This window comes from Sanguibacter sp. Z1732, from assembly GCF_051020515.1.
In the GTDB taxonomy this organism is placed as follows: Bacteria; Actinomycetota; Actinomycetes; order Actinomycetales; family Beutenbergiaceae; genus CALKWS01.
On sequence record NZ_CP194857.1, the window covers coordinates 3,896,028 to 3,952,843 of the forward strand.

At 70.1% G+C, this 56,816-nt stretch carries 53 protein-coding genes and 4 pseudogenes (2 of these 57 cut by a window edge); 16 read left to right on the plus strand and 41 right to left on the minus strand.

Annotated features, from left to right (window positions below; translation table 11 throughout):
• Nucleotides 1-229 carry the 5' portion of a histidinol-phosphate transaminase gene (locus ACRRRO_RS20255; RefSeq protein WP_424797172.1) on the minus strand. Its footprint begins 878 nt before the window's first position, so only the first 229 of its 1,107 coding nucleotides appear in the window; its start codon is at nt 227-229; its stop codon lies beyond the left edge, outside the window.
• A gap of 692 nt (nt 230-921) precedes the next feature.
• Here ACRRRO_RS20255 and ACRRRO_RS20260 point away from each other — a divergent pair.
• On the plus strand, nt 922-1,467 hold the full coding sequence (locus ACRRRO_RS20260; protein WP_424797173.1) for an HNH endonuclease signature motif containing protein: 546 nt from the start codon (nt 922-924) through the stop codon (nt 1,465-1,467).
• A 47-nt stretch (nt 1,468-1,514) separates the two neighbouring features.
• On the opposite strand, the gene ACRRRO_RS20265 is transcribed toward ACRRRO_RS20260, so the two are convergent.
• A complete protein-coding gene (locus ACRRRO_RS20265) occupies nt 1,515-1,799 on the minus strand; it encodes a PspC domain-containing protein (protein WP_424787912.1) in 285 nt (94 codons plus the stop codon).
• Between the two features lie 74 nt (nt 1,800-1,873).
• Nucleotides 1,874-3,202: pseudogene (gene hisD, locus ACRRRO_RS20270) on the minus strand (histidinol dehydrogenase).
• A 36-nt stretch (nt 3,203-3,238) separates the two neighbouring features.
• Here hisD and ACRRRO_RS20275 point away from each other — a divergent pair.
• The gene (locus ACRRRO_RS20275) at nt 3,239-3,484 is read left to right on the plus strand and encodes an RNA-binding S4 domain-containing protein (protein WP_424797175.1); all 246 of its coding nucleotides are present in this window, start codon (nt 3,239-3,241) and stop codon (nt 3,482-3,484) included.
• Nucleotides 3,485-3,497: 13 nt separating this feature from the next.
• Here the strand turns inward: ACRRRO_RS20275 and dnaE are convergent, their stop codons facing one another.
• Nucleotides 3,498-7,040, minus strand: a complete 3,543-nt coding sequence (dnaE, locus tag ACRRRO_RS20280; protein ID WP_424797176.1) for a DNA polymerase III subunit alpha — start codon at nt 7,038-7,040, stop codon at nt 3,498-3,500.
• Nucleotides 7,041-7,122: 82 nt separating this feature from the next.
• Between dnaE and ACRRRO_RS20285 the strand changes: the two genes are divergently transcribed.
• On the plus strand, nt 7,123-8,370 hold the full coding sequence (locus ACRRRO_RS20285) for an aminotransferase class I/II-fold pyridoxal phosphate-dependent enzyme (RefSeq protein WP_424797177.1): 1,248 nt from the start codon (nt 7,123-7,125) through the stop codon (nt 8,368-8,370).
• Here ACRRRO_RS20285 and ACRRRO_RS20290 read toward each other — a convergent pair.
• The 22 genes and pseudogenes from ACRRRO_RS20290 to mraZ form a co-directional block, all read right to left on the minus strand.
• Nucleotides 8,327-8,809, minus strand: a complete 483-nt coding sequence (locus tag ACRRRO_RS20290; protein WP_424797178.1) for a GNAT family N-acetyltransferase — start codon at nt 8,807-8,809, stop codon at nt 8,327-8,329. The two genes, ACRRRO_RS20285 and ACRRRO_RS20290, sit on opposite strands and share 44 nt — an antisense overlap.
• Nucleotides 8,806-9,733: pseudogene (locus ACRRRO_RS20295) on the minus strand (RluA family pseudouridine synthase). The gene ACRRRO_RS20290 and the pseudogene ACRRRO_RS20295 overlap by 4 nt, the downstream one beginning before the upstream one ends.
• A complete protein-coding gene (lspA, locus tag ACRRRO_RS20300) occupies nt 9,726-10,313 on the minus strand; it encodes a signal peptidase II (RefSeq protein WP_424797180.1) in 588 nt (195 codons plus the stop codon). Before lspA ends, ACRRRO_RS20295 begins: the two are co-directional and overlap by 8 nt.
• Before the next feature lie 3 nt (nt 10,314-10,316).
• The gene (locus tag ACRRRO_RS20305; protein ID WP_424797181.1) at nt 10,317-11,045 is read right to left on the minus strand and encodes a DivIVA domain-containing protein; all 729 of its coding nucleotides are present in this window, start codon (nt 11,043-11,045) and stop codon (nt 10,317-10,319) included.
• Between the two features lie 94 nt (nt 11,046-11,139).
• Complete coding sequence (locus ACRRRO_RS20310; RefSeq protein ID WP_424797182.1) at nt 11,140-11,430, minus strand: YggT family protein; 291 nt, start codon at nt 11,428-11,430, stop codon at nt 11,140-11,142.
• Between the two features lie 7 nt (nt 11,431-11,437).
• Nucleotides 11,438-11,887: a cell division protein SepF gene (locus ACRRRO_RS20315; RefSeq protein WP_424787922.1), complete on the minus strand. Its 450-nt coding sequence runs from the start codon at nt 11,885-11,887 to the stop codon at nt 11,438-11,440.
• 94 nt (nt 11,888-11,981) lie between these two features.
• Nucleotides 11,982-12,683: a polyphenol oxidase family protein gene (locus ACRRRO_RS20320; RefSeq protein ID WP_424797183.1), complete on the minus strand. Its 702-nt coding sequence runs from the start codon at nt 12,681-12,683 to the stop codon at nt 11,982-11,984.
• Between the two features lie 25 nt (nt 12,684-12,708).
• Complete coding sequence (ftsZ, locus tag ACRRRO_RS20325) at nt 12,709-13,950, minus strand: cell division protein FtsZ (RefSeq protein ID WP_424797184.1); 1,242 nt, start codon at nt 13,948-13,950, stop codon at nt 12,709-12,711.
• Between the two features lie 135 nt (nt 13,951-14,085).
• The gene (locus ACRRRO_RS20330; protein ID WP_424797185.1) at nt 14,086-14,907 is read right to left on the minus strand and encodes a cell division protein FtsQ/DivIB; all 822 of its coding nucleotides are present in this window, start codon (nt 14,905-14,907) and stop codon (nt 14,086-14,088) included.
• An 8-nt stretch (nt 14,908-14,915) separates the two neighbouring features.
• Nucleotides 14,916-16,277, minus strand: a complete 1,362-nt coding sequence (gene murC, locus ACRRRO_RS20335; protein WP_424797186.1) for a UDP-N-acetylmuramate--L-alanine ligase — start codon at nt 16,275-16,277, stop codon at nt 14,916-14,918.
• Nucleotides 16,274-17,392 carry an undecaprenyldiphospho-muramoylpentapeptide beta-N-acetylglucosaminyltransferase gene (gene murG / locus ACRRRO_RS20340; RefSeq protein WP_424797187.1) on the minus strand — a complete coding sequence of 373 codons (1,119 nt, stop codon included), beginning with the start codon at nt 17,390-17,392 and terminating at the stop codon, nt 16,274-16,276. The genes murC and murG overlap by 4 nt, the downstream gene beginning before the upstream one ends.
• Nucleotides 17,389-18,747 carry a peptidoglycan glycosyltransferase FtsW gene (locus tag ACRRRO_RS20345; protein WP_424797188.1) on the minus strand — a complete coding sequence of 453 codons (1,359 nt, stop codon included), beginning with the start codon at nt 18,745-18,747 and terminating at the stop codon, nt 17,389-17,391. Before ACRRRO_RS20345 ends, murG begins: the two co-directional genes overlap by 4 nt.
• The gene (murD, locus tag ACRRRO_RS20350) at nt 18,744-19,907 is read right to left on the minus strand and encodes a UDP-N-acetylmuramoyl-L-alanine--D-glutamate ligase (protein ID WP_434080755.1); all 1,164 of its coding nucleotides are present in this window, start codon (nt 19,905-19,907) and stop codon (nt 18,744-18,746) included. Before murD ends, ACRRRO_RS20345 begins: the two co-directional genes overlap by 4 nt.
• Nucleotides 19,838-20,194: a hypothetical protein gene (locus tag ACRRRO_RS20355; protein WP_434080756.1), complete on the minus strand. Its 357-nt coding sequence runs from the start codon at nt 20,192-20,194 to the stop codon at nt 19,838-19,840. Before ACRRRO_RS20355 ends, murD begins: the two co-directional genes overlap by 70 nt.
• Nucleotides 20,195-20,196: 2 nt before the next feature.
• Nucleotides 20,197-21,282, minus strand: coding sequence for a phospho-N-acetylmuramoyl-pentapeptide-transferase (gene mraY / locus ACRRRO_RS20360; RefSeq protein WP_424787930.1), 1,086 nt, complete (start codon nt 21,280-21,282; stop codon nt 20,197-20,199).
• On the minus strand, nt 21,279-21,416 hold the full coding sequence (locus tag ACRRRO_RS20365; RefSeq protein ID WP_434080757.1) for a hypothetical protein: 138 nt from the start codon (nt 21,414-21,416) through the stop codon (nt 21,279-21,281). Before ACRRRO_RS20365 ends, mraY begins: the two co-directional genes overlap by 4 nt.
• 66 nt (nt 21,417-21,482) lie before the next feature.
• Nucleotides 21,483-22,682 (minus strand): UDP-N-acetylmuramoyl-tripeptide--D-alanyl-D-alanine ligase, encoded by a 1,200-nt coding sequence (locus ACRRRO_RS20370; protein ID WP_434080758.1) that lies wholly within the window; start codon nt 22,680-22,682, stop codon nt 21,483-21,485.
• Nucleotides 22,679-24,244, minus strand: a complete 1,566-nt coding sequence (locus ACRRRO_RS20375; RefSeq protein WP_424797191.1) for a UDP-N-acetylmuramoyl-L-alanyl-D-glutamate--2,6-diaminopimelate ligase — start codon at nt 24,242-24,244, stop codon at nt 22,679-22,681. The genes ACRRRO_RS20370 and ACRRRO_RS20375 overlap by 4 nt, the downstream gene beginning before the upstream one ends.
• An 18-nt stretch (nt 24,245-24,262) precedes the next feature.
• A pseudogene (locus ACRRRO_RS20380) lies at nt 24,263-26,085 on the minus strand (peptidoglycan D,D-transpeptidase FtsI family protein).
• Nucleotides 26,039-26,365 (minus strand): hypothetical protein, encoded by a 327-nt coding sequence (locus ACRRRO_RS20385; protein WP_434080759.1) that lies wholly within the window; start codon nt 26,363-26,365, stop codon nt 26,039-26,041. The pseudogene ACRRRO_RS20380 and the gene ACRRRO_RS20385 overlap by 47 nt, the downstream one beginning before the upstream one ends.
• A gap of 72 nt (nt 26,366-26,437) precedes the next feature.
• The gene (gene rsmH / locus ACRRRO_RS20390) at nt 26,438-27,427 is read right to left on the minus strand and encodes a 16S rRNA (cytosine(1402)-N(4))-methyltransferase RsmH (protein WP_424797193.1); all 990 of its coding nucleotides are present in this window, start codon (nt 27,425-27,427) and stop codon (nt 26,438-26,440) included.
• 143 nt (nt 27,428-27,570) lie between these two features.
• Nucleotides 27,571-27,998: pseudogene (gene mraZ, locus ACRRRO_RS20395) on the minus strand (division/cell wall cluster transcriptional repressor MraZ).
• A 302-nt stretch (nt 27,999-28,300) separates the two neighbouring features.
• Between mraZ and ACRRRO_RS20400 the strand changes: the two are divergent.
• The 3 genes from ACRRRO_RS20400 to ACRRRO_RS20410 all read left to right on the plus strand — a co-directional run bounded on the left by ACRRRO_RS20400 (nt 28,301) and on the right by ACRRRO_RS20410 (nt 32,558).
• Nucleotides 28,301-29,245, plus strand: a complete 945-nt coding sequence (locus tag ACRRRO_RS20400) for an AAA family ATPase (RefSeq protein WP_434080760.1) — start codon at nt 28,301-28,303, stop codon at nt 29,243-29,245.
• 218 nt (nt 29,246-29,463) lie between these two features.
• The gene (locus tag ACRRRO_RS20405) at nt 29,464-30,426 is read left to right on the plus strand and encodes a DUF58 domain-containing protein (RefSeq protein ID WP_434080761.1); all 963 of its coding nucleotides are present in this window, start codon (nt 29,464-29,466) and stop codon (nt 30,424-30,426) included.
• Nucleotides 30,426-32,558, plus strand: a complete 2,133-nt coding sequence (locus tag ACRRRO_RS20410) for a transglutaminaseTgpA domain-containing protein (RefSeq protein ID WP_434080762.1) — start codon at nt 30,426-30,428, stop codon at nt 32,556-32,558. Before ACRRRO_RS20405 ends, ACRRRO_RS20410 begins: the two co-directional genes overlap by 1 nt.
• A 27-nt stretch (nt 32,559-32,585) precedes the next feature.
• Here ACRRRO_RS20410 and ACRRRO_RS20415 read toward each other — a convergent pair whose 3' ends face one another.
• From ACRRRO_RS20415 to ACRRRO_RS20425, 3 genes are all read right to left on the minus strand, one after another.
• Nucleotides 32,586-32,972, minus strand: coding sequence for a DUF3040 domain-containing protein (locus ACRRRO_RS20415; RefSeq protein WP_424797196.1), 387 nt, complete (start codon nt 32,970-32,972; stop codon nt 32,586-32,588).
• A 96-nt stretch (nt 32,973-33,068) separates the two neighbouring features.
• Complete coding sequence (dinB, locus tag ACRRRO_RS20420) at nt 33,069-34,322, minus strand: DNA polymerase IV (RefSeq protein WP_424797197.1); 1,254 nt, start codon at nt 34,320-34,322, stop codon at nt 33,069-33,071.
• Nucleotides 34,319-34,726 (minus strand): SAV_6107 family HEPN domain-containing protein, encoded by a 408-nt coding sequence (locus ACRRRO_RS20425; RefSeq protein WP_434080763.1) that lies wholly within the window; start codon nt 34,724-34,726, stop codon nt 34,319-34,321. The genes dinB and ACRRRO_RS20425 overlap by 4 nt, the downstream gene beginning before the upstream one ends.
• 215 nt (nt 34,727-34,941) lie before the next feature.
• Here ACRRRO_RS20425 and ACRRRO_RS20430 point away from each other — a divergent pair, with 215 nt between their 5' ends.
• Entirely contained in the window at nt 34,942-35,472 is a 531-nt protein-coding gene (locus ACRRRO_RS20430; RefSeq protein WP_434080764.1) for a spermidine synthase, read from the plus strand.
• Nucleotides 35,451-35,780, plus strand: coding sequence for a hypothetical protein (locus ACRRRO_RS20435; protein WP_434080765.1), 330 nt, complete (start codon nt 35,451-35,453; stop codon nt 35,778-35,780). The genes ACRRRO_RS20430 and ACRRRO_RS20435 overlap by 22 nt, the downstream gene beginning before the upstream one ends.
• A gap of 69 nt (nt 35,781-35,849) precedes the next feature.
• Here the strand turns inward: ACRRRO_RS20435 and ACRRRO_RS20440 are convergent, their stop codons facing one another.
• Together ACRRRO_RS20440 and ACRRRO_RS20445 are read right to left on the minus strand one after the other, a co-directional pair.
• Nucleotides 35,850-36,053: a cold-shock protein gene (locus tag ACRRRO_RS20440; RefSeq protein WP_424787944.1), complete on the minus strand. Its 204-nt coding sequence runs from the start codon at nt 36,051-36,053 to the stop codon at nt 35,850-35,852.
• Nucleotides 36,054-36,317: 264 nt separating this feature from the next.
• The gene (locus ACRRRO_RS20445; protein ID WP_424797200.1) at nt 36,318-37,244 is read right to left on the minus strand and encodes a proteasome assembly chaperone family protein; all 927 of its coding nucleotides are present in this window, start codon (nt 37,242-37,244) and stop codon (nt 36,318-36,320) included.
• A 198-nt stretch (nt 37,245-37,442) separates the two neighbouring features.
• On the opposite strand from ACRRRO_RS20445, the gene ACRRRO_RS20450 reads away from it, so the two are divergent.
• Genes ACRRRO_RS20450 through serA form a run of 3 tightly spaced genes read left to right on the plus strand, consistent with a single transcriptional unit; the run spans nt 37,443 to nt 40,949 of the window.
• On the plus strand, nt 37,443-37,943 hold the full coding sequence (locus tag ACRRRO_RS20450; RefSeq protein ID WP_434080766.1) for a hypothetical protein: 501 nt from the start codon (nt 37,443-37,445) through the stop codon (nt 37,941-37,943).
• Nucleotides 37,916-39,694, plus strand: a complete 1,779-nt coding sequence (locus ACRRRO_RS20455) for a HelD family protein (RefSeq protein ID WP_434080767.1) — start codon at nt 37,916-37,918, stop codon at nt 39,692-39,694. Before ACRRRO_RS20450 ends, ACRRRO_RS20455 begins: the two co-directional genes overlap by 28 nt.
• A gap of 43 nt (nt 39,695-39,737) precedes the next feature.
• Nucleotides 39,738-40,949, plus strand: a complete 1,212-nt coding sequence (gene serA, locus ACRRRO_RS20460) for a phosphoglycerate dehydrogenase (protein WP_434081611.1) — start codon at nt 39,738-39,740, stop codon at nt 40,947-40,949.
• A gap of 32 nt (nt 40,950-40,981) precedes the next feature.
• On the opposite strand, the gene ACRRRO_RS20465 is transcribed toward serA, so the two are convergent.
• The 3 genes from ACRRRO_RS20465 to ACRRRO_RS20475 all read right to left on the minus strand — a co-directional run bounded on the left by ACRRRO_RS20465 (nt 40,982) and on the right by ACRRRO_RS20475 (nt 42,111).
• Nucleotides 40,982-41,179: a DUF5302 domain-containing protein gene (locus tag ACRRRO_RS20465; RefSeq protein ID WP_424797202.1), complete on the minus strand. Its 198-nt coding sequence runs from the start codon at nt 41,177-41,179 to the stop codon at nt 40,982-40,984.
• 107 nt (nt 41,180-41,286) lie between these two features.
• Entirely contained in the window at nt 41,287-41,757 is a 471-nt protein-coding gene (gene nrdR / locus ACRRRO_RS20470) for a transcriptional regulator NrdR (protein WP_424787948.1), read from the minus strand.
• 96 nt (nt 41,758-41,853) lie between these two features.
• The gene (locus tag ACRRRO_RS20475; RefSeq protein ID WP_434080768.1) at nt 41,854-42,111 is read right to left on the minus strand and encodes a LysM peptidoglycan-binding domain-containing protein; all 258 of its coding nucleotides are present in this window, start codon (nt 42,109-42,111) and stop codon (nt 41,854-41,856) included.
• Nucleotides 42,112-42,751: 640 nt separating this feature from the next.
• Here ACRRRO_RS20475 and lexA point away from each other — a divergent pair.
• Nucleotides 42,752-43,489 (plus strand): transcriptional repressor LexA, encoded by a 738-nt coding sequence (lexA, locus tag ACRRRO_RS20480; RefSeq protein WP_424797204.1) that lies wholly within the window; start codon nt 42,752-42,754, stop codon nt 43,487-43,489.
• Here the strand turns inward: lexA and ACRRRO_RS20485 are convergent.
• From ACRRRO_RS20485 to hflX, 4 genes are all read right to left on the minus strand, one after another.
• On the minus strand, nt 43,467-43,928 hold the full coding sequence (locus ACRRRO_RS20485) for a hypothetical protein (RefSeq protein WP_434080769.1): 462 nt from the start codon (nt 43,926-43,928) through the stop codon (nt 43,467-43,469). The two genes, lexA and ACRRRO_RS20485, sit on opposite strands and share 23 nt — an antisense overlap.
• Complete coding sequence (locus tag ACRRRO_RS20490; RefSeq protein WP_434080770.1) at nt 43,918-45,144, minus strand: metallophosphoesterase family protein; 1,227 nt, start codon at nt 45,142-45,144, stop codon at nt 43,918-43,920. Before ACRRRO_RS20490 ends, ACRRRO_RS20485 begins: the two co-directional genes overlap by 11 nt.
• On the minus strand, nt 45,141-46,892 hold the full coding sequence (locus tag ACRRRO_RS20495) for an ATP-dependent DNA helicase (RefSeq protein WP_434080771.1): 1,752 nt from the start codon (nt 46,890-46,892) through the stop codon (nt 45,141-45,143). Before ACRRRO_RS20495 ends, ACRRRO_RS20490 begins: the two co-directional genes overlap by 4 nt.
• A gap of 315 nt (nt 46,893-47,207) precedes the next feature.
• Nucleotides 47,208-48,743, minus strand: a complete 1,536-nt coding sequence (hflX, locus tag ACRRRO_RS20500; RefSeq protein WP_424797207.1) for a GTPase HflX — start codon at nt 48,741-48,743, stop codon at nt 47,208-47,210.
• A gap of 354 nt (nt 48,744-49,097) precedes the next feature.
• On the opposite strand from hflX, the gene ACRRRO_RS20505 reads away from it, so the two are divergent.
• Nucleotides 49,098-49,721 (plus strand): class I SAM-dependent methyltransferase, encoded by a 624-nt coding sequence (locus ACRRRO_RS20505; RefSeq protein WP_424797208.1) that lies wholly within the window; start codon nt 49,098-49,100, stop codon nt 49,719-49,721.
• Nucleotides 49,722-50,257: 536 nt separating this feature from the next.
• Nucleotides 50,258-52,135, plus strand: a complete 1,878-nt coding sequence (locus ACRRRO_RS20510; protein WP_434080772.1) for a DUF222 domain-containing protein — start codon at nt 50,258-50,260, stop codon at nt 52,133-52,135.
• Between the two features lie 6 nt (nt 52,136-52,141).
• Here the strand turns inward: ACRRRO_RS20510 and dapF are convergent, their stop codons facing one another.
• Together dapF and miaA are read right to left on the minus strand one after the other, a co-directional pair.
• Nucleotides 52,142-53,071, minus strand: coding sequence for a diaminopimelate epimerase (gene dapF, locus ACRRRO_RS20515; protein ID WP_424787956.1), 930 nt, complete (start codon nt 53,069-53,071; stop codon nt 52,142-52,144).
• A gap of 10 nt (nt 53,072-53,081) precedes the next feature.
• The gene (gene miaA, locus ACRRRO_RS20520; protein WP_424797210.1) at nt 53,082-53,996 is read right to left on the minus strand and encodes a tRNA (adenosine(37)-N6)-dimethylallyltransferase MiaA; all 915 of its coding nucleotides are present in this window, start codon (nt 53,994-53,996) and stop codon (nt 53,082-53,084) included.
• A 43-nt stretch (nt 53,997-54,039) separates the two neighbouring features.
• Here miaA and ACRRRO_RS20525 point away from each other — a divergent pair, with 43 nt between their 5' ends.
• Nucleotides 54,040-54,588: a YbjN domain-containing protein gene (locus ACRRRO_RS20525; protein ID WP_424797211.1), complete on the plus strand. Its 549-nt coding sequence runs from the start codon at nt 54,040-54,042 to the stop codon at nt 54,586-54,588.
• The gene (locus ACRRRO_RS20530; protein ID WP_434080773.1) at nt 54,585-55,853 is read left to right on the plus strand and encodes a Sir2 family NAD-dependent protein deacetylase; all 1,269 of its coding nucleotides are present in this window, start codon (nt 54,585-54,587) and stop codon (nt 55,851-55,853) included. Before ACRRRO_RS20525 ends, ACRRRO_RS20530 begins: the two co-directional genes overlap by 4 nt.
• A 38-nt stretch (nt 55,854-55,891) precedes the next feature.
• Here the strand turns inward: ACRRRO_RS20530 and miaB are convergent, their stop codons facing one another.
• Nucleotides 55,892-56,816, minus strand: the 3' portion of a protein-coding gene (gene miaB / locus ACRRRO_RS20535; protein WP_424797340.1) for a tRNA (N6-isopentenyl adenosine(37)-C2)-methylthiotransferase MiaB. The gene runs 569 nt beyond the window's last position; only the last 925 of its 1,494 coding nucleotides appear in the window; its start codon lies beyond the right edge, outside the window — the gene reads right to left on this strand; it ends in the stop codon at nt 55,892-55,894.

Consider the following 56,816-nt stretch of genomic DNA (forward strand, 5'->3'; position numbering starts at 1 on the left):
ACTCGACCGCCAGATAACCGGCCAGTTCGGTACGCAGGCCCACGAAGTCCCGGTCCGGATACCGGTTCACCCCCGCCGCGGCGCGGGCGACGGAATCGGCGATGTCGGCCACCACCTGCTCCGGTGGCGGGTAGGGGTTCTCGTTGGTGTTCAACGGGACCGGCACGTCCAACTGGGGGGCGCCGTAGGGTTCGATCCCGATCAGGTCCGGGCGTAGCGGCAAGGTCACACCGGTGAGTCTAGAACGTGTGCCCCGGCGGTCGGTCCCGCGCCCGGCGCGGAAGCGTCAGCAGGTTCGCTCCGTCGCGCTTCCGCGGGAGCCTCGGGAGGCACCGTCCTGAGCGCAGGAGGTACTCACGGCGATGTCGGACCCCGACGATAGCGTGGCAAACATACGTTCGAGTAAGGCGAGCGCGATGACCACGACGACGGCCACCCCATCACTGAGACCATCGACACCACAACAGTTGCCACCCGGCTGGAGGAAGAGATCAGCGGCCTGGCCTCCGGGTAGCCCGGGCGCTCCCGGGGCTGCCGCTGATCAGCGCCGACTTTCGAGCGGGCCTGGTCAGTTACTCCAAGGTTCGCGCCCTGACCCGGGTGGCCACCCCGGAGACCGAGGAGAGCCTCCTCGGCGTCGCCCGTAGAGCCAGTGCGACCAATTGGCACGGGACTACCTGGGCAGTACCGATCCCAACGGGCCATCGACTGCTTCCGGCTCAGCAGCGGCGCCGGATGGGGCTGAGGAACATGCCACCTTGGCCGACGCGCTGGTCCAGATCTGTGCCGAGGGTACGCCGACCCAGGCGAGCGAACCCGCCCCCGGCGCCGCCCGCCCCGGCTTCGGTCGGCTCTGCCAGGCTCGAACTCGGCCCGGCGCTTCACCCTGAGACCGCGCGACGGCTGACGTGTGACACCGGCGTGGTGCTACACCTGCACGATGGCGAATCGGCCTACAACGCGGTGCCGAGCACCCATCCGGGCCGCACCATCGACGTCGGGCAGCGCACCCGCACACCGAATGCCGACCTCATGCGAGCGCTGTGGGCGCGCGATCAGGGGTGCCGCTTCCCGGCTTGTGACCGGCGCCGGCACATCCATGCGCACCATGTGCAGCACTGGGCGCACGGCGGGCCGACCGAACTGGACAACCTCGTGCTGCTGTGCGGTCAGCACCACCGTCTGCTCCATGAGGGCGGCTTCGCACTGACGATGAGGCGCGACCACGTCCAGGTCATCGACCCCGACGGGATGCCTCTCCCCGGGGTTTGCGACCTCGGTCCTGCCCCGCCGGACGCACCGACCGGAACCGAGGTCCCCGCGGACCCGACGCATGGGGAGGCCCTGAGCCCCGTCAACGGTGGGCGGATGAACCTGAAGTGGGCCGTCAGCGTGATCGCGGGCAACTGGGAGATCCAGCGCCTGCGGGCGGCCCGCCAGTGGTCATACCCGGATGCCGCGGCCTAGCCGGAGACTCCCGAGCCAAGCGCGGGGGACGGGCCCGGCGGGGAGCGCTACTCCGGCACGATCGTCGGTGCGTCGCTGTTCCTGTTGGTGCGGTACTGGTTCACCAGCCGCTGCAGCGGGATGGTGCCGTCCTGCCAGGGGAGCAGGATCCACAGCACGATGTACAGGGTGGGTCCTAGCACCGGCAGCAGCATCGCAACAATCATCAACACCCGCACCAGCACCACGTCGAGATTGGTGGCGTCGGCGATGCCGCCGGCGAGGCCGGCCAGCACCCGACGTGGTCCGCGCCGGAAGCCGAGATTACGGATGACGTCGAAGAAGGAGTCCATGGACCCAAGAGTAGGGAGCCGCTGGCAACGTGCGCCATCGGGGAACACCCGGAGATGACCCTGAGCCTCCGCTCCTACTCCGTCCGGCGAAGCACTGCGGCGGTACCGTGGGCCGGTAGGTCCCCCCGCCGCGGCCAGGGCCACGAGGTGGTCGGTGACCTCGGCGAGACCGGCCGCGTCGTAGTCGATCACCTGCATCGACTTCAGGTAGGCCATCACCCCCAGGCCGCTGGCGAACCGTGCGGTCCCACCGGTGGGCAGCACGTGGTTGGACCCAGCCAGGTAGTCCCCCAGCGGCACCGGCGAGTGGAGGCCGAGGAAGATCGCTCCGGCGTTGTGCACCCGCTCGGCCACCTGCGCGGCATTGCGGGTGTGGATCTCCAGGTGCTCGGCCGCATAGGCGTTGACCACCTGCACGCCCTGGTCCAGGTCCTGCACCAGCACCACCGCCGACTGCGGGCCGGTCAGCGCCGTCCGGATCCGGTCGGCGTGCTTGGCCAACTCGGTCTGCGCCTCGATCTGCCCGGCGACCTGATCGGCCAGCGCTCCCGAGTCGGTGATCAGGACCGAGGCCGCCGCCGGATCGTGCTCGGCTTGGGAGATCAGGTCCGCGGCCACGTAGGCGGGTTGCGCGGTCTCATCGGCCAGGACGGCGATCTCGGTGGTGCCGGCCTCGGAGTCGATGCCGACCAGGCCCAGTACCGCGCGTTTGGCCGCCGCCACGTAGATGTTGCCCGGGCCGGTGATCACGTCGACCGGTTCGCAGGCATTCTCCGCCCCGGCTCCCGGCGCGGCCTCGACACCGTGGGCGAACATGCCCACCGCCTGAGCGCCCCCGACGGCGTAGACCTCCTCCACCCCGAGCAGGGCGCAGGTGGCCAGCACCACCGGATCGGGCCAGCCGTCGTTGTCCTTCTGTGGCGGACTGGCCACCGCCAGTGCCGTCACCCCGGCTTCCTGGGCCGGCACCACGTTCATCACCACCGAGGAGGGGTAGACCGCCAGTCCCCCGGGGACGTACAGACCCACCCGACGCACCGGGACCCACCGCTGGTGGACCTGTGCACCGGGGCCGAAGGTGGTGCGGGCGGCGCCGGGTAACTGGGCGCGGTGGGCTTTCCGGCGCGACCGATCGCCTCGGTGAGCGCCGCCCGCAGATCCGGGACGAGCCCGGCCAGTGCCCGGGCGAGCACCTCCTGCGGCACCCGCAGGGAGGCCGGTGTCACGCCGTCGAACGTCTCGGTGTAGTCCGCGATCGCCGGGGCCCCCTCCTGGCGGACACGTTCCAGGATGGGCCTGACGGTCTCGATCGCGGCCGCCACGTCCACCTCGGCACGGGGAAGCACCCGGCGCAGGTGGGCCGCAGAGGGTGCGGTGTTACGAAGGTCGATCGTGCGCATCACGAGGCATGAGTCTACGCGCGCTGCCATGATGAGGTGATGCCCTCAACACCGCAGACCGATCCGCAGGACGTGGCGATTCGCGACGACATGATCCGGCTGGGCCAGTTCCTCAAACTAGCCGGCGTCGCCGAGGACGGGATCGAGGTCAAGGCGCTGCTCGCCGAGGCCGCGGTGACCGTCAACGGTGAGATCGAGGCACGCCGCGGCAGGCAACTGAACCGCGGGGATGTGATCGGTATCGAGGCACCGGTCGGCTGGACCTACCTGCGGGTGAGCGGGTGAGGTCCGGCCCTGCTCAGGCCACGCAGTGCGGCCCCAGCAGGGCTTTGAGGTCCCCGTACAGCGCGGGGGTGCGCTCCACCCGGAGTTGATCGTCCAGTCGCAACACGGTGGCCCGGCCGGGTGAGGTCAGTCGCAACCGCACCTCGGTCACACCGGGGTGGGTGGACAGGATGTCGCGCAACTGCTGGACCACCGGGGTGGTGCAGCGGTACTCGGCGAGGCTGACCGTCATCGGGGCATCATCGCTGACCGACACGTCCGGCAGGGACATCTCCATCGCCTGCAGGGCCAGGGAGTCATCGCGCCGGCGCAGCCGGCCGCGCAGCACCACCACGGTGTCCTCGGCCAGGGCGGTGGAGTAGGCCAGGTAGGTCTCCCCGAAGAACATCACCTCGACGCTGCCGGCCATGTCCTCGATGGTCACCGCCGCCCAGGTGTTGCCCTGCTTGGAGACCTTGCGTGCGACCGAGGTGATCAGCCCGGCCACGGTGACGGTGGACCCGTCAGGTCGCGCCTCATCGGCCAGCAGGGTCGCGATCGGCACATCGGCGGCCTTGGTGAGCACGTGCTCGATACCGGACAGCGGATGGTCGGAGACGTACAACCCGAGCATCTCGCGCTCGAAGGCGAGTTTCTGCTTCTTGTCCCACTCGGGCAGGTCGGGGACCTCCACGGTCAGGGACACCTCGTCATCGGCGTCACCGAGTCCGGCGAACAGGTCGAACTGGCCCTCGGCCTCCTTCCGCTTGACCCCGATCACGGCGTCAACGGCCTGCTCGTGGATGAGCAGCAACGACCGGCGGGTGTGTCCCAGGGAGTCGAACGCACCGGCTTTGATCAGCGATTCGATGGTGCGCTTGTTGCACACCACCGCAGGCACCTTGTCCAGGAAGTCCGTGAAGGAGGTGAAGGCGCCCTTGTCCGCGCGGGTGGCCACGATCGCCCTGACGACGTTGTCACCGACGTTGCGGACCGCCCGCAGCCCGAACCGGATGTCATCGCCCACCGGGGTGAATGTTCCCTCGGAGGCGTTCACATCCGGGGGCAGCACCGTGATGCCCATCCGGCGGCACTCGTTCAGATAGAGGGCGGACTTGTCCTTGTCATCCCGGGTGGAGGTGAGCAGGGCGGCCATGTACTCGGCCGGGTAGTGGGCCTTGAGGTAGGCGGTCCAGTAGGACACCAGCCCATAGGCCGCGGAGTGGGCCTTGTTGAAGGCGTAGTCACTGAACGGGACCAGGACTTCCCACAGCGCCTTGATCGCCGCCTCGGGGTAGTCCCGCTCACGCATCCCGGCGTGGAACTTGTCGAACTCGGCGTCCAGGACCTCCCGCTTCTTCTTGCCCATCGCCCGGCGGAGCAGGTCCGCCTCACCCAGGGTGTACCCGGCGAGTTTCTGGGCGATCTCCATCACCTGCTCCTGGTAGACGATCAGCCCGTAGGTGGTGCCGAGGATCTCGTCCAGGGGCCCGGCCAGTGCCGGGTGCAGCGGGGTGATGTCCTGCAGGCCGTTCTTGCGCAGGGCGTAGTTGGTGTGGGAGTTGGCGCCCATCGGGCCGGGCCGGTACAACGCACCGACCGCGGAGATGTCCTCGAAGTTGTCCGGGCGCATCTGCCGTAGCAGCGTGCGCATCCCGCCACCGTCGAGCTGGAACAGACCGAGGGTGTCGCCGCGGCCGAGAAGTGCGTAGGTCTCCCGGTCGTCCATCGGCAGGTCCTCGACGATCACCGGGTCCTTGCCGTTGACCTCGATGTTGATCAGCGCGTCTTCCAGGATGGTCAGGTTCCGCAGTCCCAGGAAGTCCATCTTCACCAGGCCCAGGTCCTCCCCGGCGGGAAAGTCCACCTGGGTGATGACCGCACCATCCTGCTCGCGCCGCATGATCGGGATGATGTCGATCAGCGGCTCGCTGGCGATGATCACCCCGGCGGCGTGCACACCCCACTGGCGCTTCAGGCCCTCCAGGCCCTTGGCCGTCTCGAGTACCTTGGCCGCGTCGGGGTCCTCGCTGATGAGTTGGCGGAACTCCCCGGCCTCGGCGTAGCGGGAGTCATCGGCGTTGAACATCCCCGCCAGGGAGACATCCTTGCCCATCACCGCCGGCGGCATCGCCTTGGTGAGTTTCTCACCCATCGCGAACGGATAGTCCAGGACCCGGCTGGCGTCCTTCAGCGCCTGCTTGGCCTTGATGGTGCCGTAGGTGACGATGTAGGCGACTTTGTCCTCGCCGTACTTGTCCGAGACGTAGCGGATCACCTCACCGCGGCGGCGCTCATCGAAGTCGATGTCGAAGTCGGGCAGGCTCATCCGCTCGGGGTTGAGGAACCGCTCGAAGATCAGCCCGTTCTTCAGCGGGTCCAATCCGGTGATGCCCATCGCGTAGGCGGCCATCGACCCGGCTCCCGAGCCACGGCCCGGGCCCACCCGGATGCCCTGGGACTTGGCCCAACTGATGAAGTCGGCCACCACCAGGTAGTAGCCGGCGTACCCCTTGGAGGTGATCACCTCGTGCTCGTAGTTCGCCTGGGCGCGCACATCGTCGGGAATGCCGTTCGGGTAACGCTGGTGCAACCCGAGTTCGACCTGCTGGGTGAAGTAGGAGACCTCGTTCTCACCCTCGGGCACCGGGAAGTGCGGCATGTACCGGCCGACCTCCTCGGTGAAGGTGACCTCGCACTGCTCGGCCACCAGCAGGGTGTTGTCGCACGCCTGCGGGTAGTCGCGGAACAGTTCACGCATCTCCGCACCGGACTTGAGGTAGAACTCCTCTCCCTCGAAGGCGAACCGGGACCCGCCCTGCGCGTATGACGGCTCGGTGAGCCGGGAACCGGAGTTCACGCACAGCAGCGCCTCGTGGGCGTGAGCGTCCTCGCGCTTGGTGTAGTGCAGGTCGTTGGTGGCCAGCAGCGGCGCGCCGATGTGCTCGGCCAGCCGGATCAGGTCGGTGATGGTCCGGCGTTCGATCTCGATGCCGTGATCCATGATCTCGACGTAGTAGTTCTCCCGCCCGAAGATGTCCTGCAACTCGGTGGCGGCCCGCACCGCCTCGTCCCACTGGCCCAGGCGCAGGCGGGTCTGCACCTCCCCCGACACACAACCGGTGGTGCCGATCAACCCCTCGGCGTAGGTGGACAGCAAGTCCCGGTCCATCCGGGGCCACTTGCCCATCTGACCTTCCAGGGACGCCAGCGAACTCATCCGGAACAGGTTGTGCATCCCGGTGTTGTTCTTGGCCAGCAACGTCATGTGCGTGTAGGCGCCGCGGGCGGAGACGTCATCACCGCCCTGGGAGCCCTCCCCCCATTGCACGCGGGTCTTGTCGAACCGGGAGGTACCCGGGGTGACGTAGGCCTCCACGCCGATGATCGGATTGATGTCGTACTTGCGGGCGGTGCGCCAGAAGTCGTAGGCCCCGAAGAGGTACCCGTGGTCGGTCGTGGCCAGCGAGGTCTGCCCGAGCCGGGCTGCCTCGGCGAACAGATCGTCCAACCGTGCCGCCCCGTCCAGCATCGAGTACTCGGTGTGGACGTGCAGGTGAGCGAAATCGGCGGCCATGGCACCCGAGTCTAGGCGGGCTCGCCCACAGCGGCCGGACGGCTCACCGGGCGCGTGCGTGGACCGGGCATAGGGTGGCAGCATGGGCACGAGCAAGCGATGGCACGAGGTAGTCCGGGCAGCCGGTTTGGACGACGGTGAGGGTGGGACACGGCCCACGATCTTCGCCGAGATGACGGCGCTGGCCCAGCGGACCGGGGCGTTGAACCTGGGTCAGGGCTTTCCCGACTCCGACGGCCCGGCCACGGTCACCGAGGCCGCGCGCACCGCTATCGCCGAGGGGATGAACCAGTACCCGCCGGGCAACGGGATCGTGCCGTTACGGGAAGCGATCGCGGCGCATCAGAGCCGCCACTACGGCATCGAACTGGACCCCGGCAACCAGATCACGGTCTCCAACGGGGCCACCGAGGCGATCGCGGCGTCGATCCTGGCCCTGGCCGGACCGGGCGATGAGGTGCTGACCCTGGAGCCCTACTACGACTCCTACGCCGCCGTGATCGCGATGGCCGGCGCCACCCACGTGAGCGCTCCGCTGGTGGGCCACGCCGATCAGGGGTTCACCGTGGACGCCGAGGCCCTGCGGGCTGCCTTCAGTGACCGCACCGCCGTGGTGCTGCTGAACAGCCCGCACAACCCCACCGGTGCGGTGCTCAGCGCCGAGGACCTGGCGCTGATCGCCGAACTGGCCATCGCCCACGACGCGGTCGTGGTCTCGGACGAGGTCTATGAGCACCTGACCTACGACGGCGCCCGGCACATCCCGATCGCCACCCTGCCGGGCATGTTCGAGCGGACGGTGACGATCTCCTCGGCGGGCAAGACGTTCTCGGTGACCGGTTGGAAGGTGGGCTGGGCCAGCGGTCCGGCGGATCTGATCACGGCACTGGTCAGCATCAAGCAGTTCCTCACCTACACCGGCGGCGCCCCGTTCCAGCCCGCGGTGGCCACCGCCCTGAACCTGGAGATCACCCCCGGTCCTGATCAGCACTGGGTCGGCGAACTCGCCGCCGACCTGTCCGCCCGGCGCGACCTGCTCATGACGGGACTGACCGAGGCGGGCTTCGAGGTCGTGCGGCCGCGGGGATGCTACTTCGTCATCGCCGAATCCTCGACGTGGCTGGAACGGCACGGTCTGGCCGACGGAGCGGCGCTGTGCCGCGCCCTGCCGGAGTTGGCCGGGGTGGCCGCGGTGCCGGTGAGTGCCTTCACCGTGCCCGGCAGCCGGGCCGACCGGGACCTCGCCGCATCGGTGCGGTTCACCTTCACCAAGTCCTGGGACGTGCTCAACGCGGCTCTGCAGCGTCTGGCGCAGACGTCAGCACCTTGACCGCGTCGCGGTGCCACATCCTGGCATCGAGGTAGCGCTCGGCGCCGACCTCGTACCCCAGGGACTCGTAGAAGGGCAGCGCGGTCTCCTGGGCGGACAACTCCACCCGCACCTGCCCGTCGACGGCGAACTCGGTGTAGGCGATCCGTTCCAGTTCGGCCATCAGGGCGCGACCGACCCCCTGGCCCCGGGCCTCGGTGAGAACCGCGACCCTGGTGGCGTGCACGACGCCCGGCTGCTCGGCGTCGGTCAGCATCCGCGCGGTTCCCACATCGCGGAAGTCGGGGTCCACCGCGATCAGGTGCACGCTGGAGTCGGACTCATCCCGCCCGTCGAGTTCCTCGGCGGGCAGCACACCCTGCTCCTCCACGAACACCGTCCAGCGCAGACCGTGCACGCGGGCCAGTCCGGAGAGTCCATGTACACGTTCGATCCTCATGGCTGCCGCAATTCCTCCAGGGCTCCGGCGAGGTCCTCGGGGTAGGTCGATTCGATGATGAGCGGCTGCCCGGTGGCCGGGTGGTCAAAGCCCAGTGCCATCGCGTGCAGCCTGCCGGCGCAGGCCGAGCCTGCGGGCCAGCACCGGATCGGCGCCGTAGGTCAGGTCGCCGACGCACGGGTGCCCGATCGCCGAGGAGTGCACGCGGATCTGATGGGTGCGTCCGGTTTCCAGGTGGATCCGCAACAGGCTGGCCGCGCGCATCGCCTCCAGCGTGGAGTAGTGCGTGATGGACTCGCGGCCTCCGGCCACCACCGCCCACTTGTAGTCGTGCCGTGGGTGCCTCCCGATCGGGGCGTCGATCGTGCCGGCCGAGGGGTCGGGGTGTCCCTGCACGACGGCGTGGTAGATCTTGGTCACGGTGCGCTCCTTGAACGCCCGCTTCAGCGCCGTGTAGGCACGCTCGCTCTTGGCCACCATCATCAGCCCGGAGGTGCCCACGTCGAGGCGGTGCACCACGCCCTGGCGTTCGGCTGCCCCGGAGGTGGAGACCCGGTACCCGGCGGCCATCAGCGCTCCCACCACCGTGGGGCCGTCCCAGCCGGGGCTCGGGTGGGCGGCCACGCCCACCGGCTTGTCCACCACCACGATGTCGTCGTCGTCGTGGCGGATCACCATGCCCGGGACCGGCTCGGGTGGAGCCGGGGCCGCGTCAGGGGGCGCCTCGGGCAACCGGAGTTCCAGCCACGCCCCGGACCGGAGCCGGTCGGACTTGCCGACGACGTCCCCGTCCATGGTCACCGCGCCGGCGCCGAGCAACTCGGCGGCCTTCGTGCGGCTCAGCCCGAGGAGGCGGCCCAGCGCGGCATCGGCACGCTGGCCCTCGAGTCCCTCGGGCACCGGTAGGGCGCGGTGGTCAGCCATGGTCTTCCTGCGGGGCGGAGGAGACCGCAGGGGTGCCCGCGGAGTCGTGCTCACGGAGTCCGTCCAGCCCCACCCCGCGGATCAGTAGGATCGCGATCATCGGAGCGGCTACCACGATCGCGATGTCGGCGACGTTGCCGATCACCAGACCCGCGTAGTTGAGAAAGTCCACCACGTGCCCCTGGGCGAAACCGGGGTCGCGGAAGAGACGGTCGGCCAGGTTGCCCAGGTTTCCCCCCAGCAGCAGCCCGAGTCCGATCGCCCACGCCCGGGAGCGCAACCGGGGCGCTGCGACCAGGATCACCACCGTGACGACGGTGGCGGCGACGGTGAACACCCAGGTCAGTCCGGTGGCCAGGGAGAAGGCCGCACCGGGGTTGAACACCAGTTGCAGGCCGAACCAATCCCCCAGCACCGGGTGGTACGCGCCGGGTTCCAGGGTTGCCAGCACCACGATCTTCGTGGCCTGGTCCACACCGAGCACTGCCAGGGTCAGGACCACCAGGTAGGCCAGCGCCCGGGACCGGGAGGCGGGTGCGGCGCGGTTCCCGCCGGTACCGCTACTCGAGGACTCGCTCACCGATCACGGACGGCGCAGGTCGTTCTCCGAACTCCCGCCGCCATAGCCGCTCAGGCCGGAACCACGGCCCTCGACGTCGCTGAGCAGCCCTTCCAGATAGCTCTTCAGCCGGGTGCGGTAATCACGTTCGAAGACCCGGAGTTCGTCGATCTTGCGCTCCAGTAGGGAGCGCTCGCCCTCGAGCTGGTTCAGGGTGCGAGTACGCTTCTCCTCGGCCTCGTTGACGATCTGCTCGCCCTCGGTGCGGGCTTCGGTCAGGATCCGGTCCGCCTCGGCCTTGCCGTTGGCGACGTACTCGTCGTGCAGGCGCTGCGCCAGCTGCAGCATGCCGGTGGCCGACTCGGGTTCGCCGGTCTGCGCGGCGGCAATGCCGGCGGCCGGGGTCGCATCGGCTGCGCTCGGCTGGGACGGCTCCGGCTCCGGCTCCACCGGGGATGCCGCGGACGGCTCGGCCGGTGAAGGTTCTTCGGGGGCCTGTTCGGTCGAGTGCGCAGCCGCCACTACGCCGAGGTTGGCGGTCTCGTCGGCCGGGGTGCCGGCGCTGAGTTCTGCGATGCGTGCCTCGGCAGCCTCGAGTTTGGCCTTGAGTTCCTCGTTCTCGCCGGAGACCACCCGCAAGGTAGCCACGACCTCGTCGAGGAAGTCATCGACCTCATCCTGGTCGTACCCCTCGCGGAACTTCGTCGGTTGGAATTTCTTGTTGAGGACGTCGTCCGCAGTCAGCAGTGCCATTTTCAGCTACCTCGGATTGTTGATCGGGTGGCGGATGCCACCTACTTGTACGTTAGCGGAGTTCCGCCCGTGCCCTGCTACAGGATACGCCCGACTACAGCGTATGCGGCTGAATAATCCCGAGGAGCAGGGAACAGGCAATGAACACCAGGATGAAGCCCAAATCTAGGGCAACGGCGCCGATTCGCAACGGCGGAATGATCCTGCGGACCGCTCGCAGCGGCGGATCGGTGACGGTGAAGGTGAGTTCAGCCACAACCAAGGTCACGCCCTGGGGCTTCCAGTCCCGGGCGAATTGCTGCACCCAGTTGAACACGAGCCGGACCAGCAGCAGGACCACGTAGAGCAGTACAGCCAGATACAGAACGCTCAGGACGACGGACACTCAAGACCTAACTCTGGTTGAAGAACCTTGCCTGAGCAGTCTCCGGCTCCCGCTCCTCGTTGGCAATCTCCACCGTGGCAGGTGAGAGCAGGAACACCTTGTTGGTGACCCGCTCGATAGCGCCGCGCAGCCCGAACACCAGGCCGGCGGAGAAATCCACCAGGCGCTTGGCCTCGGCGTCGGTCATGTCGGTGAGGTTCATGATCACCGGGGTTCCGGAGCGGAACGCCTCGCCGATGGTCTTGGCATCGTTGTAGGTGCGGGGGTGCACCGTCGTGATCCGCCGCAGACTGCCCGAGTCCCTGTGCGACGCGGCGCGGCTGATCGGGGTCACTTCTGCCGGAGGGGTCTGCTCACCCGGCTCCTCGTCGTCGTAGTCCACGTAGTCCTCGTGCTCCTCGGCCTCCGGCTCGGACAGCCCGAGCCAGAGCATCGACTTGCGCAGCGTTCCGGCCATGGGTGCTCCTCGTTCCCTCGCCCACAGCGTGCGCTGTGAGGATGCGTTCTGTTGGTTCCGACGCTAGACCAGCAGCGAACCGCGTCAGGGCAGGTCACCGCGGCGTGTCGCGGCCGCCGAGCGCAACCAGTCCGGCAAACCGGCCGGTTCGGCCGTCCCGACGGTAGGAGTAGAACCGGCGGTCCTCATAGGTGCACAGGCCCACGTCGTCGATGTGGGGCACCCTGGCCCGGCGGAGCACAGCGGCCACTCCGGCGGCGAGATCGATCGAGGGGGTGCCCCAGCTCGTGGTGCCGCCGAGTGCGGGGTCGACCGCCTCGGCGTCCGCGCGCAGGTCGGCGGGAACCTCGTAGCACCGGCCGCAGATCGCCGGACCGATGACGGCGTGGGAGGCGCCGGCACCCCGGGCCTGCATCGCAGCGAGTGCGTTCTGCACCACCCCGGCCAGGAGACCCCGGCGCCCGGCGTGCACCGCGGCGACCAGGCCCGGCCCGGCCAGCAGCACCGGAACGCAATCCGCTACCAGGACCCCGACGCCGCTGCCCGTCCCCAGCAGCGCGTCACCGGTGCCGTCGGTACAGCCCGGCTCGAGCACGTCGGTGCCGTGGACCTGCCGGGCGTAGGCGACCGGCCCGCCGAGGAGCTCGGCGGCGATGGCCCTGTTGGTCCGCACATGGTCCGGGTCGTCGCCGGCCGCGCCCCCGAGGTTCAGCGCCTGGAACGGCGGCGCGCTGACACCGCCGGCGCGGGTGGTGAACAGTCCGCGCGCACCCGGGCCGAGGTCGACCCGGATCACGGTGTCGGCGTCAGCGCCGTCGGCCCTACTTGAGGAACTCGGGCACATCCAGATCGTCGTCCCGCCGCCGGCGGGGCGCCTCGTCGAAGATGCGCGGGACCTCAAGCCCCTGGGTCGGGGGGCCCGCGGGGCTCTGCGCCGAAGGGGCTTTCGGTGCGCCGTTGGTGTGCGCCGCCACCGGGACGCGCCCGGCGGTTGCGGGTTCGTCGGCGTCGATCACGGTGGGTACCGCACGCTCGGCCGGCGCCACGGGCTCCGGGGTCCGCTCCACCTTGGGCTCCGGGTGCGCAATCGACCTGCTCCCGTCCGTCGGGGTCGGGCTGCCGCCGTCGAATCCTGCCGCGATCACGGTGACCCGCACCTCGTCGCCGAGGGCGTCGTCGATGACGGCGCCGAAGATGATGTTCGCCTCGGGGTGGGCAGCCTCCTGGACCAACCGGGCCGCCTCGTGGATCTCGAACAGGCCCAGGTCGGAGCCGCCCTGGATCGACAACAACACCCCGTGGGCGCCATCGATGCTGGCTTCCAGCAGTGGCGAGGAGATCGCCAGTTCCGAGGCCTGCACGGCACGGTCGTCGCCACGCGAGGAGCCGATCCCCATCAGGGCGCTGCCTGCTCCCTGCATCACCGACTTCACGTCCGCGAAGTCCAGGTTGATCAGACCCGGGGTGGTGATCAGGTCGGTGATCCCCTGCACACCCGAGAGCAGCACCTGGTCCGCGCTCCGGAAGGCATCCAGGACCGAGACCCCGCGGTCGGAGATGGACAGCAACCGGTCGTTCGGGATCACGATGAGGGTGTCCACCTCATTGCGCAGGGCCTCGATGCCGGCGTCGGCCTGCACTCCGCGCCGCCGGCCCTCGAAGGTGAACGGGCGGGTCACCACCCCGATCGTGAGCGCGCCCAGGGACCGGGCGATCTTCGCGACCACGGGCGCGCCACCGGTCCCGGTGCCTCCGCCCTCGCCGGCGGTGACGAAGACCATGTCGGCCCCGCGCAGCACCTCCTCGATCTCCTCGGTGTGATCCTCAGCGGCTTTCTTGCCCACCTCGGGATCGGCTCCTGCCCCAAGCCCGCGGGTCAGGTCACGGCCGACGTCGAGTTTGACGTCGGCATCGCTCATCAGCAGTGCCTGGGCGTCGGTATTGACGGCGACGAACTCCACGCCTTTCAATCCGACCTCGATCATCCGGTTGACGGCGTTGACTCCACCACCGCCGATACCCACTACCTTGATGACCGCTAGATAGTTCTGCGGTGCCGCCACGTCACTTCCCTCTCGTCAAACCCTCAACCTCTACTTAAGGTTTAGAGTTATGTCATTTCCTCACAGCGATGACGCTATGTCCGCCGCACCCCGGCGGCAACGACCTAGCGGGGCGTGTCGGCCTTGAGATTCTGCTCAGCCCCGGGTGATGGGGTTACGTGGCGCCGACACGTCGTACACCTCGGCCGGTACCTGACGCAGCGTCGTGAGGACGGCTGCCTTCAGTTCGTTCTCCTCCGCACTCCCCCACACCACCACCGCGCCGTCGGTGAGTTCGAGTTCGACCTGGTCCGGGCTGGCCGCGCCGGCGGCGGTGACCTGATCGAACAACTCCGGTGGCAGGGCGCCCAGCACCGTGACCGCGGCCTCCAGTGAGGCCGCGGAGGTCTCGGTGCCGACCTCCACCTCCACCAGCGGGAGGTCCTCGCGCGGCTCAGGCGTCACCTGCAGATTGACCGCATCACCGTCGAGCACCAGGTACTCCCCCTCGTCGGGCACCGTCGCAACGGGCGTGCGCGGTGTGATCTGGACCTGCACACCGTGTGGCCACTCGCGCACCAGATCGGCCGAGAGCACGCCGGTCACCTCCTCGACCTCCCGGGCAAGTGCCGTGGTATCCAGCCGGACCAGCGGCTGCCCGTCGTGTGCGGCCAGCAGGTCGTGGATCTGCTCGACCTCGACCAGGTCGGAGGCGCCGGTGATCCGTACCTCCTGCGCGCGCAGCGCCAGCACCGGGGAGAACAGCACCAGGTAGACCACCGCGGCCACCGCCAGCACCGCTGCGGCCACGATCGCGATGGTGCGCCACCGCAGCCGCCGGAGCGCCCGGCGGCGTTCGGCCAGCCGGGCACCGAACTGGGTGGAGATCCGGCGCTGTGGTGCGCCCGAGTCGGCCTCGGCCGCCACCGGCCTGCCGGGGCGTCGCAGCGGCGTCCCGCCCGGGGGGCGCGGGCTCACCGGCGCCCTCACCGTCGCCCCAGTTCGGCGAGGATCAGCTCCGGGAGCGCGGTGACGTCCCCGGCGCCGATCGTGACCACCAGATCACCGGGCGCGGCCCGAGCGGCCGCTGCGGCGGCCAGGGCGGCGAAGTCCTCGATCACCTCGGCCCCGTCGAGGTGATCGGCGATCAGCGCCGAAGTCACCCCGGGCAACGGCTCCTCCCGGGCCGGGTAGATCGGGGCCAGCAACACATGGTCCGCCGTGCGCAGGACCCGGGCGAACTCTTCGGCGAAGTCCCGGGTGCGGGAGTACAGATGCGGCTGGAAGACGGCGATCACACGCCCTCCGGCAGCCGCGCGTCGTGCGGTGGCCACCGCTGCGGCGACCTTGGTGGGGTTGTGGGCGTAGTCGTCCACCACCCGCACCCCGGCCACCGTGCCCCGCAACTCGAACCGGCGCGCGGTCCCGGTGAATGAGCCCAGGGCGGCGGCCATCTGGGCGGGGTCCACGCCCAGTTCCACACCGGCACACCACGCGGCGGCGGCGTTGGCCAGGTTGTGCTCGCCGGGCACGGCCACGTCCAGTTCCACCGCGCCGAGCGCGCTGGTCAGGCGCGCGCCGGATTGTCCCGGGGCGAGGTGGGTGATGTCGATGCGCACGTCCGCGTCGGTGCTGACGCCGTAGGTCTGCACCCGGGTTCCCCGCTCCCTCAGGGCGGCGGCAAAGCCCGTCGCGCCGGGGTCGTCGGCGCAGGTGATCACCAGCCCCCCCGGCTGCACCCGCGCGGCGAACTCCAGAAAAGCCCCGGCATAGGCCTGCGCCGTGCGGTAGTGGTCCAAATGGTCGGCCTCGATATTCGTCACGATCGCTACCCGGGGCGAGTAGTTGACGAAGGAACCGTCGGACTCATCAGCCTCGGCCACGAAGACAGTGCCCTCGCCCTGGTACGCGCCGGTGTCCATGGAGACCACGCGCCCCCCGATCGCGAAGGAGGGGTCCAGCCCGGCAGCGCGCAGGGCGACGGCGAGCATCGCCGAGGTGGTGGTCTTGCCGTGGCTGCCCGCCACGGCCACGAAGTCCTTGCCGCGGGCGGCCAGTGCCAATGCCTGGGACCGGTGCAGGATCGGCACGCCCCGGTCCCGAGCGGCGCGCACCTCGGGGTTGTCGGGGCCGATCGCGCTGGAGATCACCACGGCGTCCTGCGGGCCCAACTCCGCCACGTGCTCGGCGGCGTGGCCCACGTGCACCCGGGCACCCAGGCCCCCGAGCCTGGCCAGAGCGGGCGAGTCGGCCCGGTCCGAGCCGCTGACCTGATAGCCCTGACGCACCAGCAACTCGGCGATCACCGACATCCCGGCACCCCCGATGGCGATGAAATGCATCCTCATCCGCGCTGCTCCAGCACCGTGGTCACCATCCGGGCCAGCCGGTCGGTGCCATCGGTGATGCCCGCCCGGAACGCGGCGCTACGCAGCCCGGCCAGTTCCTCGTCCCCGCGCATCAGCGGCAGCACGTGCTCAGCCAGCCACCCCCCGGTCAAGTCCTCGTCCGCGACCATCAGGGCGCCTCCGGCAGTCACCACCGGTCCGGCGTTCAGCGCCTGCTCCCCGTTGCCGATCGGGAGCGGGACGTAGACCGCGGGAATGCCCAGTGCGGTCAGTTCGCTGACGGTCCCCGCACCGGCGCGTGCGATCACCAGATCCGCGCAGGCCAGGGCGTGCTCCATCTCCATCAGGTACTCGCGCACGTGATAGTGATGGGACTGCGCCATGTCGGCGGTGGCCTGGTGGACCGGATCCGCTTTGCCCCGGCCGGTCAGGTGCAACACCTGCGCGCCGGCCTCGATCAGGTCCGGGCCGATCTCGGGAAGCACCTGGTTCAACCGGGCCGCGCCCAGGGATCCGCCGGTCACCAGCACCGTGCGACGGTCCGGATCCAGGCCCAGGGCCCGGGCACCGGCGCGCGCGGTGGCATCGGCATCCTGCTCACGCCGTCGGATCAGGTCGGCGATGCTCGCCCGCAGCGGCAGGCCCACGAGTTCGCCCCCGCGCAACGCGGTGCCGGGAAAGGTAATACCCACCGCGGCTGCGTACCGCGCACCCAGCCTGTTCGCCAGCCCGGGGCGGGCGTTCTGCTCGTGCACCACGATCGGGACCCCGGCCCGCCGCGCCGCCAGGTACGCCGGTGCGGAGACGTACCCACCGAATCCGACCACCAGGTCAGCCCCGGACACCACCGAGGTGGCGGCGGCCATCGCCCGGCGCCAGCGGCCCGGCAGCGTGAGCCACTCGGCACTGGGGCGACGCGGCAACGGCACCTTCTCGATCGTGACCAGGTCCAGCCCGGCGGCGGGCACCAGGTCGGCCTCCAGCCCGGCCGCGGTGCCCAGCACCTTCAGTTGCACCCCGGGCAACTCCGCGGGCAGGCGTTCGGCCAGCGCCAGCAACGGGTTCACGTGCCCGGCCGTGCCACCCCCTGCCAGCACGATCACCGGAGCGCTCACGAGGACCGCCGGGACCGCGGAGCCACGACCGCCAGGTGGGCACGCAGGGAACTGCGCCGCGCCGCCAGCGCGGCTCTGGCACCGGGCTCGTTGCGGGCGAAGGCCAGCACGATCCCGAGCGCAGCCATCGTGGTGACCAGGGCCGAACCGCCGGCGCTGACCAGCGGCAACGGCAACCCGATCACCGGCAGCACCCCGATCACCACGCCGATGTTGATCAGTGCCTGGCCCAGGATCCAGGTCCCGATGGCGGCGGTGGAGATCTTCACGAACCGGTCCGGGTGGCGCCGGACCACCCGGGTCAACCCGACGGCGAGCGCGGTGAACAGCACCAGCACCAGCAGCGCGCCCAGCAGACCGAGTTCCTCGCCGATGATGGCGAAGATGAAGTCGTTGTGGGCCTCGGGCAGCCACAGCCACTTCGAGCGGGACTCCCCCAGCCCCACCCCGCTCAGCCCGCCGGTGCCCAGGCCCTGCAGGGCACGGCGGGGCTGCAGGCCCAGCCCCATCGGGTCGACGTCGCCCATCCCGAACAGCATCGCGATACGATCGCGCCGGTTGCTCGAGGGGATCACCAGGAAGGCCGCCGCCGCACTCCCGGCCATCGCCGCCAGGGTGAACATCGACAGCGGCACCCCGGCCACCCAGAGTGCCCCGGCTACCAGCAGCATGATCACCAGCGCGGTGCCCAAGTCGTGGGTGTACAGCACCATGGCCAGAATCCCGGTGGCCACGAACACCGCTGGGAAGAGGACGTGGTACCAGTGCCGCAGCAGGCGGCCCTTGGCGGCCAACACCGCCCCGAGCCAGACGGCCAGGCCGAGTTTGCCGAACTCCGCAGGCTGGAAGTTCTGCCCGGCGATCACCACCCAGCCGGCGTTCCCGCCGGCCGCGACCTGCAGACCGGGGATGAACACCAGCGCCTGCATCAGTGCGGCCAGAGCCATTCCGGGCCAGGCCAGCCGGCGGATCCAGGACACCGACAGCCGAGAGATCCCCCAGGCCACCGGCAGCGCGAGCAGGGCGAACCTGGCCTGGTTGAGAAAGGTGGTGAACGGGGTGCCGGAGGACTGCAGCGACAACACCGACGAACTGGACAGCACCATGACGAGCCCGAGCAGCAACAGCAGTAGCGCCGAACCGCCGACCAGGTAGTAACTGGTCACCGGGGAGTCCCAAGCCGCCGCCACGGTGGTCTGCCGGGCGGTCCGTCTCTCGGCCTTGGACTCGGCCGTCTTGGACCTGGCCGTACCGGGCACGGACCTGGCCGGCTTCCGCGACGTGCGCTTCGCCGTCGTCTGCGGGTCGGCCGGGCGCGCGCGCACCGCCGGGCGTCGGGTCGGGGTCGTGGTCACCGGGGCGTCCCCAGTCCTGTGACCGCATCGATGAACGCCTCGCCGCGGGCCGCGTAGGAGTCGAACTGATCCTGGGAGGCACACGCAGGGGCGAGCAGCACGACATCGCCCTGGCGGGCCAGATCGGCGGCATGTCGGACGGCACGGTGCATAGGTTCAGTCTCACCAGCGGGCACCACGACTCGCGGGAGGTGCGGCGCGTGTCGGTCGAGTGCGGCAACGATCGGGGCCGGATCGGTGCCGATGACGACGACGGCGCGCAGCCGGTCTGCGCTGCCGGCGACCAGGGGACCGAGGTCGGCGTCCTTGGCCAACCCACCGGCGATCCAGATCCCGCGCCCGGGCGGCAGCGCACTGAGCGATGCGGCCGCGGCGTCGGGGTTGGTGGCCTTGGAGTCGTTGACGTAGCGAACGCCCGCGTGGCTGCCAACCTCCTGGATGCGGTGCGCACCGGGCGCCAGCGCGCGCAGGCCCGCGCTGATGTGCTCCGGGGCGACGTCGGCGGCCAGCGCGAGGGCCGCGGCGGCCAGCGCGTTGGCGACCAGGTGACCCGGTACCGGCGGGCCGCCGAGGTGGGCCAGGTCGGCCAGGGTGGCCAGTTCCTGGGCGTGGGTGCGCCGGCCCGGGGTGAACGCCCGGTCGGCGAGCACGTCCTCGACCAGCCCGAGCTGACCCAGGGCCGGCACGTTCAGGGTGAACCCCACCGCGCGGGCGCCTTCGGCGACGTCGGCTGCGGCCACCATGTCCCGGGTGGCGTCGTCGTGTGCGTTGTAGATGCAGGCGGCGGTGGTGCGCTGGTAGATCCGGGCCTTGTCCGCGGCATAGTTCTGCGGGCTGCCGTGCCAGTCCAGGTGGTCCGCGGACAGGTTCAGGCACGCACTGGCCAGCGGCGCGAGGGTGTGGGTGTAGTGCAACTGGAAACTCGACAGTTCCACCGCCAGGGCGTCCAGGGTGGTCCCGGCGGCGCGGGCACCGAGCACCGTGGTCACGATCGGGTCACCCACGTTCCCCACCGCCGGGGCGTTGCGTCCTGCGGCGGCCAGCATCGAGGCGAGCATGCTCACCGTGGTGGTCTTGCCGTTCGTTCCGGTCAGCGCCAACCACGGCACCCCCGGCGGGCACAACCGCCAGGCCAGCTCGACCTCGCTCCAGACCGGCACCCCCCTCTGCTCGCCGTCTGCAGCAGGGGGTTGTGCGGTGGCAGTCCCGGGGAGGCGATCAGCACCTCCGGCTTCTCCTCCAGGGCCCGCTGGGCCAGCCCGGGCCAGTCCTGCCCGGTGAACACCATCACCCCGGCGGGCAGTGGTGCGGCGCCGGCCACCTCCGGACGGGAATCGACCGCGCTGACCCGGGCTCCGACGTCGTGCAGTGCCTGCACGGACGCAACGCCGCTGATCCCCAGCCCGGCCACCAGGACGCGCGCACCGGAGAGCTCGGCAGCCTCCATCGCTATCCGACGACCCACTCGGCGTAGAAGATGCCCAGACCCACACAGACGAACAGTGCCGCGATGATCCAGAACCGGATCACGATCGTCACCTCACCCCAACCCATGAGTTCGAAGTGGTGGTGCAGCGGGGCCATCTTGAACACACGTTTACCGGTGAGTTTGAACCAGCCGATCTGGATCACGTCCGACATCACGATCAGCACGAAGAGCCCACCGATGATCGCGGCCAGCACCTCGGTGCGGGTCAGGATGGACAGCCCGGCCAGCGCACCGCCCAGGGCGAGGGATCCGGTGTCGCCCATGAAGATCTTCGCCGGTGAGGCGTTCCACCATAGGAACCCGAAGCAGGCCCCCACGATGGCGGCGGCGATGATGGACAGGTCGCGCGGGTCGCGGACCTCATAACACCGCGACGCCACCTGGGAGAGCACCTGGCAGCTCTGGTTGGACTGCCAGACCGCCACCACCACGTAGGCACCGAAGACCAGCATCGACACACCGGTGGCCAGTCCGTCCAGACCGTCGGTGAGGTTGACCGCGTTCGACCAGGCGGTGATGAGGAAGTTGGCCCACAGCACGAACAGGATCAGTCCCACCCCCGCGCCCAGGAAGGCCAGGTCCAGGGCCGAGATGTCGCGGGTGAAGGAGATCTCGGTGGAGGCCGGGGTGCGGTACCGCTCGTTCGGGAACTGCAGGACCAGGACCGCGAACGTGACACCGATGGCGCCCTGGCCGATCATCTTCCACAGCGGGCTCAGCCCGAGGGAGCGCTGCCGGCTGATCTTGGTGAAGTCGTCGGCGAAGCCGATCACGCCCAGACCGACCATGAGGAACAACAGCAGCAGACCGGAGACATTCGGCGGACGGCCCGCCACCAGGTTCGCCACCGCGTAGCCGATCACCGTGGCTGCGATGATCACCACCCCGCCCATGGTGGGCGTGCCACGCTTGGTGAAGTGCGCGGTGGGGCCGTCCTGCCGGATGAACTGGCCGTATTCGCGCTTGACGAGGAACCGGATGAACAGCGGTGTGCCCAGCAGGGACACCAGCATCGCCACGGCACCCGCGGACAGGACGGCGATCATCGGGCTCGTTCCAACGCCTCGACCACCCGCCACAACTGCTCTCCGTTGGATGCCTTGACCAGCATCACGTCCCCGGAGCGCAGGTACCGGCGCAGCATGGCCACCGCCTCCGAGACCCCACTGGCCCGCTGCACTCCGCCGGTGCATCCCGGCCGCCAGCGCTCCGGTGGCCAGCGGGCGGGCCTCCTCCGCCACGGCGATCAGGCGGTCCACTCCCACCTGCACGGCGAAGGCACCGACTGCTTCGTGCTCGGCGGCCGAGTCCGGTCCGAGTTCGCGCATCGGGCCCAGCACCGCCACCGCCCGCCCCCGGACCCGGCCGCCATCTGGCTCAGGGAGCGCAACGCCGCCCGCATCGAGTCCGGGTTCGCGTTATAGGCGTCGTCGATGATCGTGACCCCGGCGTCGCTGCGTTGCACGTGCATCCGGTGCGGACTGCGGGCGGACGCCGAACCGAGCGCGGTCGCGATCTGCTCCGCGTCTACTCCGAGTTCGTACGCCACCGCTGCCGCGGCCAGGGCGTTGGAGACCTGATGGAGGCCGTACAGAGTCAGTTGCACCGGGTGTGCCTGCCCGTGCAGGTGCAGCGTGAAGCGCGCCCGCCCCTGATCATCGGTGCCGATCTGCTCGGCGCGGACCTGCGCATCACCTCCGGTGCCGAAGAACACGGTCCTGCGCCCGGCCGCGTCAGGTGCCATCGCGGCCACCCGCGCGTCGTCGGCGTTCAGGACCGCCACGCCGTCGGCTCGCATGTTCTGCACGAGTTCGGCCTTGGCCCGGGCGACCGCCCCGATATCGCCGAAACCATCAAGGTGAGCCCGGCCGACGGCGAGCACCACCGCGATGTCCGGTGCTGCGATCGAGGTCAGGTAGGTCAGGTTCCCCGGTGCATCGGCCCCCATCTCCAGCACCAGCGCGGCGGTGTTCTCCGTGGCGCGCAGCACCGTCAGGGGCAGGCCGATCTCATTGTTGTAGGAGCCCACCGGGGCGATCACCTCACCACAGGTCTCCAGCACCGCCGCGAGCAGGTCCTTGGTGGAGGTCTTGCCCACCGAGCCCGTCACGCCCACCACGACCGGCGGCCGGGCGTTCTTCCGCAGCCGGGACAGCACCGCGGCGGCCAGGTCTCCCAGTGCCCTGGTGGTGTCGGCCACCACGATCTGGGCCAGCGGGGCCCGCGGCACCTCCCTGCTCACCAGGGCGGCCACCGCACCGGCCTCGGCCGCGGCGCCCAGGTAGTCGTGGCCGTCCACTCGGGCACCGCCCACCGCGACGAACAGGTCCCCCGGTCCCACCCGCCGGGAGTCGGTGACGACCCCACCGCTGACCGTGGCACCCTCATGCCCCGGGACGGTGCCGTCCACGGCGGCAGCGATCTGGGCGATCGTCAGGTCGATCATGAGGCGGTCGGGTGCTGCACTCGTTCGGCCATCGCCTTGCGCACCTCCTGTCGGTCATCGAGGTGGTGGTCCACGCCCGCGATCTCCTGCCAGGTCTCATGTCCGCGCCCGGCTACCAGAACCGTATCCGTATCGGCGGCGAATCTGATGACACGGGCGATCGCGGCCTGTCGCGGCGCCACCTCGTACAGGTCCACCTGCCGGCCCTCCTGCTGCTCCGTGGCCAGTGCGCGCACCGCTCCGGCCATCACCTCGGCCCGGATGCCCGCCGGGTCCTCATCGTGCGGATCATCATCGGTGATCACCACCACATCGGCACCCTGCACCGCCGCCGCGCCCATCGACGCGCGCTTGCCGCGGTCGCGGTCTCCGGTGGCACCGAAGATCACGAAGAGGCGCCCCTGCGTCCCCTGTCGCACCGCGGCCAGTGCCTGCTGGATCGCCTCGGTATTGTGCGCGAAGTCCACCAGCACCCGGGGGGCGGTGGCCACCAGTTCCATCCGACCGGGGACCACGGCGGTCAACCCCTCCGGCAGCGCGGCGGTGATCTGCTCCGGGCTCGCCCCCACCTGCAGGGCCATCACCAACGCCACGGCCGCATTGGCCACGTTGAACGTCCCCGGTAGGGCCACGGTGGTGCTCAGTTCCACACCGTCGGCGCTGCTCAGCGTGATCGGAGTGCCCGCGGGTCCCGGCGCGCCGGCGCTGACCTGCCAGTGGGCCGGCGCCCGGGTGGCCGAGACCGTGACGACATCGATCTCGGCCCGGGCGGCCAGTCGTCGTCCCCACTCGTCGTCGACCAGCACCACGCCGCGCCGCGCACGGCCCGGGGTGAACAGCGCAGCCTTCGCGGCGAAGTAGGACTCCATGTCGCCATGGAAGTCCAAGTGGTCCTGGGTCAGGTTGGTGAAGCCGGCCACCTCGTAGACGACTCCGTCCACCCGGTGCAGTTCCAGGGCGTGCGAGGAGACCTCCATCACCACGTCGTCCACCCGGGAACGCACCATCTGCGCCAGCAGTTGGTGCAGCGCGGGGGCCTCCGGGGTGGTCAACCGGGCGGGAGTGCGCTCGGCGCCGATCTTGAGTTCCACCGTCCCGATCAGGCCGGTGCTGCGACCCAGCGCAGCCAGGATGTGCTCGAGGAAGTAGGTGGTGGTGGTCTTGCCGTTGGTCCCGGTCACCGCGTAGGTGCCCAACCGCCGGGAGGGATGCCCGTAGATCCATGAGGCCACCTGGCCCAGGACCGCGCGCGGATCCTGGGCCACCAGCACCGGCACGGCGATCTCCTGCCCGGTGAGCAGGTCCGCTCCCGCGGCGTCGGTGAGCACACCCACCGCGCCGCCGGCCACCGCGGCGGCAGCGAAGCGCGCACCGTGAGCCCGCGCACCCGGGAGCGCAGCGAACAGCTCACCCGGACCGGTGAGCCGGTTGTCCAGGCTGACGCCGGTGACGGCGACCTCGAGGCCGGAGCCATCCTCCGGCCGGCCGCGCGCGGTCAGGCCGAAGGCCGCGGCTAGTCCGGCGAGGGTCCGCCGGGGCGGCTCAGCAGATGCAACGTTCATGCTCCTAGTATCGATGCCTCAGGAGTCTTCTGGTCGCAACGGGTACAGGTCGGGCTCCTCGGTGGAGGGCGCCACGCCCAGGTGCTGCAGGCTGAACTCGGTCACGTCGTGGAAGACCGGGGCTGCCACGAGCGAACCGTAGATCCCGGAGGGTTGGGCAACCACCACACCGACGGCGATCTCCGGCGCCTCGGCCGGTGCCACGCCCACGAAGGAGGCCACCCGGTGGCTCAGCCCGCCCCGTCCATCGGAGGTCTCGGCGGTACCGGTCTTGCCCGCCACCCGGTACCCGTCGATGGCCGCCCGCACCCCGGTGCCGCCCTCGTGCACGGTGGACTCCAGCATCCGGATCATCTGCTCGCTGCTCTCCGGGGAGACCACCTGCACCGGCTCCTCGTCCTGGAGTTCCTCGTACGCCCCCTCACACGTGTAGCCCTCGATGATCCGCGGCGGGATCGCCATCCCCTGATTGGCGATGGTGGCGAACACCTGGGTGTTGGCCACCAGGTTCACGTTCACGCTCTGGCCGAACATCGTCACGTACTGGGTGCGGCCGTCCCAGTCCGAGTAGTGGTGCAGGATGCCGGCGGTCTCACCGGGAAGGCCCATCCCGGTTCGCTCACCCCATCCCATGTTCCGCATGTACTCGAACCGCGTCTGGTTCGACATCTCGACCCGATCAGCACCGTGGAGGTGTTCGCCGACTCCGCCAGCACCCCGGTGGTGGTCAGCACCTGGTCAGGGTGCTCGGTGTGGTCGGTGAAGGTCTGACCGTTGGGCATGGTGTGCCGGTAGGGGTTCTCGATCGGCGAGGTCGGAGTGACCACTCCTTCCTCCAGCGCCGACAGCACGGTGAGGACCTTGCCGGTCGAACCGGGGTCGTAGGCATTCTGCACCGAACGGGCACCGCGGCTGTCCTCGGGGGTGTCCATCGGGGAGTTGGGGTCCACCGCGTGGGAGTCGGCCAGCGCCAGGATGCGCCCGGTGCCCACCTCGACCACCACGACCGCACCCCAGGCGGCACTCCAGGTGTCCACCGATTCGTCGATCACCTGCTGGGCATGCCATTGCAGATCGGTGTCGATGGTCAGGTGGACATCACAGCCCGGGACCGCCGGGGTGGAGGACTGCGCGCCGGTGGGGATCACCTGCCCGCGGGCCCCGATCTCCACCTCGCTGGAACCCGGGGTGCCCAGCAGCCGGGAGTTGAGGGTCGACTCGATCCCGGCGGCGCCATCGCCCTCGTCGTTGACCCAGCCGAGAATGTTCCCGGCCGTGTTCCCGGCCGGGTAGACGCGCTGGCTGGTGCGCTCGGCGGTAATGCCGTTCACCCCGAGGCTGGCGATCGCCTGCCAGGTTTCCGGTGTGGCATTGCGCAGGAGTCGGTGGTAGCCGTTGTCCCCGACCAGTTCCGCTCCGAGTTCGGCACGGTCGCGATCCAGCAACGGGGCCAGCACCCTCGCCGCCGCCGCGGCACCACGGCTGACGATCTCACCGTCCTCATCGCGGAGCACGAAGGACGGGATCTGGCGCAGATCGGCGACGATGTCGAAGGTGTCGGCGCTGGTGGCCAGCACCGTGCCGTGGGCATCGACCACGTCTCCGCGCGGTGCCGGAATGATCTGGGTGTGGGTGCGCTCCTCCCGGGCGGTCTGGGCCAGGGCGGGCCCGCGATCACCTGGATGTAGACCAGCCGGACACCGAACAGCAGCACCACGATCAGGATCGCGGCGAGGATGATGTTCTGTCGGCGCACCGGTGCCCCGACACCGGTCATCGGCGTCGGCCCGGCCATCAGTCCGAACCGACCAGCTCAGCCGCCGGGCCGGCGATCGCGCCATCCTCGAGCCGCAGGTAACTGGTCCCTTCGCCCCGCTCCATCCCCAGTTCGGCCGCCGCCGCGGCCAACGCTGCCGGGGCTCCGCGCCGCTCCACCTGCTGGGTGAGGAACTGCTGGTGCTCGGACAACTGGGCCAGTTCGATGCGCTGCTCCCGCATCTCGTACGCGGTCGCAGCCATCGCGGTGTTGAGCAGCAGCGCCCCGAGCATCGCGCCAACCAGGATAGTCAGGCACAGCGCCACGAACGGCACGAGACTGCGCTGGTGTGCGGGCGCCCGCACGATCTGGAGCCGGGGGCGGCGGGTGGTGGTCGCCGCCGGGCCGGGCCACCGGGGCCCGCTGCGGAACTGCGCTCATGCTGGACCCTCCTGCAGATGCTTCGGCGTGGGGCGGAGCCGTTCGACGGCGCGCAGTCGTACCGAGGCCGAGCGCGGGTTGGCACGCTGTTCGGCGTCGCCGGCCGCCTCGGAGCCGCGGGTGAGAGAGCGTAGATAGGGCTCATGCCCGGGCAGTTCGGTGGGCAGATCCACGGGCGTGGAGGAGGTCAACCCGGGCCGGAAGGCGTTCTTGACCATCCGATCCTCCAGGGAGTGATAGGACAGCACCACCATCCGACCGCCCACCGCCAGCGTCTGCAGCGCACCGGGCAGCGCGGCCCGCAGCACCTCGAGTTCGGCGTTCACCGCGATCCGCAACGCCTGGAAGGTCCGCTTTGCGGGGTTGCCACCGGTGCGCCGGGCGGCCTGGGGAATGTTCTCGCGGACGAGGTCGACCAGTTCGCCGCTGCGCTGCAGCGGCTCGGTCCGACGACGGCGCACGATCGCCGCAGCGATACGGCCGGCGAACCGCTCCTGGCCGTAGTCGGAGAGGATCCGGCGCAGGCCGGCCTCGTCCTCCTCCGCGAGGAGCCGGGCGGCGGTCCGTCCGGCGCTCTGGTCCATCCGCATGTCCAGTGGGGCTTCCTGGGCGTAGGAGAAACCTCGCTCGGCGCGGTCCAACTGCAAGGAGGAGACGCCGAGATCGAACAACAGCCCCTGGACCGGTCCGTGGCTCCGCTCGGCCAGGACTGCCGGGATCTGGTCATACACGGCGTGTACCGGCTCGAACCGGTCGCCGAAGGCGGCCAGGCGCTGCCCTGCCAACGCCAGTGCCTGCTGGTCGCGGTCGATCCCGATCAGGCGCAGACCCGGATGGCGACGCAACAGCACCTCGCTGTGGCCGCCCATCCCGAGGGTGGCATCCACAGCGAGCGCACCGGGCGCGTCCAGCGCTGGGGCCAGCAGTTCGGCGCAGCGGTCGGCAAGGACGGGCGCGTGCAGTGCGCCGATCGGCTTGCTGATCATCGAACGTCCTCGCTGCTGGCACTGATCCTGAGGTGGTCGGAGGCCCCTCCGCCGTCCGACCAGGACTCCCGCCGCCCGATCTGGCGCCGGGGAAGTGCGCCAGAGTCGCGGTGAGAGACCAAGTGGGACGGAGTCGGACCCGATCACAGGCCGGGGACCACCTCCTCGGTGAGTTCGGCGAATGCCTGCTCGGAGGCGGCCAGGTACTCGGTCCAGGAGGTTGAGTCCCAGATCTCGATCTTCGATCCGGCGCCGATGACCGCCAGTTCGCGCCCGAGCCCGGCGTACTTGCGCAACACCGGCGGAACGGTCAGGCGGCCCTGCTTGTCCGGGATCTCGTCGGAGGCTCCGGAGAGCAGGATCCGCTGGAAGTCCCGGGCCTGCTTGGACGTCAGGGACGCCGACTGCATCTGGGCGTGCACCCGCTCGAACTCCGCGCGCGGGAACCCGTACAGGCAGCGCTCCTGGCCCCGGGTGAGCACGATGCCCGGGCCAGCGCCTCCCGGAACTTCGCGGGCAGGATCAGGCGGCCCTTGTCGTCGAGCCTGGGTTCGTAAGTCCCGAGGAACATGTGCCACCCCCAACCCTCCCTACTAGTCCGGATTCCCCCACATTACTCCACTTTCCTCCACCGTCAATCGCAACGCACGCGTTTTGCGCAGGAGTTCCTACTATTTCTGCAGGTCAGGGCCGTGGTGCGATGTGGAGTAGATTCCTCAGCAGCGGGCCCTTCAGACCGTGATTGCGTGGTGGATCCCTACCCCGGCAGGCTGTTTCCCGCCGAGTGCGGCCACACGCGGGACCACGGTGGAGCGAAGTGGAGAATCTGCAGACCCGTGGGCGCCGGAGCCGCGCAGGACGTACCCTCGGACCATGACGACGACGACCACCGAAGCGGCTGCGATCGCTCGGCTGATGGACAACCTGAGCCAGGTTCTGTCCGGCCGTCCCGCCGTCGTGCGCACCGTCGTCGCCGTCTTCCTCGCTCAGGGCCATCTGCTGATCGAGGACGTGCCCGGGGTGGGGAAGACGACCCTGGCAAAGGCCCTGGCCCGTTCGGTCGGAGGCACGATGGGGCGGGTGCAGTTCACCCCGGACCTGCTGCCCAGCGACCTCACCGGCGTGAGCGTCTACCGGGCCCAGACCGGAGACTTCGAGTTCCACCCCGGTCCCCTGTTCGCCACCGTGGTGATCGGCGATGAGATCAACCGCGCTTCCCCCAAGACGCAGTCGGCGCTGCTGGAGTGCATGCAGGAGCGCCAGGTGACGGTCGACGGGACCACTCATCCACTGCCCGATCCATTCATGGTGATCGCCACCCAGAACCCGGTGGAGATGGCCGGGACCTACCCGCTCCCGGAAGCGCAGCGCGACCGCTTCATGGCTCAGGTGCGCATCGGCTATCCCGCCCAGCAGGACGAGCTCGAGTTGCTGGCCACCGGCGGCTTCGCCGATCCGCTGGCTGACCTCGACCAAGCCCTCACCGACGACGACGAGATTCAGGCCGCGCGGCTGGCGGTGCGCGCCGTCTACGTCTCCGATGCCGTGCGCGGCTTCATCCTGGACCTGGTCCGGGCCACCCGTCGTCACGAGGAGATCGCGTTGGGCGCCTCACCGCGGGCGGGATTGCAACTGCTGGCGATGGCCAAGGCGCTGGCGGTCGTGCAGGGCCGGGACTTCGTCCTGCCTGATGACATCCAGGAGATCGGCGTGTCCGTCCTGGCGCACCGGGTCGTCGCTCGGCGTGGTGCCTCGGCCGGCCCCGCTGAACTCATCGGCCAGATTCTCCGAGGCATCCCGGCCCCCGGCCCGTCCTGAGATGCGCCTGACCTTACGCGGGATCGGGATGCTCGCCGCCGGTGCCCTCCTGGCGGTCGCAGCGGCGGCGACGGACGCCCTGGCCCTCGCGCGGATCAGCGCCCTGCTGCTGGGGCTGATCGCGGTCGCTCTGGTCTGGGTGCTGGGCAGCCGCCGGCGTGCCGCACGGATGCGCTGCGCGCCGCCGGGTGGATCCACCCCGGCCGGTCGTGGCTCAGGTGGCCACGGTCCACCTGGAACTGCTCGCGGGCCAGTTGGGCGCCTGGTCCCGGCTCCGCGAGCGAACGCCGGCGCTGCTGAACCGCTCCCACGTCCGGGCTGCCGGTCAGCAGCGCAGAGCCTGGACCTACCAGATCCGCCCACGCGAGCGTGGATACCACCGGCTCGGGCCCAGCACCGTGGTCCACGGCGACCCGTTGGGGCTGCTGCGCTGGCCGGTCCGCGGTGACCGCGGGGAACCGCTGCTCATCTGGCCCCGGACCGCCGTGCTGGACGAGTCGCTGCGGCTACGAGACCTGAGTGGAAGTGAGCACTCGGCCTTCGGACTTCCGGAGCGCTCGGTGGAGGACCTGACGCTGCGCGAGTACGTGCGAGGCGACGACGTGCACCGGGTGCACTGGCGCACCTCGGCACGCCGGGGCGAGTTGATGGTCCGCGCCGATGAGCCCTCCCACCCTCCGGCGGTGGACCTGCTACTGGATCTGGGCCGCAAGAGTGGCGCGGAGTGGGCGTTGAGCGCCTTCGCCTCGCTTGCGGTCGGCCTCGTCTCCTCCGGGGTCCCGGTGCGGCTGCACGTGTGCGCCAGGGCCGGCCTGGATGCCGATCCGGACGTGCACTCGGTCACGTGCACCACCGCAGCGGATGCCCTCGACGTGATCGCCCCGGCCACCATCACCCCCGCGGCGCTGCGTGCTGAGCAACGCCGGGGGCTGCACGGGGCCGGCCCGAGTCTGATCGCGGTACTGCACTCCCCCGACGTCGGCCTGCTCCATACCCTGAGCCCGTTAGCCGGTCACCGCCGTGCCTACGCCCTGATCGTCACCGACCGTTACGACGAGCGGGTACCGGCGGCCGGACTCGCCAAGCACGGCTGGGCCCTGCACACCGCGCGCGCTCGCGCCGACACCTCCGGGATCGCCGAGTCCTGGAACACCCTCCTCACGCCCCTGGTGGTGCGCTGATGGACGGGCACCCGCGCCGGGTCCTCGCCGCCGGGCTCCTGGTGCTGGCCGCGCTGGGCGGTGGATTGAGCCTGGAGCGCCTGGTGGAGACGGCCTCCTGGTTCCCCAGCGCCCTGGTCGTCCTGAGCGTGACGGCCGCGTCGCTGGTGCTCATCCGCACCTGGCTGGCCTCGATCTGGTTGCCCACGGTGATCAGCGGCGCGATCGGGACCTACCTCACCGCCGCGTTGTTCGTTCCCGGCGACGGCATGCTGGAGCCACTGCCCGGAGTGGCCGCGCCCGGTGAGTTCCTGGCATTGCTCCGGCAGGGCATGGCCGATACCGCCACCCAGGCCCCGGTGGTGGGCAGCGCGGGACTGGCGCTGGGCATCGTCTCGGCGTTGCTGGTGGTCCTGTTGCTGGCCGAGCTGCTCGCGGTCGGTTGCCGGGCACCGGCGTGGTCCGGGATCGCCCTGCTGGCGCCGTGGATGCCCGCCGTGGCCCTGGGTGAACCGGTGCCGGCAGCGGTGTTCGTGCTCGCCGCCACCGGCTACCTGGGCCTGCTGGTGCTGCACTCCGCCGGAACCGGAGCGGAACAGCGTGCGCGTCACGGCGCATGGAGATCAGCCGCCGGTGCCGCCGCGCTCACCGTCGTGGTGGCTCTGATCGCCGCCCCTGCGGTCCTGCTCATTCCCACGTCCACCTGGCAGTGGTCCGAATCCGGGGGCACCAGCGCCACGCGGCTCGATCTGGGCCTTGACGTCAGTGACCATCTGGATCGGGGCGCCGACGAGCTGCTCTACTCCTACCGGGCGAGCGACCCCGAGAACCTCGGACCGCTGCATGCCTACACCCTCACCGAGTTCACCGGGCAGCGTTGGCTGCGCGGCACCGAACCCCGCGAGACCGAGCCGGTGCAGAATCAAGTGCTGTGGCCGAGCCCGATCGAGGCCGACCGGCCCGACCAGCGGCTGCAGATGAACGTGCTGGACCTGGCCCAGGACCGGCTGCTGCTGCCCGACCAGCCGCGCCGGCTCTCGATCGAGGGCGAATGGGCCTACGACGGCGACTCCGATGAGGTGATCGGCTCCGGCTCGACGCCGCTGGAGTACGAGGCGGAGATCTTCGAGGTGGATCTGGATCCGGCGGACCTCAACGCCGTGGAGTTGGTCGAGGACCCCGAGGTCGACCCCCTCACCCTGCACGTACCCGACACCGGTCACGCCGATCAGATCCGAGCGCTGACGCAACGGGTCGTCGATACTGCCGGTGCCCGGACCCAATATGAGCAGGCGGTGGCCATCCAGGACTTCCTGCGGTTCGACAGCCAGTTCACCTACGACGTCGAGGTGGACCCGGCCCGGACCTCCGATGCGGTCTGGGACTTCCTCGGCAGCGGCCGTGGCTACTGCGTCCAGTTCGCCACCGCGATGGTGGTGATGGCCCGCACGCTGGACATCCCGGCCCGGATGGCGGTGGGGTTCCTGCCCGGGGAAGAGTCCGATCAGGACGACACCGTCGAGGTCAGCGGCCACCGGGCGCACACCTGGCCGCAGGTGTACTTCGACGGCGTGGGCTGGGTCCGGTTCGAGCCCACCCCACCGGGGCGCACCGGCGCTCCGCCGGAGTGGGCCACCGGGGTGCCCGAGGGCGCCGAATCGCCCGAGGAGGAGTTCCCCACCGGTACCGCGGCCCCACAGACCCCGGAGGAACCGGCCGACGCCGCAACTCCGCAGACGACTCCGGAATCGATCGGCGGTGCCTCCGATCAGCCCTCCCACTGGCGCTGGCTCGCGCTGGCCATCCCGGTCGGCTTGATCGGCGGCGTGCTGGCGTGGCAGTACCGTCAGCGCCGCGGGTCTGACGTGGAGCGTTCCTGGGCACGGGTGCGCCGGGCCGCCACCGGTATCGCACCGGAGTCCGCTCACCCCGGAGAGACCCCCCGAGGGCTACGGGCGCGGGTGGGGCTGACCGGCCAGCCCGGGCAGGCCCTGGCGGAACTGGTGGGGGCGGTGGGCGCCACCGCTATGCACCACCCGGGCGGCAGGCGCCGAGCGGCAAGCAGGTGCATCAGTGGCGCAGACAGGTACTGGAGGAGATCCGCCGACAGCATCCGCGCAGCAAGTGGCGCCGCAGGGTCATGCACGAGGTGAACACCCGGGACCGGGTGTGACCGGACTTCAGGGTTCGCGTCGGCGGCGGTCCCAGCGCTCTTCGAGTTTGTCCATGAACCCGGAATCACGCGGCGCGGTCTTGCCGCTGCCGCCCCCTCGGATCGGGTGCACGTTCGAGGCGTCACCGTCGGGCTGACCCTTCGGGCGCGACATCGCCACCAGCACACCGGCGAACATGAGAAGGAAGCCGACGGCACTCAGCCAGAGATGCCCGCCGGCCAGACCACCCACCAGGGCGGCCAGACCACCGAGCAGGCCCACGATCCCCAAGCCGATCTGCAGGGGTTTGCGGCCGGCACGTCCGGAGATGGTGTCGGCGAGTTTGGGATCGTCGGAGCGCAACTGTTGCTCCAACTCCTCCAGTACGCGCTGCTCGTACTCGGAGAGAGGCACGGTACCTCCCAGGGCGGTTGACGGGTACCCCGACGAGGGGTCTGGTACCTAGGATAAGTGCCCGGAGCCAATAGTGGTAGCCGAAGCGGAGCGAAGCTACCCAGATGTGGCATCTCTAACGTCCGGCGAGCCTCCCGGACGCACGAGAGTGGCCGCTCGGACCGCGCCGCGCCCGTATCGAGCGGTGATGGAATCCATTGCCCGTTCGGCATCGCGGCGGCCCGGTCCGGGCCCGGCCAGGGTGCCCTGGACGGCGGTGGTGGCCGCCGGACTGAGGGCCTCACACCGCACGCCCAGCAACCGCACGCCGCCGGCGGGCAGGGCGACCCCGGCCAGCAGTTCCCGGGCGGTGGCGTAAACGGCCTGCGCCACATCGGTGGGCTCCGACAGCGCCCGGGAACGGGACAGGGTGGTGAAGTCGGCGAACCGTACCTTGATCGACACCGACGCGGTGACGGTGCCCGCCGCCCGTAACCGCATCGCGCAACGGTGCGCCTGGTCCAACAGGACCGCGTTCAATTCCTCGGTGCGGGAGAGGTTGACCGCAAAGGTCTGCTCGTGTCCGATCGACTTCTCCTGCCGCTGTGGCTGCACCGGGCGCGGGTCGCGGCCCCAGGACAGGTCCAGCAGGCGCTGTCCGGCTGCCACTCCGAGCAGGCGGTGCAGGGTCGGTGCGGGCGTGTGCGCAAGGTCGGAGACGGTGTGGATGGCCATCGAGGCCAGCCGTTCCGCGGTGCGCTCACCCACCCCCCACAATGCCCCCACGGGCAGCGCATGCAGGAACGGGACGGTGGCCTCGGCAGGGATCAACAGCATCCCGTCCGGCTTGGCGTGACTGGAGGCCAGTTTCGCCACGAACTTGGTGCCCGCAACTCCCACGGAGGCATCCACGAACAGCTCGGTGCGGATGCGCTCGCGGATCTGCTGCGCGATCTGTGTCGGTGAGCCCAGTCGCCGGCGCGCTCCGGAGACGTCCAGGAACGCCTCATCGATGCTGACCTGTTCCAGCACCGGGGTGATCTCGCCCAGGACCTGAAGGACCGCGAGGGAGACCTCCCGGTAGCGCTCGTGCCGGGGCTCCAGCACCACCGCGTGCGGGCAGATTGCCCGCGCCCGCGCCATCGGCATCGCCGAGTGCACCCCGAATTCCCGCGCTTCGTAGGTCGCCGACACCACCACGCCACGATGGCGGCCACCGACGATGACCGCCTTGCCACGCAGGTCGGGCCGCTCGATCAACTCCACCGCGGCGAAGAAGGCATCCATGTCCACGTGCAGGATGGGCGCTCCGGAGTCGTCGTCGCCCCAGTCCCTCCCGGCCGCCGCCGCCGACCGCGCCGAACGACTCACGAGGCCATCGCCGGAAGGTGCGTGGGCTCGCGCGCCGTCCGCACCGCCTCGCTCACGATCGCGACGAACTCCACTGCGGCCTGCTCGGTGCGCGCCACCTGCGCGGCCTCGAGGGCCGGCGCACGCCCCGTCTCGATCGCCGCCCGGATCGGCGCGCCGGAGGCGAACAGCGCCGCCCACGGTACCCAGACCTCGTCCAACTCGGCGATCTGTTCCCAGACGCTGCGCACCGCGCGCCGCCTGCCGGCCGAGGCCGGGTGCAGGGCGAGCAACGCCGCCCCGGCGCGCAGCGCCGCCATATGGGCGTGCAGGAAATTCTCCTGCCCCTCGGCCCGCCCCGAGAGTTGATCGAGTTCGGCATGGGCTCGCCGAAGCAACCGCTCAGGTACCGCACCGCCCATCATCGACTCCCTTCCCGCACTACCATTATCGAACGCTCGTTCGAAGTTGTCAAGGGCCTACCGCGTTCGGTCCCACCCGGGTCGCGGGGTACCGTTCCCTGCATGGCTCGGCGCAAGACACGCTCGGTGGCGCCGTCGGTCGCGGCGCTTCCACAGGGTCCGATCCCCACCACGTATGCCACCGTAGAACTGACCCCGACACCGAGGATCCGAACGGTGTGCTGCTGCTGTTGGACGGGGTGCAGAGTTCCCACCTGTACCTGGACGACCCCACCCGGCTGATGTTCGAGTACATGCAGCAGATGCAGGTGGTGCTGACCCATCGATTCGGCCCGGAGGAACCGCTGAACGTGGTGCACCTGGGCGGTGCCGGATGTGCGCTCCCGCGGGCGATGGCCGCACTCTGGCCCGACTCGCGTCACCTGGTCGCGGAGATCGACGCCAAACTCGCTGAGTACGTGCGCACGTGGTTCGACCTGCCGCGCGCCCCGCGACTGCGGATCCGCGTGGCCGATGCTCGCGCGACCATCGCCTCGTTGCGCAGCGGCGGCGGCGACGCCGTGATCCGGGACACGTTCGCCGCCGGCGCCGTCCCACCACACCTGCGTACCGTGGAGTTCACCGAACTGGTGGCCGATCGGCTCAACCAGGCCGGGTGCTACCTGCTGAACCTGGCAGACAACCCCCCGCTGCCGGGGCTCGGCGCGAAGCGGCCACCCTCGCCGAGGTGTTCGCCCACACCGCCGTGATCGCCGAGCCCGGCGTACTGCGCGGGCGTCGCTACGGCAACGTCGTCATCCTCGGCGCCAACCGCCCCTGGCCCACCGCTGAGTTGAACCGGTCGTTGCGCACCCTCGCCCCCACCGCGCGAGTACTGCACGGCCGCGACCTGCGGGACTTCATCGGCACCGCCCAGGTGTTCCGCGATCCTGTCGAGTCCGATCAGTGGCGCGCCGGGGAGGAGCCGACCCAAGCCTCCGAGTCCGCCGAGCAGCGGATGCTGAGCATGCTGCCCGACACCCGCGAGGATCCGGACGGGCTGATCAGCCTGCCCTAGCGAGGTGCCGGAAAAGCCACGAGCCCGGCCGGCGCAACTGCGCCGACCGGGCTCGTGGGAGGTCTGGAATCAGACCATGCGGACGCTCTCCGCCTGCGGACCCTTGGGGCCCTGGGTGATCTCGAACTCAACCCGCTGCGCCTCTTCGAGGGAGCGGTAGCCGTCCGACTCGATGGCCGAGTAGTGAACGAAGACGTCGTCTCCGCCACCGTCCTGGGCAATGAATCCATAGCCCTTCTCAGCGTTGAACCACTTGACGGTTCCCTGTGCCATGTTGTGCTTGTCCTTCCGGGGACGTTGGTGGGGCAAGCCGTGTGCCGGCCCCGTCTTGCCACATGCTTCGCCCCACGCCTATCTCATCCCCGACCAAGTGGTACCTGGCCCGGAATGTTGGGATTGCGCACAGGAGTGCCCACCCGGGTCGAACGTAAGTGAAACTGTAACAAGGCCAGCATGTCATGCTCTGCCGCAGAAGCGCTACCGCAACACCCGCCGAGTCCGGCTAGTGGACTATCCAGGGTTGCTGGACGGACCCGCTCAGCCCTTGTCGTTGTCCTGGCCGGCCAGGTACTGGGAGAAGCGGGCGGCGATCTCATCGGCGCTGGGGACCTCCTCCGCCTCCACCACCGGTGTGCCCAACGCCTCGTCCCCGGTGGCCTCGGCGAAGGAGTCGAACTGTTCTTCCAGCGCCCGGACCACCGCGCCAACCTCCTCGGAGGCACCGACCTGCCGGTCGATTTCGGTCTGGATCCGCACGCCGTCGGCTTCCAGGTCACCGATCGGGAGCCCGAGACCGGTCACCCGGGTGATCTGGCGCACCAGTTCGGCGGCGGCCTGCGGATAGTCGGACTGAGCGAGGTAGTGCGGGACGTGCGCGGCGAACCCGAGGGCGTCGTGGCCGCGCCCACCCAGGCGGAACTCCAGTAGTGCCGACGCCGAACCCGGTACTCGCACCGAACTGATGTAGTTGGGGTAATCGGCCACCAACTCGGGCCGCGTCCCGTGGGCGGTCACGGTGATCGGGCGGGTGTGGGGTACCCCCATCGGGATCCCGTGCACTCCGACGGTGGTGCGCACACCGAACTCCTCGATCAGGCCGGTGATCGCGTCGATGAACAGTTCCCACTTCAGGTCCGGCTCCAGCCCGTGCAGCAGCAGCATCGCCTGACCCTCGTCGTCCCGCAGCAGGTCCAGCGTCAGGACCGGCTCGTCATAGGTGGTCCAGGCCCCGTCCTCGTACGTCATCACCGGCCGGCGGGAGCGGTAGTCCAGCAGCGCATCGACATCGAAGGTCGCCACCCGGCGGGTGCTGAGTTTGGCGGTGAGGTGCTCGGCGAGCAGCGCTCCGGCGTGTCCGGCGTCGATCGAGCCCTGCAAGGCGTGCACCAGCACCGCGACCTCGCCCTCGGGCAGGTCGGTTACCTCGGTCTCGCGGGTGTACAAATCGCGCGGATCAGCAGCCATGGACGTCCTTTCCTCGTTCACCCCATACTCAACGCTTCCTGCGGTGGTCACATTCCAGCCGGCTCCGCACCGGCAGCAGGGGTGCACCACACCCCAGGGTAGAGGCATAATGAACGGTCGCCCGGTTCCCCAAGCCTTCCGAGCCGCTGGAGCCCCGGCGTACCGGCCACGATCACCGCAGCGGAGTACCAACCTATTGTGACCAGCCCTGAAGTCGGCCCACGCAACGCCCTGGAGGTCGAGCAGTCCTACGTCGACCTCGTTTACGCCCGCCTGGACGAACTACGCGCGGGCGCCCGGAAGCGGTTGGCCAAGATACGCCGTGAGGGACCCAGCGGATCACCGCAGAACCGGTCCGAAAGGGATGCCTTCGCGACCATGTACGAGGACCGGGTGGCCGCGCTGGACGCGGTCGAGGACCGCCTGGTGTTCGGACGGCTGGACCTGCGCGACGGCGATCGGCGCTACGTGGGCCGGATCGGCATCTCCGACGCCGAGCACTCCCCCGTGCTCACCGACTGGCGGGCACCGGCGGCACGTGCCTTCTACCAGGCCACCGCGCACGCTCCCGGGGACGTGACGCTGCGCCGGCACCTGCAAACCAGGCATCGCCAGGTGGTGGCGATCGAGGACGACGTTCTCGACCTCGATGCACTTGACCCGGACACCAGGTGGAACTGGCCGGCGAGGGTGCGCTGATGGCCGCGCTGAAGGCCTCCCGCACCGGACGGATGGGTGACATCGTCGCCACGATCCAGGCCGAGCAGGATGCGATCATCCGCTCCGACCTGGGCGGGGTATTGGTGGTCCAGGGCGGCCCGGGCACCGGCAAGACCGCTGTGGCCCTGCACCGGGCGGCCTATCTGCTGTACTCCCACCGGGAACGCCTGGAACGCTCCGGCGTGCTGCTCATCGGCCCGAGCCGGGTGTTCCTGCGCTATATCGAACAGGTGCTGCCAGCCCTGGGCGAGACCGGGGTGGTCTCCTCGACGCTGGGTGATCTGATTCCTGGGATCAGCGCCACCGCCACCGAGGAACCGCGGGTGGCCAGGATCAAGGGGCGCCGCGCATGGGCCGGGATCATCTCCCGGGCGGTCAGGGCCAAGCAGCGGGTGCTGGGGCCCCAGGAACTCAAGGTGGGATCGGTGGTGCTGCAGTTGCGGCCGGATGAGGTGCGGGAGGCTCAGGCCCGCGCCCGACGGTCCGGGCACCCGCACAACCGGGCCCGGGTCACGTTCGTCCGCGCGATGCTGACCGCACTGGCTACCCAGTACCTGGAGCAGATCGGCGGCGCCGGGGAGGATCCGGCCGAGGTGGTCGAGGAGATCCGCAGTGCCCGGGACGTGCGGGTGGCGTTGAACCTGTGCTGGCTGCCACTGACGGCTACCGGCCTGGTGGCCGAGTTGTTCGCCAAACCCCACAAACTCGAAGCCGTGGCCGGACGGATGCCGGCGGCCGACCGCGAGGCCCTGGTGCGGCCGGTCGGGTCGGAGTGGACGACGGCGGACATCCCCCTGATCGACGAGGCCGCCGAGCTCATCGGTTCCGATGACGAGACCGAGCGCGCCCAGGCGCGCATGGAGGCCGCGCGCCGGGAGCAGGAGGTCGCCTACGCCCGGGAGGTTCTCGCCTCGGTCGGTAGCAGTGACGATCCCGTCACTGCCCGCGATCTGGTGTCGGCGGAGACCTTCGCGGGACGGTTCGCTGAGTCGGGGCCACAGTTGACCACCGCCGAGCGCGCCTACCGGGACCGGTCCTGGACCTACGGGCACATCGTGATCGATGAGGCACAGGAGCTCTCGGAGATGGCCTGGCGGGCGCTGCTGCGGCGCTGCCCCAGCCGGTCAATGACGGTGGTCGGCGACGTCGCACAGACCTCCTCCCCCGCCGGTACCCGCGAGTGGTCCCAGCGCCTGGACACGATGCTCCGCCGGGACTGGCGGGTCGCCGAACTGACTGTGAACTACCGCACGCCGGCCTCGGTGATGCGGGCGGCCCGGGCTGCTGTGACCGCCGCCGATCCGAAGCACCCGCCGGCACCCCTGCAATCGGCCCGCGAGGTCCCCGACGCACTGGTCCTGACCGCAGCGGACAGCCTCGGTGAGACCGTGGCGGCGGTGCTGGAGGACGAAGTGGCCGCCGTGGGCGACGGCACCGTGGCCGTCATCACCGCGACAGCCCGCCAGGATGAACTGAGCAGGATGCTGGACATCCCGGCCGGACCGGTGGACCTGGCCGCCCAAGTGGTGCTGCTGGATCCGGCCGGGGCCAAGGGACTGGAGTTCGATCGAGTGATCGTGGCCGAGCCCGCGGCGATCCTGGCCGAGGGCGAGCCCGCGGATCTCTACGTGGCGATGACGCGGCCCACCCAGCGTCTGCACGTGGTGCACGCCGAGGAACTGCCGGCCGGTTTCGCAGCCGCACTGGACCAGCCGATGTCCGACAGGTGAGACGCCTGGCTACCGGCGAGGAAGAAGAAGGACGATGAGCACCGTGGTCAAGGCACTGCTCCTGGAGAACATCCATCCCCTGGCACTCGATCTACTCGAGGGATCCGGCGCGGACGTCTCCACCGTGCCCGGTTCCCTGGACGAGGACGAACTGATCGAGGCCCTGGCAGGTGTGTCCGTCCTGGGCATCCGGTCCAAGACCAACGTCACCGAACGCGTCCTGTCGCGGAGTCCGGACCTACAGGCGATCGGCGCCTTCTGCATCGGCACCAACCAGATCGATCTGGATGCCGCCGTCCACCACGGGGTGGCCGCCTTCAACGCCCCGTTCTCCAACACCCGCTCGGTCGTGGAACTGGCCCTGGCCGAGATCATCGCGCTCACCAGGCGGTTGACCGAGAAGGACAAGTCACTGCACGCGGGCCTGTGGGACAAGTCCGCCAACGGTGCGCACGAGGTGCGTGGGCGCACGCTGGGCATCGTGGGGTACGGCAACATCGGCACCCAACTCTCCGTCGTCGCCGAGGCCCTGGGGATGCGGGTGGTCTTCTACGACAACGCCGAGAAACTCGCCCTCGGCAACGCCCGCCGCATGCCGGATCTGGACTCCCTGCTGGAGGTCTCCGATGTGGTCACCCTGCATGTCGACGGCCGGGCCGGGAACGCCGGGATGTTCGGGCCGGCGCAGTTCGCCAGGATGAAGCACGGTGCCATCTTCCTCAACCTCTCCCGCGGGTTCCTGGTGGACTACGCCCACCTGCGCGATGCGATCAGGGCCGGGGATCTGGCCGGCGCCGCGGTGGATGTCTTCCCCGACGAGCCCAAGCGCAACGGCGACCCGTTCGAATCCGAACTGCGTGGGCTGCCCAACGTGATCCTGACCCCGCACGTGGGCGGATCCACCGAGGAGGCGCAGCAGGACATCGGGGTGTTCGTGGCCGGAAAACTCCGCGACTACATGCGCTCGGGCTCCACGGCCCTGAGCGTGAACCTGCCCAGGCTCACGTTGGACACGCCCGGGCCGGGTCGCCAGCGCATCGCCCACTTGCACCGGAACGTGCCCGGCGTGCTGGCCGCGGTGAACCAGGCGTTGTCCTCCGGTGGTGCGAACATCGATTCCCAGATGCTCGCCACCACCGGTGACGTGGGTTACTCGGTGACCGACATCAGCGGCACCCTGCCGCGGCAGGCAAGGGACCACCTTCGTGAGATCGAGGGGCACCACAGTGTCCGCGAGCTCAACGGGTCGGTCTAGGCACGCTTCGGACCGGGCGCCGAGCGAGGAACTCAGCCGGTCTTACGCGGCCGGAATGTCCGCTTGGGCTCGCCGACCACCTCCGGCCCGTTCACCGAACCGGTGTTCCGGACTCCATCTGCGGTGGGGTGGTCACCCGCGTTCTTGCGATCGAGCGCCTCGCGCATCTTCGCCTTGGCATCGGCCATCAGCCGATCGGGGCCTTCGGATCCGTTCTTCTTCGATGACATCAACAGTCCTCCCTGAACTCACCACGGACCGGGACCGGGGTGGCTCATCCGCAACCTTGCCGGGTCCGGCGCGAACACGCCAGCGGATAAACCCCGGCCATGCACCCTCAGGCGTACTGCTCCGAGGCAGGATTGCGGTCCAACTTCAGCGCGGTGATCGCGGCCTCGAAGTCCTCGAGGGAGGTGAAGTTCTGGTAGACGCTGGCAAAGCGCAGGTACGCCACCTCGTCCAGCGCCCGCAGCGGCCCCAAGGTCGCCAATCCGACCTCGTGGGAGTCGATCTCGGCCACGCCGGTGGCGCGGATGGACTCCTCCACCTGCTGGGCCAGCAGCGCCAGGTCATCGGCGGAGACCGGGCGACCCTGACACGCCTTGCTCACACCGGCCACGACCTTCTCCCGGCTGAACGGCTCCATCGCCCCCGATCGCTTGATCACCGTGAGGCTGGTGCTCTCCACCGTGGTGAAGCGGCGCGAACACTCGGGACAGTGCCGGCGGCGGCGGATACTGCCGCCGTCGTCGGCGGTGCGGGAGTCCACCACCCGCGAGTCGGGGTTACGGCAGTACGGACAATGCATCGGCGCGTCCCTTCCCGGCTTGGTGACGGCGTGCTCGGTGCACACACAATGCCACATCTGGCTACCGGTGTGGGACGTCGCCCTCCAGCGGGTTCCTCAGCCCTGCGGGACGCTCAACTCCTGGCCGGCGTGCACGGTGGAGCGCTCCAGCCCGTTCATGCCGCGGATGGTCTCCACCACCTGGCGCACGTCCTGCCCCGGATCGGCGATCTCACTCGCGATCACCCACAGGCTCTCGCCCGGCTGGACCACCACGGTGGAGACCTCTGCCGGCGTCTGCGCCTCTGGCGCCAGCAGGGTGCCGAGCCCGCCGCCCACGGCGATCGCCAGCGCGAAGCCAAGCGCGACCAGCACCCGCCGTCCGCGGGTGGTCAGCCGCAGGGGGGCGTGTTCGCGCGCCCTGGCCGGGCGCACCGGCGCCGCCGGACGAACCGGTACCGCCGGGCGAACCGGAGCCGTCGGGCGAACCGGTGCCGTCACCAGGGGCGTCACGGGACGGGTCCGGCCGCCCGAGCCCTCGGTCTGCTGGGGTACGAGGGCCCGCGGCACGTCGCTCTGCGGCGTAGCCTTCGGGGCCTCCGGGGCCGGAGCCGCTCCGGGCGCCGAGAAGACTGCGGGAACCGGGAGGTGACAGGTCGAGTTACGTGCAGGGCCGGCGTGCCAGCAGGGGCGCGTCCGCGACCGCCGCAGGGCGGCCCGCCGGGTCGAGGGGCTGGGGTGGATCGCCAGTGCACTCATCGGATTACTCCTCGGGCCACGTCCGGGACCGGCAACCGACCGACCCTCGAACTGATGTTCTGCGAACACATGTATGGACAGTAACACAGCCGTTCGATAGCGTCGACACGCCAGTCGAACAGATGTTTCCTGTTCGGCGCCGTAACGCCTAGGCTTAGGAACGTCATGGGGAACACCCCACCACCGACCCCTGACATCGCGGTGACGGGACCATGGCAGAGCCGCTCGCAACCGCACCGAACCGCAGGAGGACACGATGGCCGAGGGACCCAAGGACACCAGCCGGCAGCACCCGGACCAGACCGGCCACTCCCCCGGTCTGACCGCCCGGCAACAGCGGATCATGGACTCGATCCGCACCAACATCGAGACCAAGGGGTACCCGCCGACGATGCGCGAGATCGGCACCGCCGTGGGCCTGGCCAGCCCGTCATCGGTGAAGTACCAGCTCCAGGTCCTGGAGGAAAAGGGGTACCTGCGCCGGGACCCGATCTCCACCCGCGCGATCGAGATCCTGGATCCCCACGGCACGGCGCCGGCGCAAGAGAGCCCGGCACCGGCTTCGGCCCGCGGCCCGAAACAGTTCTTCAGCACCGACTCCGATGAGCAGGTGGACGCCTCGCCCAGTTACGTCCCGGTGGTCGGGCGGATCGCGGCGGGCGGCCCGGTGCTGGCCGAGCAGTCGGTGGAGGACGTCTTCCCGCTGCCGCGCCAATTGGTCGGCGACGGCGACCTGTTCCTGCTCAAGGTCACCGGCGACTCGATGATCGACGCCGCGATCTGCGACGGCGACTTCGTCGTGGTGCGTCAGCAGCCGGTGGCCGAGAACGGTGAGATCGTCGCGGCGATGATCGACGGTGAGGCCACGGTCAAGACGCTCAAGCGCACCGAGGGCGAGGTCTGGCTGATGCCGGCCAACTCCGCCTACTCCCCGATCGAGGGATCCGACGCCCAGATCCTGGGCCGGGTGGTCAGCGTCCTGCGCTCGGTGTGACCCGCCCGTCCGGTCCGATCCGCAGGCACACCTCGTCGTCGTAGGTGCGTCGCTCGATCCGGAGCACCCGGTACTGCGAGTCCAGGACCGGGAAGGCGTGGATCGGTTGCAGCGTCAACCGCGCTCCGGTCCCGGTGCGCTCGAGGTTGATGTCCAGGTAGCCGTAGTGCTTGCCACCCTCACGCAGCACCGGGTTGCCGTCGCCGGCCACCTCCCAGCGCTCCGGAGCGTCCTGGTCGGCCGTCCAGGCCCGGTGCGGGTTGTACCGCAGGAGCTCCCCATCACCCCCTCGCAGTTCGCCACCCAGGCTGTCCCCGGCCACACCGACGTCGTAGTAGAGCACCCCGGGTGAGCCTTCGTCGCCGTCGGGCACCACCGAGCGCTCGAACAGTTCACTGTGCCCGCAGAGCACCGCGGCCACGCCGAATTCACTGAACATCCCGATGGAACCTGCGCATCGGGGTTCCGCCCTGACCGGTAGAGAACTCGTGATCCATCGGTAGGCCGTGCGCACCGCTGGAGTAGGGCACGTGGTGGAACTGGACCAGGATGATCCGGCCCTGCGCCCGGGCGTCGGCCAGATTCTCTTCGGCCCAGCGCCACTGCGGCCTGCCGGGGGCGATGTCGTTCAGGTCCGTGCCACCGGCGGCGGTGTACTCCGTTGCGGTGAAGTGGTCCTGGGTATCGGTGCCCGGGCCCCGGTAGGCCCGCCCGGTGAGGGGCCGGACGTAACGGGACCGATGGTCGTCGGGCTCCCCGTTCGAGGAGTCCAGCGTCAGGATCGTGAGTGGTCCGTGGTCGAGGCGGTAGTAGCCCCGGCCCCGCGACCCGTCCGGGCCCGGGAAGTGGGCGTGGTACTTGGCCCGGGCCCGCACCACCGGGGAACGGTCCGACGGCGTGCCGTACCGGCCGTTGCGGGCGCCGAAGTTCTCCCAGTTTCCCAGCGCAGGCAGGAGCGGTGCCCGCGAGAGCAGGCCCGAGGGGGCGTTGATCGTGAAGAACTCATCCCAGGCGGGCTGGTATCCCCCGCCGCCGACCAGGTCACCGGGATGCAGGATGAGGTCCGCCTCCTCCTGGGCGATCATGCTCACCACCGCCCGGTAGCCCTCCGCCTTGGTGAGCGGGTAGCGCAGCACGGGCCGGCCGGCGGTGTGCTCCGCCACGCCGAAGGCCTCCCGCCACAAGCCGTGCGGGTCGGGACGGGACTCCCCGCCGGGGCCGGCCGGCCAGGAGCGATGCGTCACCCGCCCGGCCGGAGCGGTCTCGGAGTCCGACAGCGCCACCAGGTGGATCTGCTGCCAGGACCCGTCGGTGGGAGCGGTGCGGAAGGCGGCACGGTACTGCTCGCCATCCTGGGCGACCGCGTAGGTGTACCGCGTGTGTGGCCGCAAGCCGGTCAGGACGACGACGTGGCGGACGTTCCCGTCCGGGTACAGCCAGGAGCCGGGCGCCAGACCCTCGATGTGCTCGGTGCGCTCGGCCTCGGTAGGGCTCAGCACGTCGAGGGCCTCGGGTCGGGACGTGACCGGCCCGGGCGCGCCCGGGCCGGTCACAACGACTTCTCCGGGTTCATCGGTGTGGGAGAACCAGATGATCGTCATGCCGGTGCTGCTCGGTGCGTGCAGGTAGGGCCGGACGCGGAAACCGGACGTCATGCCGGTGCGTCCCCGCCACCGGACAGCCTGCGCAGCGCGGCCCGGACCAGGTCACCGTCGGTGGTGGGCCACAGCGGCGGGAGCGACTTGGCCAGGAAACTGCCGTAGCGCGCCGTTCGCAGCCGGGGGTCGAGCACGGCCACCACGCCACGATCGGCCACCCCACGCACCAGCCGGCCCGCGCCCTGAGCCAGTAGCAGAGCCGCGTGGCTGGCAGCCACCGCCATGAAGCCGTTGCCACCTCCGGCAGCCACCACCTCCTGGCGCGCCTGGCGGATCGGGTCATCGGGGCGCGGGAACGGGATCCGGTCGATGACCACCAACTGGCATGCCTCCCCCGGCACGTCCACGCCCTGCCACAGCGACAATGTGCCGAACAGGGAGGTGGCGGGTTCGGCGGAGAACCGGCGCACCAGGGCCGGGATCGAGTCCTCGCCCTGTAACAGGATCTCGGTGTCCAGCCGCTCCCGCAGCGCCTCGGCCGCAGCCTGCGCACCGCGTCGGGAGGAGAACAGCCCGAGGGTGCGCCCGCCGGCGGCCTCGATCAGTCCGGCGAGTTCGTCCAGGGCCTCCTGGGCCGTGCCGTCGCGGCCCGGCGGCGGCAGGTGCGAGGCCACGTAGAGGATGCCCTGCTTGCCGTAGTCGAACGGGGAGGACACCTGCACGGCCCGGTGGGGCCCGAAGCCCATCCCGACGCTGCGCACGGCGTGGTCGAAGGTACCACCGAGGGCGAGGGTGGCCGAGGTGAGCACCGCGGCCCGCTCGGCGAAGAGCTCGGAGGCGATCGGGCCGGCCACGTCCAGCGGTGCGATCTTCAGCCGCGAACCCTCCCCCGGTGCGCGCCCGCGCTCGCACCAGAGCACGTCGATCCGCTCCGCCACACTGTCGGAAAGCAGGCGTTCGGCGATCTCGAACAGCACCAGCAGCGCCGACGTCGCCATGGCTCGGCCACCGGCTTCCTCGGCCTTGCCCTGGCCCTGGGTCTGCTCGGTGCGCACCGCCGTCATCGCCTCACGGCACGCCTCGGCGATGGAGCGCACCGTGGGCACCAGTTCGGCCGGCAGGCCCTGGGGCAGGCGGCCCTCGGGCACCAGACCAAGGTTGGTGCGCAGATGGGTGGCGGCATCCTCCAGGGCGGAGAGCGCGATCCCGGCGTGACGGCGGGCGAGCCGGGCGGTGCGTTCCACGGACGCGGCGGACAACTCCACCGTGGCCTGGGCGGTGACCCGGTCGGCGAGTTCATGCGCCTCGTCCACGATGAGCACCTGGTGTTCGGGCAGCACCTTCGGGGAACCCGAGGCGGCGATCCCCAGCATCGCGTGGTTGGTCACCACCAGGTCCGCCTCACGGGCGGCGCGGCGGGCGTGTTCGGGGAAGCAGTCGTTCAGCAGCGGGCAGCGTTGCCCCAGGCACTCCAGGGAGGTGAGGGAAACCTGCCGCCAGGCCCGGTCGCTGACCCCGGGCACCAGATCGTCGCGGTCCCCGGTGCTGGTCTCCTCGGCCCACCTGCGCAACCGCAGCACCTGTCCGCCCAGGGAGTCGTCCTGGCCCTCGGGGTGCTCCTCGGCGGCCGAGGGGGCCGCGGCTGCGGCATCGAAGAGGGTGCCCTCGTCGTCGGCCGGGTAGCCACCGGCCACCTTGTGCAGGCACAGGTAGTTGTGCCATCCCTTCAGCAGCGCCACCTGGGGCTCCCGGGGCAGGTGCCGCCGTAGGGACTCCGCGGCAAGCGGCAGGTCGTGTCCGAGCACCTGGCGCTGCAGGGCCAGGGTGGCGGGGAGAGACGATGGTCCGTTCCTCGTTGCCGACCGCGTGCAGCAGCGCCGGGATCAGGTACGCCAACGACTTACCGGTGCCGGTGCCGGCCTGGACGAGGAGGTGCTCGGCGCCGGCCAGCGCGGCGGCCACCTCGGTGGCCATCTGGTGCTGGCCCTCCCGGCGGGCGCCGCCCATCGCCGCGATGACCTCATCGAGCACGGTATCCAGGTGCGATGGCGGATCGGGGCGACTCACGTCGTCGTCGGTTGGAACGGTACCGCCCGCGTCGCTGCCGGCGTCGTCGGGGCTCATCCGCCGACGGCAGCATCCAGGTCTGCCGCCAGCGCCCCGTCGACCCGTGCGTGCAGCCGGGTCCCGTCCTCGGTGTGTTCGGTACTGATCACCTCTCCGGCCACGTGGGCCCGGTGCACCAGATCGCCGCGCTCATAGGGAACCAGCACATCCACCTCCACCGCCGGGCGGGGAAGTTCGGAGGCGATGTGTTCGCGCAGTTCCCCGATGCCCGCGCCGGTGCGCGCGGAGACGGCGACGGCGCTGGGCTCGCGGGTGCGTAGCGCGGCGATGGTCTCGGCATCGGCGAGGTCGGCCTTGTTCAGCACCACGAGTTCGGGGATCTCCGAACTGCCCTCGATCTCTCGCAGCACATCGCGCACCGCGGCGATCTGACCAGCGGGATCGGGGTGGGAAGCGTCCACGACGTGCACGATCACGTCGGCCTCGGCAACCTCCTCCAGCGTGGAGCGGAAAGCCTCGACGAGCTGGGTGGGCAGGCTCCGCACGAACCCGACGGTGTCGGCCAGGGTGTAGGTGCGCCCGTCCGGGGTCTCGGTGCGCCGCACGGTGGGGTCCAGGGTGGCGAACAACTGGTTCTGCACCAGCACACCCGCGTCCGTGAGCCGGTTCAGCAACGAGGACTTGCCGGCGTTGGTGTACCCCACGATCGCCACCGAGGGCACCGCACCGGCACGGCGGGAGCGGCGCCGCCCGGCCCGGGCCGGGGCCATCTGGGCGATCTGCCGTCGAAGCCGGGCCATCCGGGTGCGGATCCGCCGACGGTCCAACTCGATCTGGGTCTCCCCGGGTCCGCGCGAGCCGATACCGGCGCCCCCGGCCGTCTGCCCACCGGCCTGCCGGGACATCGACTCACCCCACCCGCGCAGGCGCGGCAGCAGGTACTCCAGTTGGGCCAGTTCCACCTGCGCCTTGCCCTCCCGGGACTTGGCGTGCTGGGCGAAGATGTCCAGGATCAGCGCCGTGCGGTCGATCACCTTGACCTTGACCACGTCCTCCAGGCCACGGCGCTGGGACGGGCCCAGTTCGGAGTCCACGATCACGGTGTCGGCGCCGGTGGCGTGCACCAGTTCAGCGAGTTCGGCCGCCTTGCCCGAGCCGAGGTAGGTGCCCGGTTCAGGATGACGACGACGCTGCAGCACTCCATCGAGCACCTGCGATCCGGCCGTCTCTGCCAGGGCGGCCAACTCCCGCAGCGAGACCTCGGCCTGCTCCACGGTGCCCTCGGACCACAGGCCAACCAGGATCACCCGCTCCAGGCGCAGCGAGCGGTACTCCACCTCGGTGACGTCGTCGAGTTCGGTGGACAGCCCGGCTACGCGGTTCAGCGCGGCGCGTTCCTCCGCGTCGAACTGGTCGCCGTCGTATTCGCTGGGCGCGGCGTCGTCGGCCTGGATGGCGGTGCCGTGGCGGGCCAGGATGCGGTTCACCACGGCTTGGGCGCGATCCTCGACGTCATCGGTGGGCGAGCCGTTCGTGGCGTGGGTACGTCCTTCTGCCACTGGGCGGTCCTGCGAGGGGGTGTTGGTCATCGTGTCCTGTCGTCGCGGTCCCGGTTGGCTGGGGAGATCGGGTCGCGCCAGGGCCGGGGAATCTGTCGTTTCCACTTTCCCACGCTCATGCTGGGGTTCCAACCGATTTCGCTGAGCGCGTGTGGTCCGGAGTGGTGGTCCGCGTTGAGCCACGACGCCTCGGCCCGGACACCTGCGCCCTGATCACCGACATGGAATAGAGGTGAATAGCGGAAATGCTATGGAATCCGGGGGGCCTTTGTGATCTCGCATGCCCCGGCCCGATCCACGAAGCCGCATGGGATGAGGCACGCTCGGGGCCACGACCGCGCATGTCAGTATGGGCGGTCACCCCCGCGCGGCTATCCTCGCGGGGTGGCGCACTACTTCGAGTCCCCGACGGCCGGCCCCGCGCGCCGGCGCACGATCTCGGTGAATCTTCGCGGTGAGCAGGTTGAGGTGCACACCGACCGGGGGGTGTTCTCCGGGGACCGGCTCGATCCTGGTACCGCTGTGCTGCTGCGCACGGTCACCGAGCCGCCGGCGTCCGGGGTCCTGGTGGACCTGGGGTGCGGGTGGGGGCCGATCGCGCTCTCGATGGCGCGCGCCGCGCCCCAGGCACGGGTGCTGGCCGTGGACGTCAACGAGCGTGCGTTGGAGCTGACGGCCGCGAACGCCAGGACGCTCGGGCTGGGCAACGTGGAGACTTTCACACCCGATGCCTTGCTGACGGCCGAGCCCGATCCGGTCATCGATGAGTTGTGGTCCAACCCGCCGATTCGCGTGGGAAAGGCTGTGCTGCACGGGTTGCTCCGCGCGTGGCTGCCTCGGCTGCGGTCCGGCGCGCAGGCGCACCTGGTGGTGCAGAAGAACCTGGGGTCGGACTCGCTCCAGCGTTGGATCGCGGCCGACCTCGGCTTCGAGGTGGAACGCCTGGCCAGTTCGAAGGGATTCCGGGTGCTGACGGTGCGCGGTCGCGGCCCGACCGACGGCGCCTGAGTCGCAGACGCCCTCGGTTCGGAGGCTGCTGCGACCTTCCTACCGACCTACCGAGAGCGCATATTTCTGCGATTTCTGGCGTCTGGGTCTGGTGGTTGTCGGTGGCCCACGGTAGACTCGTACGCATGTTCGACGTACCGCAAGCGGGGCCCGGCCGGCAGGGGAAGCCGGCGGAGGGCGCTGTGCGTGCTGATGCTGATGCCGCGCAGGCAACTGAGGTTCACGCGCAGACCGGTGCTCGGCCAGAGGCTGACGGACGAACCCGTGCTCGGCCAGCGGCTGACGGACGAACCCGTGCTCGGCCAGCGGCTGACGGACGAACCCGTGCTCGGCCAGCGGCTGACGGACGAACCCGTGCTCGGCCAGCGCCGGCGCCCACGCCCGGATCCGCGTCGGGGTCGGGGTCGAGGTGCGAGTGTGGAGGTTCGCGGGGGTTGGGGCCGGGTGGGCGGTTGCCGCTGTGGAAGATCCCTCAACCGGCTGATGATGAAGTCTCGTCCGGGCCGGAACTGGAAGCCCGGGGTTGGCGTGAGGTGGTGGCACCTGGATTCGATGCGCCCGATGAGGTGGTCGCAGCGTTCAACGACCCACCCGCGCATGTGCTGCAGGCATGGGCACAGGATCCACATTTCCCCGCTGCTGAGAGCGAGTTCGACGAGCAGGCTCCGGACTTGGATGAGGACGAACTGGTCGATGCCAATCTGATCGCTGCCGGTGTTTTCACCCAGGTGTGTGCAGACCCGGATCCAACGGGGGTGTTCCCCTTGCCGGCATGGGGTGAACGGTTGCCGGTGGGGGTGGCCCCGCGCACTGATGGGCACCTGGCCGATGTGGGGGCTCATGCCCGCCGGCGTGGGGATTGGCAGGCTGTGTATGACTTGGAGCGCCTGGATGCCAGTGGGATGGACGCTTACACGTTGATCGAGGCGGTGGCGGCGTGGCGACGGGTGGAAGCCCTGGCCGCGTATCACCAGCGGATCCTGGCCCATGAGTTGTCCTTGCGTCCGGTGCTGGCCCTGGGTAAGGGCCGGGCCGAGGCGCCCTCACGGGTGTCGGTCGCGGCAGCACAGTTGGGGGCCCGGGTGGGGTTGACCCGTCAGGGCGCGACCAAGCTGGTGGCCGTCGGGGCGGCCATGCGCGCCGGTACCGGGATCGGTGTCGGTCAGGCGCTGCGCGAGGGGGACATCGATGCGGACAAGGCGGACCTGCTGGTCCAGGCCACCAAATACCTGCCCGAAGAGGTGGCGATGCAGGTCCACGACCAGGTGTTACCCGGTGCAGGTTTGAACACTTTGCCCCGGGTGGAGCGGGACGTGGCCACGGCGGTGGCTGAGGTGGATCCGGAGGATCTCTCCGCCCGTCACGCCCGGGCGCGGGCCGAGCGGCGAGTGGGTGCACCGCGGGTGCGTCCCGATGGGATGGCCACAACCAGCATTTACTGGCCGGCCACCGATGCCATGGCGTTGCACACCGCCCTGGAAGCGGGCGCGCGGACAGCCAAGAACGACGGCGATGAGCGCACCCTCGACCAACTGCGTGCCGATGCCCTGACCACCATGGCCCACACGGCCCTGGCCACCGGACGCATCGGCCCCTGCCCCAGCGCCACCACGCCCGGGCACGCCCAGACCGGTGACGACAGCGCGAGCGCTGGTGACGGGTGCACCTGCCCATCGGTGTTCAGCACCTCCGAGGAGGCACCACCGGCCAGGGGGCGGGGCCGCCATGATGGCAGTCCGCTGAACCCTGGTGAGGTGCTGACGCCGTTCACTCTGGGCACCGTGGGTGGAGCCCGGGCCCAGATCCGCATCACCGTGCCCCTATCCACCTTGATGGGCACCAGCAACGACGCCGGTGACCTCGAAGGATACGGCCCCGTGCCGGCCGAAGTGGCCCGCGCCTTCGCCGCCGGGGGCACCTGGAAGCGCCTCGTCACCGACCCCCTGACCAACCGGGCCCTGGACGTGACCGCGAAACGTTACGAACCACCACCGTGGCTGCGCGAACAAGTCATCACCAACCAGCCCTTCTGCGTGGCCCCGGGTTGCAACGTCCAAGCCCGGCACGCCGACCTCGACCACGGCGTGCCCTTCCCTCACGGCCCCACCGCCGAGTGGAACCTGCACCCCCTGTGCCGCCAACACCACCGGTTGAAAACCCACGCCGGATTCACCCATAACAGCCCCACCCCGGGTGTGCACGAATGGACCACCCCTACCGGGCACCGCTACCGCACCGACCACGACGGCACTCACCTGCTCCCACCCCCGGGGAAGCACGAGACGAACGGTGCCGGGCGAGCCAACGGCGATGGGCAGAGCACGCGCAACGGTCCCGTCAGGACACCGTCGTCCTCCGAGTCAGTTGGGCCACCTCACGCCTATCCCAGCCGGGACGACCCACCACCCTTCTGAAGTGGCTCAGAACGGGTGAACCTGCGCCACCAGTTCAGCCGGCCCGGCCAGTTCCACGTGCCCGTCCTCGAGCACGCTCACGCGCAACCGCCCGCCAGGAACCAAGACGTACCAGACGTTCGGGGCCCCCTCCCCGAACCAGGTCCGGACCGCGAGCGCTGCGGCGCAAGCGCCGGTCCCGCACGACCGGGTCTCCCCCACCCCGCGTTCGTGCACTCGCATCTTGACCACCCCGACCGACTCCGCCCCCACCACGTTTCCGGCCTCGTCGACGATGTCCAGATCCTGCTCGCCCAACGGCACCACGAGTTCAACGTTCGTACCCTCAGCCGGTTCCGGATCGACCACCGGCACCTTACTCAGGTCCGCCAGTTCCAACTCCTCCGGATCGGTCAGAGCAATCACGGTATGCGGATTCGGTACGGACAGCCGCAACCCCGGCCGCGGAGCGCGGAGTCCCGCGACCTCCACCTGCACATCCGACCCGGCTCGCAGCGCCTCAGAACCGCCCGGCGCCGACCACGTCCCCATGTCAACCGCGAACTCCTCCCCCTCCCGACGCACAATCAACTCCCCCGCACGGGTCGCGATCGGAACGGCTGCACCGTCGGGAAATTCGAGCAGGCCCTCATCGATGAGGTACGCCACGAACACCCGGACGCCGTTGCCGCACACCTCCGCCACCGAGCCGTCGGCATTGCGGTAGTCCATGAACCACTCGGCGTCACGGACCGGCACATCGGCGAGCGCCCCGCCGGCCGAACTGACCAAGACCGCACGAATCACGCCGTCCGCGCCGATCCCGGTGTGCCGGTCCGTCAGGTCCACGACGTACTCGGCGCTCAGCGTGTGCTGGTCATCCGGGTCGGCGAAGAGGAGGAAGTCGTTGCCGGTGCCATGACCTTTGGTGAAGACCGGATGTGGTTCTGGACCCATACGCCGGAGCCTACTGTGCATCGGAACGGGTCTCGAGATGACCCAGCGCCCGGTGCAGCACCCCGGCGCCGGCCCGGAGCCAGTGCACGCGCGGGTCACGTCGGAACCACTTGATCTGCCGGCGGGCCAACTGCCGCGTGGCCAGGCCGGTGTCGGCCACAGCCTGTGCCACATCACACTCCCCGCGCAGCACGGCCAGGGCCTGGGCGTAACCCACCGCGCGGTTGGCGGTTCGCCCACGCTCCAGCCCGTTGGCGACCAGTGCGCGGGTCTCCTCGATCAGACCCGCCTCGAACATCGACACCGCCCGCGCATCGATCCGCTGGTCGAGCCGGGCCGCTGGCATCTCCAACCCGATCTGCACCGCCGGGATCGCATACCGGTGCTCGGGCAGATTGGCACTGAACGGCTCCCCGGTCAGGCGGATCACCTCCAGCGCCCGCACGATCCGGCGCGCGTTGCGCGAATCGATCCGCTCGGCCGCCACCGGATCCACCCGGCCCAACTCGGCGTGCAGCACGCCGGGGCCCTCGGCCTCGGCCCGGGCCTCCAGTTCGGCACGCACCCGCGGGTCGGTGCCGGGGAAACTCATCTCGTCCAGCAACGCCCGCACATACAGCCCCGAACCCCCGACGACGACGGCGCGGCGCCCCCGGGCGGCGATGGCGGCCAGGTCCGCTCGGCCGTACTTCTGGTACGCAGCCACCGAGGCTTCCTGGTGCACCTCGAGCACATCCAACTGGTGATGCGGAATCCTCCTACGCTCCGCGACGGGCACCTTCGCCGTGCCGATATCCATGCCCCGGTAGAACTGCATCGCGTCAGCGTTGACGATCTCAGCCCCCAGCTGCTCGGCCAGGTCCAGGGCGAGATCAGACTTCCCCGTCGCGGTGGGCCCCACGATGGCGATCACTGACGCAGACACCCTGGCAACCTACCGCTCGCCCCCGGGCTTATGCTGATTGGTGATGAGCAACCCCGACAACGACCCCGACGAGGGCCGATCCTCCGAGGAAGACCAGGCGCCCGCCGAGGAACCCGTCAACGCGGCCGACTTCGAACTGTCAGAGGAAGACATCGCCGCCGCCGAGGTCCATCCGGTCACCCCGGAGCGCATCCGGACCTGGCTGAAGGAGAAGGGGCACAACCACCTCCTCCGCCCCGACGGCCAGCCGGCCGGGATCTGGAACGGCTCCCTGTTCACTTTCACCGTGACCCGGCACGTGCTGCAGATCCGGGGCCAATGGAGCCGCACCATCACCATCGAGCGCCGCGCGGAGTTCATGGCGCTGATCAACCACTTCCACACCCGCAACCCCTGGCCCAAGTGCTTGCTCCAGGTCATGGACGACGGCTCCATGCGGTTCACCGCCGACCTGGCCACGCCGATCTCGGCGGGGATGTCCGAGCAGCAACTCACCCGGGCAATACGTCTGGGTATCGGCGCCGGCCTGTCCCTCTTCGCCCAGTTGGATAAGCAGTTCCCCGACCCCTTGATGACCACAGGTGCCGCATGATCGACCCCACTGACCTACCCGGCGTCGGCGACTGGCCCGCGCCGGTAACCGTCGACCGTCTTCATCGAATGGTCGAGTCGGCCGGCGTGACCGTGACCCCGGCCGAGAACCAGATCCTGCGCGCCCGGCTCGGTGACAACCTCGTGGAGATCTCGGTGGCCGCGGGCAAGGCCACCGTGCTGCGGGTCCTGGGACTGGCCTCGACCACCCTGCCCAAGGACGCCGAGTCGGCCCTGGCCACCTATGCCAACAACTGGCACCGCGAGAAGGTCTGGCCCACGTTGCTGTGGACCACCAACGCCGAGGGCAACCTGGCGCTGCGCAGCGTCTACACAGTCGATTCACCGCCGGTGCCACCGACCAGCAACTCACCACCGCGATCCGGCTGGGTCTCAGCGCCACCGCCAAGGGCCTGGACTCGGCGCTCGAGGCGCTCCAGAACGGCACCACCGAGCCCGAACTGGGCTGACGGGCTCATGATGAGCCACCGTCCGGAACCCGCGGCGCAGGCCGATTTGCGGACACTGCTCGACTCCGCCGACCGGATCGTCGGCTTCACCGGCGCCGGTGTCTCCACCGAGTCGGGCATCCCGGATTTCCGCTCCGCCGGTGGGGTATGGACCACGTACGATCCGGCCACCTTCGACTTCGCCCGGTTCATCACCGATGCGCAGGTGCGCGAGCAGAGCTGGCAGATGCGCCGGGAGTTCTTCGACGCCGATGCTCGACCGAACCCGGCCCACCGCGCCCTGGCAGCCCTGGAACATCAGGGCCGCTGTGCCGGGGTGATCACGCAGAACATCGACGGCCTGCATCAGCAGGCGGGGTCGGTCAACGTCCTGGAACTGCACGGCACCGCGCGGGAGGTGCTGTGCATCGGAACCCATCCTGCTCCCGGCAGCCCGCAAGGTTGCGGGTGGCGGGCGCCGCACGCATGGGCGATGGAGCAGGTCGACGCCGGTCATCCCGACCCGCGCTGCCCCGACTGTGCCGGGATGGTGAAATCCGCGACGATCTCGTTCGGCCAGTTGCTCGACCCCGATGTGATCGAGGCGGCCCTGGCCCTGGCCCGGTCCGCGGATCTGCTCATCGCCGCGGGATCCTCGTTGCAGGTGCAGCCGGCTGCGGGCCTCCCGCTGGAGACCCTCGAGGCCGGCGGCCGCCTGGTGATCATCAACGACGAGCCGACCCCGCTCGACCGGTTCGCCGACGTGGTGGTGCGAGGCCGTGCCGGTGAAGTGCTCGGCGCAGCCGTGCCGCTCTAACGCAGCCGTGCCGATGCACCACGGCGTACCCGCCCGGCTCAGGCCTGCGAGCGCACCTTGGGCATCCCCAGTCCCACCGGGACCGGGCCCGCCGGGACGGTGCCCGCGGCCCTGGCCCGCTGCGCCGCCTCCCACGCATCACCGGAGCAGGTGCGCCGGACCTCGAACGTGCCACCCCGGACACCGGAGTCGGCGATCAGGTGGTGCGGCGCCGAGGACGTCACCCGCGCGGTGACCATGTCGCCCGGGCGAGGTGCGTCGTCGTCGGGCATTCCCCCCGGCAGACCGAGGTGCACCAGCCGGTTGTCCGCCGCCCGCCCCGAGAGCCGCTTTGTGGCGGCGTCCTTGCGCCCCTCGCTCTCCGCGATGAGCACTTCGACGTCGGTCTCGACCTGCTTGGCGTTCTCCTCGGTGGAGATGCGCTGCTGCAGGTTCACCAATCGCGCGTACCGCTCGGCGACCACATCGGCCGGCACCTGATCGGGAATGTCCGCGGCCGGGGTTCCCGGACGCGGGGAGTACTGGAAGGTGAAGGCGCTGGAGAAGCGGGAGGCCTCCACCACGTCCAAGGTGGCCTGGAAGTCCTCCTCGGTCTCCCCGGGGAAGCCCACGATGATGTCGGTGGTGATCGCGGCATCGGGCAGTTGCCCCCGCACCCGGTCCAGGATCCCGAGGAACTTCTCCGACCGGTAGGACCGGCGCATCGCGCGCAGGATCACATCCGACCCGGACTGCAGCGGCATGTGCAGCGAGGGCATCACGTTCGGGGTGGCCGCCATGGCATCGATCACGTCATCGGTGAACGCCGCCGGGTGCGGGGAGGTGAACCGGACCCGTTCCAGGCCCTCGATGTGACCGCAGGCGCGCAGCAGTTTCGCGAACGCACCCCGGTCCCCGAAACCCACGCCGTAGGAGTTGACGTTCTGGCCCAGCAGGGTCACCTCGATGGCACCCTGATCCACC

Excerpts from the sequence above, each read along its gene's own strand:
- ACRRRO_RS20265 (WP_424787912.1), bottom strand. The coding sequence starts at position 1,799 with ATGGACTCCTTCTTCGACGTCATCCGTAATCTCGGCTTCCGGCGCGGA.
- ACRRRO_RS20275 (WP_424797175.1), top strand. The coding sequence starts at position 3,239 with ATGCCCTCAACACCGCAGACCGATCCGCAGGACGTGGCGATTCGCGAC.
- dnaE (WP_424797176.1), bottom strand. The coding sequence starts at position 7,040 with ATGGCCGCCGATTTCGCTCACCTGCACGTCCACACCGAGTACTCGATG.
- ACRRRO_RS20285 (WP_424797177.1), top strand. The coding sequence starts at position 7,123 with ATGGGCACGAGCAAGCGATGGCACGAGGTAGTCCGGGCAGCCGGTTTG.
- ACRRRO_RS20290 (WP_424797178.1), bottom strand. The coding sequence starts at position 8,809 with ATGAGGATCGAACGTGTACATGGACTCTCCGGACTGGCCCGCGTGCAC.
- ACRRRO_RS20305 (WP_424797181.1), bottom strand. The coding sequence starts at position 11,045 with ATGGCACTGCTGACTGCGGACGACGTCCTCAACAAGAAATTCCAACCG.
- ACRRRO_RS20315 (WP_424787922.1), bottom strand. The coding sequence starts at position 11,887 with ATGGCCGGAACGCTGCGCAAGTCGATGCTCTGGCTCGGGCTGTCCGAG.
- murC (WP_424797186.1), bottom strand. The coding sequence starts at position 16,277 with ATGAGGATGCATTTCATCGCCATCGGGGGTGCCGGGATGTCGGTGATC.
- ACRRRO_RS20355 (WP_434080756.1), bottom strand. The coding sequence starts at position 20,194 with ATGGAGGCTGCCGAGCTCTCCGGTGCGCGCGTCCTGGTGGCCGGGCTG.
- mraY (WP_424787930.1), bottom strand. The coding sequence starts at position 21,282 with ATGATCGCCGTCCTGTCCGCGGGTGCCGTGGCGATGCTGGTGTCCCTG.
- ACRRRO_RS20370 (WP_434080758.1), bottom strand. The coding sequence starts at position 22,682 with ATGATCGACCTGACGATCGCCCAGATCGCTGCCGCCGTGGACGGCACC.
- ACRRRO_RS20375 (WP_424797191.1), bottom strand. The coding sequence starts at position 24,244 with ATGAACGTTGCATCTGCTGAGCCGCCCCGGCGGACCCTCGCCGGACTA.
- rsmH (WP_424797193.1), bottom strand. The coding sequence starts at position 27,427 with ATGATCAGCAAGCCGATCGGCGCACTGCACGCGCCCGTCCTTGCCGAC.
- ACRRRO_RS20400 (WP_434080760.1), top strand. The coding sequence starts at position 28,301 with ATGACGACGACGACCACCGAAGCGGCTGCGATCGCTCGGCTGATGGAC.
- ACRRRO_RS20410 (WP_434080762.1), top strand. The coding sequence starts at position 30,426 with ATGGACGGGCACCCGCGCCGGGTCCTCGCCGCCGGGCTCCTGGTGCTG.
- ACRRRO_RS20425 (WP_434080763.1), bottom strand. The coding sequence starts at position 34,726 with ATGATGGGCGGTGCGGTACCTGAGCGGTTGCTTCGGCGAGCCCATGCC.
- ACRRRO_RS20440 (WP_424787944.1), bottom strand. The coding sequence starts at position 36,053 with ATGGCACAGGGAACCGTCAAGTGGTTCAACGCTGAGAAGGGCTATGGA.
- ACRRRO_RS20445 (WP_424797200.1), bottom strand. The coding sequence starts at position 37,244 with ATGGCTGCTGATCCGCGCGATTTGTACACCCGCGAGACCGAGGTAACC.
- ACRRRO_RS20465 (WP_424797202.1), bottom strand. The coding sequence starts at position 41,179 with ATGTCATCGAAGAAGAACGGATCCGAAGGCCCCGATCGGCTGATGGCC.
- nrdR (WP_424787948.1), bottom strand. The coding sequence starts at position 41,757 with ATGCATTGTCCGTACTGCCGTAACCCCGACTCGCGGGTGGTGGACTCC.
- lexA (WP_424797204.1), top strand. The coding sequence starts at position 42,752 with ATGGCCGAGGGACCCAAGGACACCAGCCGGCAGCACCCGGACCAGACC.
- ACRRRO_RS20485 (WP_434080769.1), bottom strand. The coding sequence starts at position 43,928 with ATGTTCAGTGAATTCGGCGTGGCCGCGGTGCTCTGCGGGCACAGTGAA.
- ACRRRO_RS20490 (WP_434080770.1), bottom strand. The coding sequence starts at position 45,144 with ATGACGTCCGGTTTCCGCGTCCGGCCCTACCTGCACGCACCGAGCAGC.
- hflX (WP_424797207.1), bottom strand. The coding sequence starts at position 48,743 with ATGACCAACACCCCCTCGCAGGACCGCCCAGTGGCAGAAGGACGTACC.
- dapF (WP_424787956.1), bottom strand. The coding sequence starts at position 53,071 with ATGGGTCCAGAACCACATCCGGTCTTCACCAAAGGTCATGGCACCGGC.
- ACRRRO_RS20525 (WP_424797211.1), top strand. The coding sequence starts at position 54,040 with ATGAGCAACCCCGACAACGACCCCGACGAGGGCCGATCCTCCGAGGAA.
- ACRRRO_RS20530 (WP_434080773.1), top strand. The coding sequence starts at position 54,585 with ATGATCGACCCCACTGACCTACCCGGCGTCGGCGACTGGCCCGCGCCG.